Origin of the sequence: Ancylobacter lacus (assembly GCF_018390635.1) — a bacterium.
In the GTDB taxonomy this organism is placed as follows: Bacteria; Pseudomonadota; Alphaproteobacteria; order Rhizobiales; family Xanthobacteraceae; genus Ancylobacter; species Ancylobacter lacus.
In genome coordinates this window covers 1-55,725 of the sequence record NZ_JAHBGE010000036.1, presented here as the reverse complement: position 1 = coordinate 55,725, position 55,725 = coordinate 1, and the positions used below count along the sequence as shown (strand labels likewise).

Annotated in this window: 51 protein-coding genes, 1 tRNA gene and 1 riboswitch (1 of these 53 only partly in view); of the genes, 18 read left to right on the top strand and 34 right to left on the bottom strand. The window is 69.7% G+C overall.

The genetic code is table 11. From position 1 onward, the window contains the following. The 5 genes from KHC27_RS06930 to KHC27_RS06910 form a co-directional block, all read left to right on the top strand. A protein-coding gene (locus KHC27_RS06930) for a GlpM family protein (protein WP_213336750.1) crosses the window boundary here: on the top strand, positions 1-237 show its 3' portion. The gene continues 93 nt to the left of window position 1, outside the view; 237 of the gene's 330 nt are visible here — the last part of the coding sequence; its start codon lies off the left edge, out of view; its stop codon occupies positions 235-237. Between the two features lie 164 nt (positions 238-401). Then, entirely contained in the window at positions 402-614 is a 213-nt protein-coding gene (locus tag KHC27_RS06925; protein WP_213336746.1) for a hypothetical protein, read from the top strand. 78 nt (positions 615-692) lie between these two features. Continuing rightward, positions 693-902 (top strand): hypothetical protein, encoded by a 210-nt coding sequence (locus tag KHC27_RS06920; RefSeq protein ID WP_213336743.1) that lies wholly within the window; start codon positions 693-695, stop codon positions 900-902. A gap of 71 nt (positions 903-973) precedes the next feature. Continuing rightward, positions 974-1,183: a hypothetical protein gene (locus KHC27_RS06915; protein WP_213336743.1), complete on the top strand. Its 210-nt coding sequence runs from the start codon at positions 974-976 to the stop codon at positions 1,181-1,183. Positions 1,184-1,259: 76 nt separating this feature from the next. Further along, on the top strand, positions 1,260-1,400 hold the full coding sequence (locus KHC27_RS06910) for a hypothetical protein (protein WP_213336740.1): 141 nt from the start codon (positions 1,260-1,262) through the stop codon (positions 1,398-1,400). Between the two features lie 119 nt (positions 1,401-1,519). Here KHC27_RS06910 and KHC27_RS06905 read toward each other — a convergent pair whose 3' ends face one another. Then, complete coding sequence (locus tag KHC27_RS06905; protein WP_213336737.1) at positions 1,520-1,840, bottom strand: 2Fe-2S iron-sulfur cluster-binding protein; 321 nt, start codon at positions 1,838-1,840, stop codon at positions 1,520-1,522. 587 nt (positions 1,841-2,427) lie between these two features. On the opposite strand from KHC27_RS06905, the gene KHC27_RS06900 reads away from it, so the two are divergent. Beyond that, positions 2,428-7,662, top strand: a complete 5,235-nt coding sequence (locus KHC27_RS06900) for an apolipoprotein A-IV repeat region-like domain-containing protein (protein WP_213336735.1) — start codon at positions 2,428-2,430, stop codon at positions 7,660-7,662. Between the two features lie 382 nt (positions 7,663-8,044). Here the strand turns inward: KHC27_RS06900 and KHC27_RS06895 are convergent, their stop codons facing one another. From KHC27_RS06895 to KHC27_RS06880, 4 genes are all read right to left on the bottom strand, one after another. Next, on the bottom strand, positions 8,045-8,644 hold the full coding sequence (locus KHC27_RS06895; RefSeq protein ID WP_343210851.1) for an ABC-type transport auxiliary lipoprotein family protein: 600 nt from the start codon (positions 8,642-8,644) through the stop codon (positions 8,045-8,047). Positions 8,645-8,716: 72 nt separating this feature from the next. Next, entirely contained in the window at positions 8,717-10,009 is a 1,293-nt protein-coding gene (locus KHC27_RS06890) for an MlaD family protein (RefSeq protein WP_213336732.1), read from the bottom strand. Positions 10,010-10,015: 6 nt separating this feature from the next. Continuing rightward, positions 10,016-10,855: an ABC transporter ATP-binding protein gene (locus KHC27_RS06885; protein ID WP_213336729.1), complete on the bottom strand. Its 840-nt coding sequence runs from the start codon at positions 10,853-10,855 to the stop codon at positions 10,016-10,018. A gap of 7 nt (positions 10,856-10,862) precedes the next feature. Next, a complete protein-coding gene (locus KHC27_RS06880; protein WP_246519712.1) occupies positions 10,863-12,017 on the bottom strand; it encodes an MlaE family ABC transporter permease in 1,155 nt (384 codons plus the stop codon). Between the two features lie 310 nt (positions 12,018-12,327). On the opposite strand from KHC27_RS06880, the gene dgcA reads away from it, so the two are divergent. Further along, positions 12,328-13,341 (top strand): N-acetyl-D-Glu racemase DgcA, encoded by a 1,014-nt coding sequence (gene dgcA, locus KHC27_RS06875; RefSeq protein WP_213336723.1) that lies wholly within the window; start codon positions 12,328-12,330, stop codon positions 13,339-13,341. 3 nt (positions 13,342-13,344) lie between these two features. Here the strand turns inward: dgcA and thiD are convergent, their stop codons facing one another. Beyond that, a complete protein-coding gene (thiD, locus tag KHC27_RS06870; protein WP_213336720.1) occupies positions 13,345-14,205 on the bottom strand; it encodes a bifunctional hydroxymethylpyrimidine kinase/phosphomethylpyrimidine kinase in 861 nt (286 codons plus the stop codon). Between the two features lie 62 nt (positions 14,206-14,267). After that, positions 14,268-14,365: riboswitch (TPP riboswitch) on the bottom strand. 146 nt (positions 14,366-14,511) lie between these two features. Here thiD and KHC27_RS06865 point away from each other — a divergent pair. Continuing rightward, complete coding sequence (locus KHC27_RS06865) at positions 14,512-14,748, top strand: Lrp/AsnC ligand binding domain-containing protein (protein WP_213336717.1); 237 nt, start codon at positions 14,512-14,514, stop codon at positions 14,746-14,748. Positions 14,749-14,752: 4 nt separating this feature from the next. On the opposite strand, the gene KHC27_RS06860 is transcribed toward KHC27_RS06865, so the two are convergent. From KHC27_RS06860 to KHC27_RS06845, 4 genes are all read right to left on the bottom strand, one after another. Next, positions 14,753-15,679, bottom strand: coding sequence for a DMT family transporter (locus tag KHC27_RS06860; RefSeq protein ID WP_213336714.1), 927 nt, complete (start codon positions 15,677-15,679; stop codon positions 14,753-14,755). A gap of 156 nt (positions 15,680-15,835) precedes the next feature. After that, positions 15,836-16,591 (bottom strand): cytochrome b/b6 domain-containing protein, encoded by a 756-nt coding sequence (locus KHC27_RS06855; protein ID WP_343210849.1) that lies wholly within the window; start codon positions 16,589-16,591, stop codon positions 15,836-15,838. After that, entirely contained in the window at positions 16,588-17,010 is a 423-nt protein-coding gene (locus KHC27_RS06850; protein ID WP_213336711.1) for a c-type cytochrome, read from the bottom strand. The genes KHC27_RS06855 and KHC27_RS06850 overlap by 4 nt, the downstream gene beginning before the upstream one ends. Positions 17,011-17,119: 109 nt before the next feature. Further along, complete coding sequence (locus tag KHC27_RS06845) at positions 17,120-17,968, bottom strand: fumarylacetoacetate hydrolase family protein (RefSeq protein WP_213336708.1); 849 nt, start codon at positions 17,966-17,968, stop codon at positions 17,120-17,122. Between the two features lie 140 nt (positions 17,969-18,108). Between KHC27_RS06845 and KHC27_RS06840 the strand changes: the two genes are divergently transcribed. From KHC27_RS06840 to KHC27_RS06830, 3 genes are all read left to right on the top strand, one after another. Next, positions 18,109-18,699 carry a LysE family translocator gene (locus KHC27_RS06840; protein WP_343210848.1) on the top strand — a complete coding sequence of 197 codons (591 nt, stop codon included), beginning with the start codon at positions 18,109-18,111 and terminating at the stop codon, positions 18,697-18,699. A gap of 148 nt (positions 18,700-18,847) precedes the next feature. Then, positions 18,848-19,657, top strand: coding sequence for a UDP-2,3-diacylglucosamine diphosphatase (locus KHC27_RS06835; protein WP_213336702.1), 810 nt, complete (start codon positions 18,848-18,850; stop codon positions 19,655-19,657). Then, a complete protein-coding gene (locus KHC27_RS06830; protein ID WP_281416993.1) occupies positions 19,657-20,721 on the top strand; it encodes a glycosyltransferase family 4 protein in 1,065 nt (354 codons plus the stop codon). The genes KHC27_RS06835 and KHC27_RS06830 overlap by 1 nt, the downstream gene beginning before the upstream one ends. A 41-nt stretch (positions 20,722-20,762) precedes the next feature. Here the strand turns inward: KHC27_RS06830 and KHC27_RS06825 are convergent, their stop codons facing one another. Further along, positions 20,763-21,767, bottom strand: coding sequence for a threonine ammonia-lyase (locus KHC27_RS06825; RefSeq protein ID WP_213336699.1), 1,005 nt, complete (start codon positions 21,765-21,767; stop codon positions 20,763-20,765). Positions 21,768-21,894: 127 nt separating this feature from the next. On the opposite strand from KHC27_RS06825, the gene KHC27_RS06820 reads away from it, so the two are divergent. Further along, the gene (locus tag KHC27_RS06820) at positions 21,895-22,515 is read left to right on the top strand and encodes a helix-turn-helix domain-containing protein (RefSeq protein WP_213336696.1); all 621 of its coding nucleotides are present in this window, start codon (positions 21,895-21,897) and stop codon (positions 22,513-22,515) included. A gap of 58 nt (positions 22,516-22,573) precedes the next feature. Here KHC27_RS06820 and KHC27_RS06815 read toward each other — a convergent pair whose 3' ends face one another. The 8 genes from KHC27_RS06815 to pncB form a co-directional block, all read right to left on the bottom strand. Continuing rightward, positions 22,574-25,765, bottom strand: coding sequence for an efflux RND transporter permease subunit (locus tag KHC27_RS06815; RefSeq protein WP_213336693.1), 3,192 nt, complete (start codon positions 25,763-25,765; stop codon positions 22,574-22,576). 16 nt (positions 25,766-25,781) lie between these two features. Beyond that, entirely contained in the window at positions 25,782-26,975 is a 1,194-nt protein-coding gene (locus KHC27_RS06810) for an efflux RND transporter periplasmic adaptor subunit (RefSeq protein ID WP_213336690.1), read from the bottom strand. 121 nt (positions 26,976-27,096) lie between these two features. After that, the gene (murJ, locus tag KHC27_RS06805; RefSeq protein ID WP_213336687.1) at positions 27,097-28,650 is read right to left on the bottom strand and encodes a murein biosynthesis integral membrane protein MurJ; all 1,554 of its coding nucleotides are present in this window, start codon (positions 28,648-28,650) and stop codon (positions 27,097-27,099) included. A 167-nt stretch (positions 28,651-28,817) separates the two neighbouring features. After that, the gene (locus KHC27_RS06800) at positions 28,818-29,972 is read right to left on the bottom strand and encodes a DegT/DnrJ/EryC1/StrS family aminotransferase (protein WP_213336684.1); all 1,155 of its coding nucleotides are present in this window, start codon (positions 29,970-29,972) and stop codon (positions 28,818-28,820) included. A gap of 10 nt (positions 29,973-29,982) precedes the next feature. Continuing rightward, positions 29,983-30,975 carry a Gfo/Idh/MocA family protein gene (locus tag KHC27_RS06795; protein ID WP_213336681.1) on the bottom strand — a complete coding sequence of 331 codons (993 nt, stop codon included), beginning with the start codon at positions 30,973-30,975 and terminating at the stop codon, positions 29,983-29,985. Positions 30,976-31,131: 156 nt separating this feature from the next. After that, positions 31,132-31,974, bottom strand: coding sequence for a glycosyltransferase family 25 protein (locus tag KHC27_RS06790; RefSeq protein WP_213336678.1), 843 nt, complete (start codon positions 31,972-31,974; stop codon positions 31,132-31,134). Positions 31,975-32,120: 146 nt separating this feature from the next. Then, on the bottom strand, positions 32,121-33,725 hold the full coding sequence (locus KHC27_RS06785) for an SH3 domain-containing protein (protein WP_213336675.1): 1,605 nt from the start codon (positions 33,723-33,725) through the stop codon (positions 32,121-32,123). Between the two features lie 201 nt (positions 33,726-33,926). Beyond that, entirely contained in the window at positions 33,927-35,219 is a 1,293-nt protein-coding gene (gene pncB, locus KHC27_RS06780; RefSeq protein ID WP_213336672.1) for a nicotinate phosphoribosyltransferase, read from the bottom strand. A gap of 232 nt (positions 35,220-35,451) precedes the next feature. Between pncB and KHC27_RS06775 the strand changes: the two genes are divergently transcribed. Further along, on the top strand, positions 35,452-36,540 hold the full coding sequence (locus tag KHC27_RS06775) for an alkene reductase (protein WP_213336669.1): 1,089 nt from the start codon (positions 35,452-35,454) through the stop codon (positions 36,538-36,540). Positions 36,541-36,619: 79 nt separating this feature from the next. On the opposite strand, the gene KHC27_RS06770 is transcribed toward KHC27_RS06775, so the two are convergent. From KHC27_RS06770 to KHC27_RS06735, 8 genes are all read right to left on the bottom strand, one after another. Next, positions 36,620-37,030 carry a RidA family protein gene (locus KHC27_RS06770; RefSeq protein ID WP_246519710.1) on the bottom strand — a complete coding sequence of 137 codons (411 nt, stop codon included), beginning with the start codon at positions 37,028-37,030 and terminating at the stop codon, positions 36,620-36,622. A 42-nt stretch (positions 37,031-37,072) separates the two neighbouring features. Further along, positions 37,073-37,963, bottom strand: coding sequence for a transglutaminase family protein (locus KHC27_RS06765; protein WP_213336666.1), 891 nt, complete (start codon positions 37,961-37,963; stop codon positions 37,073-37,075). Positions 37,964-38,072: 109 nt separating this feature from the next. Beyond that, positions 38,073-38,309: a hypothetical protein gene (locus KHC27_RS06760; RefSeq protein ID WP_213336663.1), complete on the bottom strand. Its 237-nt coding sequence runs from the start codon at positions 38,307-38,309 to the stop codon at positions 38,073-38,075. 115 nt (positions 38,310-38,424) lie between these two features. Beyond that, the gene (locus KHC27_RS06755) at positions 38,425-38,619 is read right to left on the bottom strand and encodes a hypothetical protein (protein ID WP_213336660.1); all 195 of its coding nucleotides are present in this window, start codon (positions 38,617-38,619) and stop codon (positions 38,425-38,427) included. A gap of 168 nt (positions 38,620-38,787) precedes the next feature. Next, a tRNA-Lys gene (locus tag KHC27_RS06750) sits at positions 38,788-38,863 on the bottom strand. A gap of 98 nt (positions 38,864-38,961) precedes the next feature. Next, entirely contained in the window at positions 38,962-40,461 is a 1,500-nt protein-coding gene (locus KHC27_RS06745; RefSeq protein ID WP_213336657.1) for a tripartite tricarboxylate transporter permease, read from the bottom strand. Between the two features lie 12 nt (positions 40,462-40,473). After that, positions 40,474-40,950, bottom strand: coding sequence for a tripartite tricarboxylate transporter TctB family protein (locus tag KHC27_RS06740; protein WP_213336654.1), 477 nt, complete (start codon positions 40,948-40,950; stop codon positions 40,474-40,476). Between the two features lie 74 nt (positions 40,951-41,024). After that, on the bottom strand, positions 41,025-41,996 hold the full coding sequence (locus tag KHC27_RS06735) for a tripartite tricarboxylate transporter substrate-binding protein (protein ID WP_213336828.1): 972 nt from the start codon (positions 41,994-41,996) through the stop codon (positions 41,025-41,027). A 282-nt stretch (positions 41,997-42,278) separates the two neighbouring features. Here KHC27_RS06735 and pabB point away from each other — a divergent pair, with 282 nt between their 5' ends. Genes pabB through KHC27_RS06720 form a run of 3 tightly spaced genes read left to right on the top strand, consistent with a single transcriptional unit; the run spans position 42,279 to position 45,127 of the window. Beyond that, positions 42,279-43,694, top strand: a complete 1,416-nt coding sequence (pabB, locus tag KHC27_RS06730) for an aminodeoxychorismate synthase component I (RefSeq protein ID WP_213336651.1) — start codon at positions 42,279-42,281, stop codon at positions 43,692-43,694. Positions 43,695-43,703: 9 nt separating this feature from the next. Beyond that, the gene (locus tag KHC27_RS06725; protein ID WP_213336647.1) at positions 43,704-44,291 is read left to right on the top strand and encodes an anthranilate synthase component II; all 588 of its coding nucleotides are present in this window, start codon (positions 43,704-43,706) and stop codon (positions 44,289-44,291) included. Continuing rightward, on the top strand, positions 44,288-45,127 hold the full coding sequence (locus tag KHC27_RS06720) for an aminotransferase class IV (RefSeq protein ID WP_213336644.1): 840 nt from the start codon (positions 44,288-44,290) through the stop codon (positions 45,125-45,127). The genes KHC27_RS06725 and KHC27_RS06720 overlap by 4 nt, the downstream gene beginning before the upstream one ends. A gap of 46 nt (positions 45,128-45,173) precedes the next feature. Here KHC27_RS06720 and KHC27_RS06715 read toward each other — a convergent pair whose 3' ends face one another. The 5 genes from KHC27_RS06715 to KHC27_RS06695 all read right to left on the bottom strand — a co-directional run bounded on the left by KHC27_RS06715 (position 45,174) and on the right by KHC27_RS06695 (position 51,856). Continuing rightward, a complete protein-coding gene (locus KHC27_RS06715) occupies positions 45,174-46,007 on the bottom strand; it encodes a DUF930 domain-containing protein (protein WP_246519709.1) in 834 nt (277 codons plus the stop codon). Positions 46,008-46,027: 20 nt separating this feature from the next. Then, positions 46,028-47,116, bottom strand: coding sequence for a serine hydrolase domain-containing protein (locus KHC27_RS06710; protein WP_213336641.1), 1,089 nt, complete (start codon positions 47,114-47,116; stop codon positions 46,028-46,030). Positions 47,117-47,120: 4 nt separating this feature from the next. Next, the gene (locus KHC27_RS06705) at positions 47,121-48,698 is read right to left on the bottom strand and encodes a 2-isopropylmalate synthase (protein ID WP_213336638.1); all 1,578 of its coding nucleotides are present in this window, start codon (positions 48,696-48,698) and stop codon (positions 47,121-47,123) included. Positions 48,699-49,078: 380 nt separating this feature from the next. Continuing rightward, positions 49,079-50,656, bottom strand: coding sequence for a DHA2 family efflux MFS transporter permease subunit (locus KHC27_RS06700; protein ID WP_213336635.1), 1,578 nt, complete (start codon positions 50,654-50,656; stop codon positions 49,079-49,081). 33 nt (positions 50,657-50,689) lie between these two features. Beyond that, positions 50,690-51,856, bottom strand: a complete 1,167-nt coding sequence (locus tag KHC27_RS06695) for an HlyD family secretion protein (protein WP_213336632.1) — start codon at positions 51,854-51,856, stop codon at positions 50,690-50,692. 148 nt (positions 51,857-52,004) lie between these two features. Here KHC27_RS06695 and KHC27_RS06690 point away from each other — a divergent pair, with 148 nt between their 5' ends. Next, positions 52,005-52,664, top strand: coding sequence for a TetR/AcrR family transcriptional regulator (locus tag KHC27_RS06690; RefSeq protein WP_213336629.1), 660 nt, complete (start codon positions 52,005-52,007; stop codon positions 52,662-52,664). A 25-nt stretch (positions 52,665-52,689) separates the two neighbouring features. Here KHC27_RS06690 and KHC27_RS06685 read toward each other — a convergent pair whose 3' ends face one another. Further along, positions 52,690-53,925, bottom strand: coding sequence for an SAM-dependent methyltransferase (locus tag KHC27_RS06685; protein ID WP_213336627.1), 1,236 nt, complete (start codon positions 53,923-53,925; stop codon positions 52,690-52,692). Positions 53,926-54,380: 455 nt separating this feature from the next. On the opposite strand from KHC27_RS06685, the gene KHC27_RS06680 reads away from it, so the two are divergent. Then, a complete protein-coding gene (locus tag KHC27_RS06680) occupies positions 54,381-55,253 on the top strand; it encodes an undecaprenyl-diphosphate phosphatase (RefSeq protein WP_213336624.1) in 873 nt (290 codons plus the stop codon). Positions 55,254-55,291: 38 nt separating this feature from the next. On the opposite strand, the gene KHC27_RS06675 is transcribed toward KHC27_RS06680, so the two are convergent. Beyond that, on the bottom strand, positions 55,292-55,639 hold the full coding sequence (locus KHC27_RS06675; RefSeq protein WP_213336621.1) for a carboxymuconolactone decarboxylase family protein: 348 nt from the start codon (positions 55,637-55,639) through the stop codon (positions 55,292-55,294). Positions 55,640-55,725 lie beyond the last annotated feature (86 nt).

Genomic DNA, 55,725 nt, shown 5'->3' with positions numbered 1-55,725 from the left:
CCGCTGGCGCCGGTGCTGGTGGTGTTCGCGCTGCTGGCGGTGGGGGCCAAGGGCGACCCCGCCGGCGTCCGCACCGCCTGCCTCTCCAGCCTGCGCACGATTCCCGCCTATCTCGTCTTCCTCGGCACCTGCTGGCTGCTGGTTGGCGCGGTGGACTACCGCCTCGCCATCCTCGGCGGGCTGGCCGCCTGGCTGGCGGTGGCGCTGGCGATCTTTCTGCTGCCGCAGCTGCTGTGATCCCACAGAGTCGCCTGCATTCCGCCTCGGCACGGCCACGCAATTGCGTATACGCAATGTTTCGAGCGCCTTAACACAACTGGTCCTGCGAATTTGCCGGGATTAGGTTCTCTCCATCGAAACGGCGCGGCCAACGAGACCGCCCTTCCACAGGAGAGACCACCATGAAGAAGATCGTCCTCGCCACCCTCGTCCTCAGCACCCTCGGCGGTGTCGTCGTCGCCAACGCCGCCGATGGCCGCGACCCCAGCCTCTACGGCAAGCCCGCCGTTTCCGCCTCGGTCACCGAGGGCCGCAACGCCGCCGCCGCGACCGCCCCGGTGTCGGACGCCTTCATCGCCGCTGAGGTCGCGCAGAACGCCCGCTCCAGCCGCTGAGCCGGCCCAAGCCTTCCACCTCATTCCCTATTCCCCGGCGCCCCATGTGAGCGCGCCGCCGCTTCAGGAGAGACTTCCATGAACAAGATCGTCCTCGCCACCCTCGCCCTGCTCACCTTCGGCTCGGTTGCCGCGAATGCCGCCGATGGCCGCGACCCTAGCCTCTACGGCAAGCCCGCCGCGACCGTCTCGATCACCGAAGGCCGCAACGCCGCCGCCGCGACCGCCCCGGTGTCGGACGCCTTCATCGCCGCTGAGGTCGCGCAGAACGCCCGCTCCAGCCGCTGAGCCGAACCTTCCGCCTCGTTCCCCATCCCGGCGCCCCATGTGAGCGCGCCGCCGCTTCAGGAGAGACTTCCATGAACAAGATCGTCCTCGCCACCCTTGCCCTGCTCACCTTCGGCTCGGTTGCCGCCAACGCCGCCGATGGCCGCGACCCCAGCCTCTACGGCAAGCCCGCCGCGACCGTCTCGATCACCGAGGGCCGCAACGCCGCCGCCGCGACCGCCCCGGTGTCGGACGCCTTCATCGCCGCTGAGGTCGCGCAGAACGCCCGTTCCAGCCGCTGATACGGGCGCCGATGCCCGCCCATGACGGCGCCGGCGGCGCCCTCCCCGTCGCCGGCGGCCCGCAGGAGATTTTCCGATGAACAGGCTGCTTCTCGTCGCGGTGGCGCTGGCCGCCTTCGGCATCGTCTGCGCCAATGCCCGCGACAGCGCCGCTGCCCGCGCCACGGCGCACACCGCATTCCCCGTTGCCCACACCCTGCCGGCAGGGGCCCGCTAGACCATCAGGCGCCCCGAGCGCAGCGAGGCACGGCCCAGCGCGCGCCGGCATCCTCGGTCAGGATGCCGCCGCCGGACGGGGAACCGGCGTGAAATGTCCGCCAGCCGCGACCGACGGGCTCAGCCCTGCTGCGCGGGGGTGCGCACCACCAGCCCGTCGAGCGCCTCGCCGATCTTGATCTGGCAGGACAGGCGCGAATTCGGCTTCACGTCGGAAGCGAAGTCGAGCATGTCCTCCTCCATGGTGGAGGGCTCCCCGGTGGCCCCCTGCCAGGCCTCGTCGACATAGACATGGCAGGTCGCGCAGGCGCAGGCGCCGCCGCATTCCGCGTCGATGCCCGGCACGCCGTTGCGGATCGCCGCCTCCATCACGGTCTGCCCGATCTGGGCTTCTACGGTGCGGGCGGTGCCGGCGGCGTCGATGAAGGTGATCTTGGGCATCGGGAGCGGCTTCTCGCGGGCTGGAATGGTTCGAAGGCGGGCGGGCCTAGATAACCTCCGCCCGGCCGGATTGCCAGAGTGCCGCGCGCGGCGCCGCCCTCTCGCCGCTGTCGCGAGGCGGCATGGCCGCCCCTCCCGTCCGGGGTGCGGCGGTTTTTCCACATCCCCGGCCGCGACCGCCCGCCCGAGGACGATGACTGGACACATCGTCCACCTCACCGCACCGACTGGACTCCCGCGCCGCAACGTCCGACAATGGGTTCACCGGGCCGCCCAGAGGGCCGCCGCAGAGCCGCATTGCCGCCCATCCGGGCCCGCGGGTCTGCGCCGACGGTTTCAAAACACCTTCCGGCGGTATGGTGAACAGGTCGTTAACGATATCGACACACGTTTACGAAACCCTAGTTCCCTTTTGAAAGCCCCCCGGCATAGGATAAGGCTGCGGCAGACCAGAGACGTCACGGTTGCGGCCAAAAAGGCGTGTTCCCTAGGGGATACGCCGTGCGGCGTGGCGGAACGGGTAGGTGGCAACCCCGGCCCGACGGCGTGAGCCGGTCGGAGTAGCGTACGGACCGGAGGCGACGGCGATGTCGACGAGCACGAAGAAAGTTAACCAGGACCCCACCGCGGCCGCTCTGTCGGCGATCGAGGAGGCCCTGAATCTCGACCTGGCACATGGGCGGGACCAGACCCGCGACGGGCGGGACGACGACCAGGAGCCGGCGCGGTCCACGCGCAGCCCGGGCGACGATCTCGACCAGGATTTCGCGCCACGGCGCGACACCCGTGGCGAATCCTTCGATGATTCAGATCCTTACGAGGATCCGTTCGAAGGTGCGCGGCGGGACCGGGACCCCTTCGACCCCGACGCCTTCGCCGTCCGCCCCGCCGAGGGCGCCGCGCGCCCGCCCCGCGCCTTCGACGAGGGCGCGCCCGGCGGCGCCGATTACGACGAGACCGACTACGACGCGCCGCAATGGCCCGGCACCCAGACCCCGGTCCAGCCGGCCGACAGCGCCGCCTTCGAGCGCCTCGGCGGCCGCATCGCCGAGCACGCCCGCCCCGACACACGCGGACGGCGCGGCGAAGGCTCGTCGCCGGCGCGTCCCGCCAATGACGACCGCCAGAACATCGGCCAGATGCTCGCCGTGCTGCAGCGCCGCCCCTCCCGCGCGCCCTACCTCATCGCCGCCGTCGCCTCGGCGCTGTGGGTCGGCGCCGGCGCCTTCATCGCCCTCGCCCATCTGCGCGCCGCCGAAGCCGCCGGCCTTCCGGTCGACCTGCTCACCTCGCCCGCCCTGCTCGCCATCGTCGGCGGCATCGTCGTCCCGCCGATTTTCTTCTTCATTCTCGCGATGATGGTCGCCCGCACCCAGGAGATGCGCCTCGTCGCCCGCTCCATGGCGCAGGTCGCGATCCGCCTCGCCGAGCCCGACGCCATCACCACCGAAGCGGTCGTCACCTTCGGTCAGGCGATCCGCCGCGAAGTGACCGCCATGGGCGAAGGTGTCGAGCGCACCATCACCCGGGCCGGCGAACTCGAAGCCATGGTCCGCGCCGAAGTGGCCGTGCTGGAACGCGCCTATGACGAGAACGAGGTGCGCATGCGCGCCCTCATCGAGGCGTTGCAGGGCGAGCGCGAGGTCATCCTGACCCACGCCGAGCGGCTGCGCGACGCCATCGGCGGGGCCCACCACGCCTTCTCCCAGGAGATCGACGGCGTCGGCGAGCGCATCAACGCCACCGTGAACGACGCCGCCGAGCGCGTCACCACCACCCTGTCGGACAAGGGCGAGCACATCACGCTGGCGCTCGGCCGCGTCGGCGACACGATCATCGACGCCCTCACCGAGAAGGGCAACGACCTCATCGACCGCCTGCACGCCACCGGCAACGACGTCAGCAGCAATCTCACCGGCTCCAGCGAACAGCTCATCGCCTCGCTCACCTCGCAGACCGCCGGCATCAACGATCGCCTCTCGGAAGTCGCGCAGAGCGTCACCAACACGCTCGCCTCGCACACCGACGAAATCGGCACCCGCCTGCTCGACAGCGCTGCCGAGCTTTCCGACGTGGTGGCGCGCCGCACCGACGACATGGACGCCAAGCTCTCGGCCACCACCCAGGCCCTGACCGAGACGCTGGCCGCCCGCTCCGACCAGATCACCCAGACCCTCCTCGACACCGGCACCCGTCTCTCCGACGAGATCGCGGTGCGGGCGACCGAGGTGAACCAGACCCTGAAGGGCACGGGCGAAGCGCTGGTGCTCGACCTCTCCCGCCGCGGCGGCGACGTCGTCCGCAAGCTCGAGGAAACCGGCACCCGCATCGCCGACACCATCACCGTGCGCGGCGACGACCTCGCCGACCGCATCGGCGACACCGGCAACCGCATCTACGAGACCGTCGCGGTGCGCGGCGTCGAGCTGGAGCGCCTGCTCGCCGAAACCGGCCAGCGCGTGGCGGACCAGCTCCAGGGCGCCGGCGAGGGCATCAACGAGACCCTCTCCACCGCGGCCGACCGCTGGGCACTCGACCTCGCCGCCCGCAGCCACCAGCTCAGCGAGCACATGACCCGGGTCGGCGCCGAAGTGGCGCAGATCATCAGCTCGCGCGGCAACCGCGTCACCGAGCAGTTCCGCGAGACCGCGGAGACGCTGGCGACGACCATCGGCTCCAAGGGCGAAGCGATCAAGGAGATCCTCAACTCCCGGCTGAAGGCGTTCGAGGAGACCATCTCCGTGCGCGGCACCGAGCTGGCCGACCGCATCGGCGGCGAATCCTCCGCGCTGGAACGGCACATCGCCGAGAGCCTGCGAACCTTCGATTCCACGCTGCGGACCCAGGGCAGCAGCCTGGTGGGCCAGATCACCGGCGGGCTCCGTCTCTTCGACGAGACCCTGCGCGACCAGGGCAGCCACCTCGTCGGCCAGCTGACTGACCGGGTGGACCTGCTGGCCCGCTCGATCGAGCAGACGCTCACCACCTTCGACGACCGCGTCTACGCCAAGAATAACGAGATTTCGCAGTCTCTTGACCATCATCTCGCCCGCCTCGACGACAGCCTCGGCCAAGGCGCGCGCGAGCTGAACAGCACGCTGCATAGCGGGACGAGCGAGTTCGCCCGCACCGTGAGCGAAGGCACAAAGCTCGCCAGCGATTCGATGGACCGCTCGCTCGCAACGCTCGACGGCTTCTTCGCCGAGCGCACCAAGATCGTGACCGAGTCGCTCAGCGAGCGGATCGAACACGCCGACCGCACGCTCGGAAACCGCGCGCTGGAGATCGCCGGCACGCTGGACGCCCGCGTCAGCCGGTTCGAGGAGGCGGTGGTCGGCCGCCTCGAAAGCGTCGTCACCACCATCGAGGTGCGTGGCCAGGGCGTTGCCGAATCCCTCGCCCACCGCATGGAGACCGTCACCGGCATCCTGCGCACCGAAGCCGGCGCGGTGGAACGCACCCTGAACGGGCTGGTCGACAATGTCAGCCGCACCCTCACCGAGCGTGCCGGCTCCATCGCCGAGCTGTTCGACGCCCGTACCCACGAGCTGGCGCAGCTGGTGAACGAAGGCGGCAACGGCTTCCTCGCCGCGCTGAACGACCGCAGCATCGGCATTGCCTCGGAAATCACCCGCGCCAGCGGCGAGGTGCTGGCCGCGCTCGACACCCATCGCACTTCGCTGGCCCAGGCGCTGGAGCAGACCCATGGCCACGTGGTGCAGAACCTCTCCGCCGCAGGCGACGAGCTGATCCAGACCCTGGAGAACCGGTCGAGCGGCCTCATCCAGGCCATCGAGCAGACCCGCGGCATCGCGGTCGAGGACATCAGCCGCGCCAGCGACGAGTTGCTGCAGACCTTCGAAAACCGCTCCGGCAGCCTCATCAACGCGATCGAGACCACGCGCGGCACCGCCGTGCAGGACATCGAGCGCGCCAGCGACGGCCTGCTGCGGACGCTGGAGGAGCGCACCGGCACCATCGTCGCCGCCTTCGAAACCGCCACCGGCGGGCGTGCCGACCAGATCCTGCGCGCCAGCGAGGACATGCTGGCGGCCATCGAGAGCCGCACCGCCAACGCGGTCGAACTGTTCCAGCGCACCGCCAACGACGCCTCGGGCGAGATCGGCCGCGCCAGCGAGCAGCTCCTCGGCAATCTCGAGCGCCGCACGGGCGGGCTGGTGTCGGCGATCCACCGCACCGCCGACCATGCTTCCGGCGAGATCGGCCGGGTTAGCGAGGAACTGCTGCAGGCGCTGGAAGGGCGCACGGCGGGCCTCGTCGACTCCATCGCCAGCTCCGGCCGCGCCACCATCGGCGAGCTCGCCACCACCAACGAGTCACTGCGCACCGAGATCAACAACGTTCTCGCCCAGCTCTCGGAGATGAACGGCTCGCTGCAGGGCGTCCTCGCCAGCGCCGCCGGCAATCTCGGCACCATCGAGCAGGCGATGTCGCAGCGGCTGGAGGCGTTCCGCTCGACCATCGACCATGTGGAGGAATCAACCACCTTCAGCTCGGGCCGGATGGACGAGCAGATCCGCACGCTCCAGGGCGTCTCCACCGGCGTTCTGCAGGAGGTCGCGGAGCTGACCCAGCGCTTCAACGAGCAGGCCTCGGTCATCGCCAGCGTCGCCAACACCCTCAGCCAGACCCACAGCCATATCGACGCCACGCTTTCGGAACGCGGCGCCGGCATTGTCAGCCTCGCCGACACGCTGTCGGGCAAGGCCGACGAACTCGGCGACCGGCTCGGCTCGTTCGCTTCCGTGCTCAAGGGCACGCTGGAGAACGCCGAAGCCCGGGCCCAGGAAATCGCCGAACTGGTAGCCCAGTCGTCCGAGCATTCCGCCGCCGCCCTCAGCGAGCAGCAGGAGAAGATCCGCGCCCTCGCCGAGACCGAGCGCGACCGCACCACGGCCGCGCTGCACGCCGCCTATGAGGCGGCCGTGGGTGAAGTCGGCGCCCTCATGGAGCAGGCCAACTCCAGCTTCCTCGACGTGACGCGCGAGATGCGCAGTTCGACCGAGGAAATCCAGAAGCTGCTCAAGTCGACCCGCGAGGAGCTTCGCCGCGGCGTTCTCGAGCTGCCGGCCGAGACCGAGACCACTGCCGCGACCATGCGCCGGGCGGTTGCCGAGCAGATCAAGGCGCTCGCCGAGCTGAACGACATCGTCGCCAAGCAGGGCCGTGCGCTGGACATGGTGGAAGCCACCCCGCGCGGGCGCGCCGAGCCGGCCCCTGCCCCCGCTGCCCGTCCGGCCGCCTATCAGCGGCCTGAGGGCCGCGAACCGGCCTATCGCCCCGCGCCCGCCCCGCGCGAGCCGGCACCCCGCGAACCCGCCCCGCGCGGCCCGGCGGCCGGCGAAGGCGACGGCCGCGGCGGCTGGCTCTCCGACCTGCTGGCCCGCGCCTCCGGCGATGGCGACACCCCGCCCCCGCCGGCCCAGCCGTCGCGCGAGCCGGAGCGTCCGCTCCAGCACACCATCGAGTCGCTCGATTCGCTCTCGATGGACATTGCCCGGATGATCGACCACGAGGCCGTGGTCGAGCTGTGGGACCGCTACAAGCGGGGCGAGCGCAACGTCTTCACCCGCCGGCTCTACACCATGCAGGGCCAGCAGACCTTCGAGGACATCCGCCGGAAATACCGCCGCGACGGCGAGTTCCGCCAGACGGTCGATCACTACCTCAACGAGTTCGAGCGCCTGCTCGACCGCGTGTCGCGGGAGGAGCGCGGCCAGCAGCTCGCCCGGACCTATGTCACCTCCGACACCGGCAAGGTCTACACCATGCTCGCCCATGCCGCCGGCCGGTTCGACTGACCGCCCCGCGTGCCGCTGACATGACGAAGGGCCCCGCGAGGGGCCCTTTTTCATTGGTGGCGACGTGGCCTGCTGCGTTCGGCAAGCTTTGGCGGAGAGCCCCGGACCCTTACCTGGCACGCGGCGGTGCCACCGGAGACGGCGCCGTCGTTCAGATCGGGATCGCTACGCAGGCCCGCGCCAGAGAGGTCTGATGGGATGTCTATCCTCGCGGAGGGCCCGCCGCGTCCGCCGAGCAAAGGGCGGCGGGCGGGATGTCCTGCGGCCCGCTCAGCGACCGCTATGGAGACAAGGAGCAAGACCCGGCGCTTGCCGGGACCGCAAGCAGCGCAGCGCCGCGCCTATCCGCCGTATCGGGAGTGAACGCCCCTCCCCGATCCGCTCAATAGCCCGCCGCCCACCGCACAATGTCGCCGAACACCTGATCGGACGCCTGATCGAGCGCACGCGCGACTTCGGGGCCGGTGGAATTGGCGGCCGCGGTCCGGGCGGAGAACACCTTGGCGGCGACGATGCGGCCCGCCTTGTCGTCCACGATCTTGGCCGAGACCTCCACAACCGCCTCCGCCCCGCCGGCGGTCTGGAGGCCGAAGGTGCGGATGTCGGTCAGCAGCAGGAAGTCCGCGGTGATGCGGTCGCCCGGCCGGGCGACGGAGCGGGCACGGCTGCTGTTTTCGAAGGCTTCCAGCAGCCGCGCCTGGAACAGTGCCGGCAGGCGGTCGCTCCACTGCGCATCGGCGAGATAGGTGATCTGCCCCGGCGCCGGCTCGACGATGATCTTCTCGGTGTTGAGCACCGCCAGCGCGGTCGGCTCGGTCACGACCAGCGTGCCCCGGCTGCGCGGAGTCGTGACGACGTCGCGCGGAGCGCTGAGATCGAAGGTCGGAATCGGCCGGCTGCCGGCGCAGCCGCCAAGCGCCGCCGTGCCCATGCCGAGGGAAAGCAGGAGAGCGGCCCGTGCCAGACGTCGATACTCAGTCACGCAGTCCCCCAAGCCGTCCACATGTGCGAAATGCTGTCCATCCGCGACTCGCGCGCCCCCAGAGCGTCATCCTCACCGCCCAGTGTAGCTGGGAACGGTGGACCCGCCAAAAATGAACTGGCGCGGATTCCGTTCGAGATTGCGGAAAACCCGCTCGATTTCCGACAGCGTACGCCGTCCGTCGGCGGCGAGTGCCTCGTACTGGCGCAAACCCGGGCCGGTGAACTGGTTCAGGTTGCGGGCCAGTTCCGCGGTGCGGGTGTCGAGGTTGGCGGCCAGCAGGCGCACTTCCTCGGCAGCGGCGGAAATCTGGTTGAACATCCCCTTGCCCTCTTCACTGGAGGTCAAGCCATCCACGTTGTCGAGGATCTTGTCGAGCTTGTTGGCCATGCCGTTCAGCTTGCCCGAGAGCTCGGAAGCGTTTCGCAGCATGGAGTCGGTGTCGCCGGAGCGGTTCGCGAGGGTCTGCGAGAAGGTCGAGAAATTATCCACGGCGCTGCCGACCTTCGCCGGGTCGATCGACTGGGTGATCTGGTCCAGCCGGTTGAAGGTGGTCTCAAGCTGCGCCGAGAAGCTGCGGAAGGTGGCGGCGATGGCGCTGGCGTCGTCGATGAAGCCGCGGATCTTGTCGCTCGAGCTGGCCAGCTCGCCGGTGAACTTCTGAATGTTGTCCACCGTGTTGCCGACCTTCTGCGGGTCGATGGCCCCGCTGATCCGGTCGAGCGAGGCCGCAAGCGAATCGATCCGCCGGGCGGCGCTTCCGACATCGGCGAGGAAGCTGTTCACGTTGCCGGCATTGTCGCCCAGCGCCTGGGAGAACTTGTCGACATTGGTGATGACCGAATTGATCCGGGACTGGTTGTCCTGCAGCAGTTCGTCGACCCGGCGGGCGATGTCGTCGACCCGACCCAGAACCTGCTTGGCGCCTTCCATCAGGTCCTGAACGGCCGAGGCATCGGCCTGGATCTGCTGGAGCCCGCCATCCGGGGCGGGGGGCAGCGGGGCCGCGGTCGGGCTGCCGCCAACCAGGCCGATGGAGGCGATGCCGGTCAGAACCTGCGCATCGAGCCCGGCGCGGGTATCGGTCTTCACCGGCGTTCCCGGCGGCACGGCAATGGTCGCCACAACCCGGCGCGGATCCTTCGCATCCAGCCGGAGCCCGGTTACCTCGCCAACCGGAATGCCGTTGAAGGTGACCCCGGAACCACGCTGCAGCCCGCTCACCGGCCCATTGAACACCACGTCGTAGCTCACCCGCGGGCCGCGGCTGCCCGCGCCGTTAAACCACCAGACGAAGGCGAAGCCGGCGGCGATGACCGCGAGGGTGAACAGGCCGATGACCGTGTAGTTGGCGCGCGTTTCCATGGACGATCAGCCTCCAGCGCCGTGCGTCGACGCGCCAATTCCTGCCGCCCGAGCCCGTTTGCCACGAAAATAGGCCGAAAGCCACGGGTGATCGGAGGCGACCATGCTCTCGATCGGACCGACGGCGATGACCTTGCCGTCCGCCAGGGCCGCCACCCGGTCGCACACCGTATGGAGGCTGTCGAGATCGTGCGTAACCATGAACACCGTCAATCCAAGGGTCTGTTGCAGGGTGGCGATCAGATCGTCGAACTCGCCCGCGCCGATCGGGTCGAGGCCCGAGGTCGGCTCGTCGAGGAACAGGATTTCAGGGTCCAGCGCCAGCGAGCGCGCCAGCGCCGCCCGCTTGATCATGCCGCCGGACAGCTCCGAAGGGGCCTTCTCCGCGACATCGGGCTGGAGCCCCACCATCTCGATCTTGGCGATGGCGATCTCGTCCATCAGCCGGGGCGACATGTCGAGATATTCCCGCATCGGGAACTGGATGTTCTGTTTCACCGTCAGCGAGGAGAACAGCGCGCCCTGCTGGAAGAGAACGCCCCAGCGCCGCTCCAGCGCCTGCCGCTGGCGGTAGTCCGCCGTGTCGAGGTCCTGGCCGAACACCTCGACCGTTCCCGAGCGTTTGGGCACCAATCCGAGAATGGTGCGCGTCAGCACCGACTTGCCGCCGCCGGAAGCGCCGACGAAACCCATGATCTCGCCCGCCTTCACGTCGAGCGACAGGCCCTTGAGGATCGTGCGTTCGCCGAAGCCGACCACCAGATCGCGCACGCGGATGATGGGCTCCCCCGGCGGAATGGGGTCCGGCTCGAACTTCTGGCCGCTTCCGTTCGCTTTTCCGAGCATCCCCGCCTCACATGTCGATAGCGGCGAAGAAGATAGCGAACAGGCCATCCACCACGATGACGAGGAAGATCGACTTCACCACGGCCGCCGTGGTCTGGGCGCCCAGCGATTCGGCGCTGCCGCCCACCCGCATACCTTCCATGCAGGCAATGACCCCGATGATGGCGGCCATGAAAGGCGCCTTGATCATGCCGACCTCGAAGGTGTTCAGCGCGATGGCCTCCCGCAGACGGCTGACGAATATCTCAGGAGAGATAGCGCCATAGAGCCACGCCACCAGCCCACCGCCGAACAGCGCGAACATGTTGCCGAGGAAGGTGAGCAGCGGAACGGCGATGACGAGGGCGACGAGACGCGGCAGCACCAGCACCTCGATGGGGTCGAACCCCATCACCCGCAGGGCGTCGACCTCCTCGCGCATCTTCATCGAGCCCAGCTCGGCGGTGAAGGCGCTGCCGGAGCGGCCCGCGACCATGATCGAGACGATCAGAACGCCGAGCTCGCGCAGGGTCAGGACACCCACCATGTCCACCACATAGGTGGTCGCGCCAAAGCGGCGGAAGTGGAAGATTCCCTGCTGGGCGATGATGCAGCCGATCAGGAAGGTGATCAGCGCGATGATCGGCACCGCCCGCAGCCCAACGCGCTCAAGGTGGTAGACCATCGAGGTCCAGCGGAAATTCTGCGGCTTCAGCGCGATGCGGGCGAAGGAGGTCGCCACCTGCCCGACGAAGCCGAGGAACTGCAGCGCGTCCGTGCCCGCGCCCGCCACCGCGCGGCCGATGACGGTGAGCGCGCCGATGATGGGCGCCACCCTCTTGCGGGCGGCCGGCACCGAATGACACCCCCGCTCCACCTCGTCGAGCAGCGGCTTGAAGCGCGGATCGAGCCCCTCGATGCGAGCGGCGAAGCCGGCCTCCCGCAACAGGCGCAGCAGCCGGTCGATCAGCACCGCGCCGACGGTGTCGACGCGATCGAGACCGGAAAAATCCACACGCACGGCTGTGCCCGCCGCGCCATGCTGCCGGACATCCGCCAGCGCCTGGTCGACCGCCCCTTCGAGCGCACGACCCTGTGTCGCCGTCCACCGTCCGTTGCCGACGACCGTGAAGGCGCCGTCACGACGCACCGTGGCGAGAAGAGGGGCTTCAACGGCACCCAATGCGCAGCTCCTCGACGATCGCAGCGGGAACCCGACCGGGTCAACCGCACACAGGACAGGCATCGCCCCGGCGCGTGCCGCCCCGAAGACAGATGTCGTGTGTAGCCGGAGGGATGGGGTACGTCGAGGTGGCGAAGGCGTTCGACGGTATTTAATAACCGTTTACCATGACTTCCCCCGCTTCTGTTGTTTTTCAGCGACTTAGATGGCGCGGCACGCCGAGGGTGTGGGATCGGATCGGGTGGAACATGCGCCTTGCGGGGCTCGTATCCCGCCCCTGCGGCCTTCCGCCGAGGGGAGTATCGTCATCATGCCGAATCATTCCCAGCGCCCGCGAGGTCGTGCCGTGCCGTCCCTCGACGTCCGAATCGAACGTTTCCCCATCGCCGGAACCTTCACCATCGCCCGCGGCTCCAAGACCGAGGCGGTCGTGGTGGTGGCCCGGATCGAGGCCGACGGTGTCGTCGGCCGCGGCGAATGCGTGCCTTATGCCCGCTATGGCGAAAGCGTCGAGGCCGTCGCGGCGGCGATCGAGGCTCTGGCCCCGGCGGTGCGGCAGGGGCTCGACCGGGAAGCGCTCCAGTCCCGGCTTCCGCCGGGCGCGGCGCGCAATGCGCTCGACTGCGCCCTCTGGGACCTTGAGGCCAAGACGGCCGGGCGGCCGGCCCATGAACTCGCCGGCCTGCCCGCACCCGGCGCCGTGACAACGGCCTACACCATCAGCCTCGGCACGCCGGAAGCCATGGCGATCGCGGCCGCGGCGGCGCGGCGCCCGCTGCTGAAGCTGAAGCTTGGTGCGCCGGGCGATCCCGCGCGGCTCGCCGCGATCCGGGCGGCGGTTCCCGACGCCGAACTCGTGGTCGACGCGAATGAGGGCTGGGCCGCCGATACGCTGGCCGCCAATCTCGACGCCTGCGCCGAGCACGGCGTCACACTGGTCGAGCAGCCGCTGCCGGCTGGAGACGACGCTGCGCTTGCGGCGATGGCGCGGCCGGTCCCGATCTGCGCCGACGAGAGCGTGCACGGGCTCGACAGCCTGCACCGGCTGGTGGGGCGCTACGACGTCGTCAACGTGAAGCTCGACAAGACCGGCGGGCTCACCGAAGCGCTGGCGCTCGCCGAGGCGGCCGAGCGGCTCGGCCTCGGCATCATGGTCGGCTGCATGGTCGCGACCTCGCTTGCCATGGCACCCGCCATGCTGCTGACGCCGCGGGCCCGGGTGGTCGATCTCGACGGGCCGCTCCTCCTCGCGCGCGACCGGGCGCCGGGGCTGCGCTACGAAGGCAGCACCGTCTTCCCGCCGGAACCGGCGCTGTGGGGCTGACGCTCAGCCCCGGCCCGCCGTTGGCCAGGACGCATGGAAGTGATGGACGGGACCATGCCCGCGGCCGATCGTCAGGTCCTCGGCGCGCTCCAGCGCCCGGGTGAGGTAGAGCTTCGCCGCCTCGACGGCCTCCCGAAGCGGCAGCCCGCGGGCGAGGCCGGCGGTGATCGCGGAAGAGAGCGTGCACCCGGTGCCATGGGTATTTCGCGTCGCAATGCGCGGGGCGGAAAGCTCGATCACGCCTTCGGCATCGAGCAGCACGTCCACGCTTTCAGGGCCATCGCCGTGACCGCCCTTGACCAGCACCGCCTTGGGCCCCAGGGCGAGCAGACGCTCGGCCTGGGCCCGTGCCTCGGCAACGCTGGTCGCGGCTGGCGCGTCGAGCAGGGCGGCGGCCTCCGGGAGATTGGGGGTGATGAGCATCGCGCGGGGCAGCAGGGTGCGGCGAAGCTCCTCCACCGCCTCCGGCACCAGCAGGCGGTCGCCTGAGGCAGCGATCATCACCGGGTCCAGCACCACCGTGCGCAGGCCATGGCGATCGAGCCCCTCGGCAACCGCCGCGATGACCTCGGGCCGCGACAGCATGCCGATCTTCACCGCGCTGACATCGAGATCGGAGAACACCGCATCCATCTGCGCGGTAACGAAGGCCGGCGGGACGTCGTGGATGCCGCTGACGCCGAGCGTGTTCTGCGCGGTCAGCGCCGTGATGACGCTCGCGCCATAGACGGCAAGCGCGGAGAAGGTCTTGAGGTCGGCCTGAATGCCGGCGCCTCCGCCCGAATCCGAGCCCGCGATGGTTACCGCGATGGGTGTGGCCGACGCGCCGGCGGGACGGAACTGGCTGGTTAGATCGGTCGCCATGCTGGCCGCCTCCCTGGCCGGCCGAGGCTGACGCCGCACCGCGACGCCCGGCGCGCAGCCGGCGGCGCATGCGATCCGTTTCCTCCGCCGGCATGACCCGGATCAGGTTCGTGGGTTGGCGAACGCCTCTCAGCCCTGACGGGCACCCCAACGAGATCGTTGTTTCGCACATAGGCGAAGCGGCGCGCGCTTTCAAGAACGGCGGCGTGCGGCGGTGTCGCAGGCGGGCACGCCCGGCTCTTGCCAGCGTTCGGCGCTTCTGGTCCCTTGGGGCTCCTTGAATGCCGCGCCAGACGAAAGCCGCCAATGATCCCCTTCTTCGTTCAGATCAAATGCCTGCTCGGGCGCTCCTACGAGGTCGCCAACGCCATCGCCGACGCCGAGATTGCCTCGGAAATCTACTCCACCGCCGGCGATTTCGACCTGCTGGTGAAGTTCTACGTGCCGGAGACGACCGACATCGGCCATTTCGTGAATGAGAAGGTGCAGACCGTGCCCGGCATTCAGGACACCCGGACCATCATCACCTTCAAGGCCTTCTGACGGCTCAGCTCGGCGGCCCTGCCGGCTGGGCGGCAACGGCCTCGGCTTCGGCCTGCGCCACCGCCGGGCGGCGCTCGCGCCAGATCACGAACAGCCCGGCGCCGATCACCACCGCCGCCCCGACCAGCACCAGCAGCGGCGGCACCTCGGCGAACAGGATGAAGCCGAGCAGCAGCGACCAGAGCATGGCGGAATAGGCGAACGGCGCCACCACCGAGGCCGGGGCGTAACGGTAGCTCTCGGTCAGCAGGATCTGCCCGATACCGCCGAGGAACCCGATCAGCAGCAGCAGCCCGGCATCGCCCGCGCCCGGCAGCCGCCAGCCCCAGGCCGCCGTGGCGAGCCCGGCGACCGCGGCCAGCGCCTGGAAATAGAAGACGATCGCCGCGGTCGATTCGGTTGCGGTGAGGCGGCGCACCTGCACCATGGCGCCGGCCGTGAAGAAGGCGCCGAGCAGCGCGCAACCGGCCCCGAGCGCCCGCTCCCACGTCTCGAAGCCCCCGCCGATATGCGGCCACAGCATGACCACGACCCCGCCGAGCCCCGCCGCCACGGCCCACCAGCGATAGGCCTGCACCTTCTCGCCGAGAAACAGGGCGGCCAGCAGCACCGTCATCAGCGGCGCGGTGAAGCCGATGGCGGTGGCGTCGGCGAGCGGAATCCGCGCCAGCGCCGAGAACGCCAGAATCATGGCGCACACCCCGATGGTGCCGCGGGCGATATGGCCGAGCGGATGGGCGGTGCGCACCGCCGCCCCGATCTCGCCGCGCCACGCCAGCAAGGCCAGCAGCGGAAACAGGGCGAAGAAGGAGCGCGCGAACACCACCTCGCCCGTCGGCACGCGCAGCGACACCACGCGCACCAGCGCCGACATGATGGTGAACACGAACGTGGCGGCGATCTGGAGCGCGATGCCCTTGAGAGCGTTCATGGCGCGGCATGCAGCATCATTCGGCCACTCTGGCAAGAGTCCGCGCGCGCATGGCTGGATCGCGAGGAGCGGCGCGAAAGCTGCTCCAACGCGATGCACCCGCGGCCGCCGCGAGGCGGCATTATAAAGACCGCTGTCCGCCTATTGGCCGTTGCCTCACGGAAACGGCTTGCCTCCGGCCAGCGCGATGCCGCCGAACACGAGGGCGACTGCCATGGCGAGGCACGCGATGGCCCGGGCGATGGACCCCGGCGTGGCGCTGGCGACATCGACATAATGTCCCGCCGGCTTGCGCCCGCTGAGCATGGCGAGCACCAGATTGTCCCGTCCGAGCAGCGAATAGGCGAGATTGGCCGCTACGTGCAGCCCCAGCAGCACCAGCAGGTACTGGAATAGGTCCTGATGCAGCACGGAGGCGCGCTCGACCACCCAGCCCGCCGCAACCCGCACCATCGGCCCGTCGATCATGATGTCGTCGGTGGTGAACAGGCCGGTCACGGCCTGCGCCCCGACCAGCACCAGCAGCGCGACCACCATCCAGCCGCCGGCAGGATTGTGCCCGAGATAATGGCGCGGCCTGCCCTTCAGCAGGCCCGCGACATAGCCCACAACCGCCCGCGGCCCGGCGACGAAGCCGGCGAAGCGGGCGGTCGAGCCCCCGACCACACCCCACAGCAGCCGGAACACCAGAACAACCAGAATCGCGAGGCCGTTCCACATGTGCCAGACCAGATTGGCGTCGCCGTAATAGCGGCTGGCGAAGGCAAGCCCGACCAGCACCGCAAGCGTCCATTTCGACAGCCGGGTCGGCAGGTCCCAGGCAAGCGTGGTCGGGCGCGCCGCGGCCGCGCCGGCGTCGCGCGGGACGGCGATGCCGGGCGCCGGCGAAGCCGCCGGGTCGCGGACGCTCACTTCTTGACCCGGAAGGTCTCGTGGCAGGTGCCGCAGGTGCGGACCACGCCGGGGAAATTCGCCTTGAAGCTGGCTTCGTCGGTGATGGCCGCACGGGCCGCGGTGGCGTCCTGCTCGAACTTGGCGAACAGCGCCTTGAACTCGTCGTTGCGGCTCCACACCGCGGGCTGGGCATTGCCGGTCGCTCCGGGCGGGAACAGGCCCGGCAGCACCTTCGCGTTCTTGACGTAGAGGTCGAGCGCGGCCTGCACCTTGGCGAGATCGAAGGCGGCATCGCCCTTCAGCATATCGCCGACCGGCCGGGTCGCGCGCCCCCACTCCTTGAACAGCGCCTCGCGCTGGTCGACCGGGTCGCCCTGGGCGAGCGCGCCGGTGACGGCAAGGGCGGCGAAGGCGGTGGCGATAACGAGACGACGCATGAATGTTTCCCTCCCCGGGGAAGATGTTCCCCGGTTGCGGTGCAACATTAGAGAGGCACCAAACGCGCTGGCAATCGGCCGGCCAGCGCGCTCGCGTGCTCGTGAAGGCTCAGCCGGAGAAGGCCACAACCTTCTGCCGCTGCTCGCCGAGCCCCTCGATGCCGAGGGTGACGACATCACCCGGCTGGAGATAACGCGGCGGCTTCATGCCGAGCCCGACACCGGGCGGCGTGCCGGTGATGACGACGTCGCCCGGCTCCAGCACCATGAACTGGCTGATATAGGAGATGAGGATAGCGACGGGGAAGATCATCCTCGCGGTGGTGCCGCGCTGGCGCGGCTCGCCGTTGACGTCCAGCCACAGCGGCAGGTTCTGCACGTCCGCGATCTCGTCGGGCGTCACCAGGAACGGGCCGAGCGGACCGAAGGTCTCGCAGCTCTTGCCCTTGATCCACTGGCCGTTGCGCTCGATCTGAAACCCGCGCTCCGACACGTCATTGGCAAGGCAGAAACCGGCGATGTGGCGCATCGCGTCGGTCTCCTTCACATAGCGCGCGCGGCTGCCGATGACGATGCCGAGTTCCACCTCCCAGTCGAGCTTGGTCGAACCCTTCGGCTGCACGATGTCGTCATGCGGGCCCACGATGCAGTTGGGGGCCTTGGAGAACAGCACCGGCTCCGTTGGCAGCGGCATGCCGGCCTCGGCGGCGTGATCGGCATAATTGAGCCCGACCGCGACGAAGTGGCCGGGCCGGGTGACGCAGGCGCCCAGCCGCGCGCCGGCCGGCGCCGCCGGCAATGTGGAAGGGTCGATGGCACGCAGCCGCTCCAGCCCCTCCGGCGATAGCGTCGCGCCATCGAGGTCGGCGACGATGCCGCCGAGATCGCGCACCACCCCGTTCCCGTCGACCAGCCCCGGCCTTTCCTCGCCGAACGCCCCGAACCGCACCAGCTTCATGATCGTCTCCGACTCGTTTCGCGGGATCATCGGGCGATGACCGCCGGGGCGCAATGGCGTCGGTTCCGGGTTGTTGTGTGCAGGCGGACCGCGTAGCAAGCACAGAAAGGTCAGCAAGACTGACCATGGGAGGAAATGCCGTGACCTCGCCGATCTTTTCGCTTCTGCTTTTCGCCATAGCCGGCGCCTTCACCCCCGGCCCCAACAACATCATCTCCACCGCCTCCGGCGCCGCCTTCGGCTTCCGCCGGACGCTGCCGCAGATCTGGGGCGTCACGCTCGGCTTCCCGGTGATGGTCATTGCGGTGGGCTTCGGGCTCGGAGGGCTGTTCCGCACGGTGCCGCATCTGCACGAGGCGCTGAAATTCATCGGCGCGGCCTATCTGCTGTTCCTCGCCTGGAAGATCGCGGTGGCCGATCCCGCCTCGGGCTCCGCCATCTCCCAGCCCTTCACGCTGCTGCAGGCGGCACTGTTCCAGTGGGTCAATCCGAAGGCATGGACGCTGGCCCTGAGCGTGGTGCCAACCTTCACCACCGTGGGCGGCGATCTCGTCGGGGAGGTGCTGATGATCGCGGCGGTGATGGGAGCGGTGACCTTTCCGGCGCTGGCGGTGTGGGCAACGTTCGGCGTGCTGATCGCCCGGCTGGTGTCCAACCCGCGCGCCCATCGGCTGATCAACCTCGCCATGGCCCTGCTGGTGGCGGCCAGCGTCGTGCTTCTGTTCATGTGAACCCGGCGCGCGATCCGCCGGAAGGGCGGACGGCCGCCGCGCGTCAAAACGGGCTTTTCGCTGCGTCATAAAAGCGTGATGCGAGTCGGGCTTATCCTTGTGTGCAGGATGCACGGCCCCAAAGGGCACCGCGCAGAGAGGATCCGAGGTGAACGACGCACCCGACGCCCGGCGTTTCCGCAGCCTTTTCCTGTCCGATGTCCATCTCGGCACGAAAGGCTGCCAGGCCGATCTGCTGCTCGACTTTCTCCGCCATCACGAGGCCGACACGCTTTACCTCGTCGGCGACATCGTGGACGGCTGGCGGCTGCGCTCCGGCTGGTACTGGCCGCAGGCCCACAACGACGTGGTGCAGAAGCTGCTGCGCAAGGGCCGCAAGGGCACCCGCATCGTCTACCTCCCCGGCAATCACGACGAGTTCCTGCGCGACTATTACGGCAGCCATTTCGGCGGCATCGAAGTGGTGGAAACCGCGATCCACGAGGCCGCGGACGGCAAGCGCTACCTCGTCATCCATGGCGACGTGTTCGATGTCGTGGTGCGCCACGCCCGCTGGCTGGCCTTCCTCGGCGATGGCGCCTACACCACCGCGCTCATCGTCAACACCTATCTCAACTGGGTGCGCCGCAAGCTCGGCTTCCCCTACTGGTCGCTGAGCCAGTGGGCCAAGCTGAAGGTCAAGAACGCGGTGAACTTCATCGGCCGCTTCGAGGAGGCCGTGGCCACCGAGGCCCGCCGCCACAAGGTGGACGGCGTCATCTGCGGCCACATCCACCACGCCGTGATGCATGAGCAGTTCGGCCTCGCCTATCTCAACTGCGGCGACTGGGTCGAGAGCTGCACCGCCATCGTCGAACATGCCGACGGCCGGTTCGAGATCATCGACTGGGCGCGCACCACCCGCGCCGCGGCGCTCGGCGGGCCGGTTCTGCTCGAACGCCCCCGCGCGGCCGCCTGATGCGCGTCCTCATCGCGACCGATGCCTGGCACCCGCAGGTCAACGGCGTCGTCCGTTCGCTGGAGCACACGGCCTTTCACGCCGCCGCGCTGGGCGCCGAGATCCGCTTCCTGACGCCCGCCGATTTCCGCACCGTGCCGATGCCGACCTACCCGGAAATAAGGCTGGCATTGACCACGAGCCGCATGGTCGGCCGGCGCATACGCGACCTCGCGCCGGACTTCGTCCACATCGCCACCGAAGGGCCGATCGGGCTGATGACCCGCAGTTCCTGCCTCGCCCGCCGGCAGCCCTTCACCACCAGCTACCACACCCGGTTTCCGGAATATCTCGCGGCCCGCGCGCCGGTGCCCCAGCGCCTGTCCTATGCCTGGCTGCGCCGCTTCCACAATGCCGGCTCGGGCATGATGGTCTCGACCCCGACGCTGGAGGCCGAACTGCGCCAGCGCGGCTTCCGCAACATTCTGCGCTGGTCGCGTGGGGTGAACGCCCAGCTCTTCCGCCCGCGCAGCGCGGCGGAAATCGATGACGCCATGCTCGCCGCCCTGCCCCGCCCGATCTTCCTCTATGTCGGCCGTGTGGCGGTGGAAAAGAACGTCGAAGCCTTTCTCGGCCTCGACCTGCCCGGCAGCAAGGTTGTGGTGGGCGACGGCCCGGCCCGGGCGGAGCTGACGGCCCGCTACCCCGAGGCCCATTTCCTCGGCAAGCAGGAGGGCGAGCGGCTTGCCCGCACCTATTCGGCCGCCGACGTGTTCGTGTTTCCGAGCCTCACCGACACGTTCGGCATCGTGCTGCTGGAGGCGCTCGCGAGCGGCCTTCCGGTGGCCGCCTTCCCGGTCACCGGCCCGCTCGACGTCATCGGCCGCAGGACCGGAACCGCTGGCGCCGTCGGGATGCTCGATCAAAATCTGCGCGAGGCCGCCCTCGGGGCGCTGACGCTCGACCCGGCGGCGGCGCGGGATTTCGCGCTCGGCTACAGCTGGGAGGCCTGCACCGCGCAGTTCCTCGACAATATCCGCCGGGCGCAGCTCCCGCTCAAGCAGACGCTGGCGAAGGCCGGCTGATCAGGCGCCCGTGCGGCGGGCCACGCCGCCCGGCCGTGCCCTCAGGCCCGCCCGGCCACGCGCAGGCATTCGGCAAAGGTGCCGGGATCGACATTGCCGCCGGAGAGCACGATCGCCGCGGTCTTGCCCTTGAGATCGAGCCGCCCGGCCAGAACCGCCGCCAGCGCCACCGCGCCGCCCGGCTCCACCACGATCTTCATCTCCTCGAAGGCGAAGGCGACGGCGCGGGCGACTTCCTCGTCGCTGGCCGACACCCCCTCCCCGACCAGCCGCGAGCTGATCTCGAAAGTGAGGCGCCCTGGCGTCGCCGCCATCAGCGCGTCGCAGATCGAGCCGGAGGCCTGCTGATTCCGCTCGCGGTGGCCGGCGCGGAAAGAACGGGCGTGGTCGTCGAAGCCCGCCGGCTCGGCGGTGAGCACCCGGACGGACGGAAAACGCTGCTTCACCGCCAGCGCGATGCCCGACACCAGTCCGCCGCCGGAGGCGTTGGCGATCACCACGTCCGGCGCAAGGCCGAGGCTTTCCATGTCCTGCGCGATCTCCAGCCCGACCGTGCCCTGCCCGGCGATGATGTGGAAATCGTCATAGGGCGGCACGAACACCGCGCCCCGCTCGGCGGCGATGGCGGCCGCGATGGCGTCGCGATCCTCGACGCCACGTTCGTATTGCACCACCTCGCCGCCGAAGGCGATGGTGCGGGCGCGCTTCATCGCCGGCGCATCGCGCGGCATCACGATCACCGAGGGCATGCCCAGCAGGGTCGCCGCCGCCGCCACGCCCTGGGCATGGTTGCCGGAGGAACAGGCGACCACGCCGCCGCCCTTCTGCTCCGGCCCCAGCCGGGAGATGCGGTTATAGGCGCCACGGAACTTGAAGGAGCCGGTGCGCTGGAGCGGCTCCGGCTTGAGGAAGATGCGCCCGCCGGTCAGCGCGTCGAGCTTGGGGCACGCGACCAGAGGGGTGCGCACCGCGACCTCGGCAAGGCGCTCGGCGGCGGAGACAACGTCGGCATAGGACGGCAGGCGGGGGTGCAGATTCTCGCTCATGCCGTCAGTCTATCCCCGGCGCGTGCCGGCTGCACCCATGCCGCCAACAGAATCGCGTGACACCCGCCGGCCGTTGCAATGGGCGCCGGCCGCTCTAATGTCGCCCCGGGGTTGGGCAGGAGGAAGCATGTCGGGGCGCACGCGGATCATCGACAGGGGCGGCATGGACGCCGGCGCGCAGGCCATCACCGGCCAGCTCGGGCGCACCGTCCAGCGGCTGCGCAAGGCCTATAATCTCTCGCTCTCCGACCTTGCCGAACAGTCCGGCGTCGCGAAGTCGATCATCAGCCAGATCGAGCGCAACGAGACCAACCCGACGCTTGCCACCGTATGGCGGCTGTCGCAGGCGCTGGACATGTCGATCGAGCGGTTCCTCGCCGCCACCGACGACGAACCCTTCGTCGAGCATCTCAGCCGGTCGGACACGCCCATGTTGCTGTCGGAGGACGGCAAATGCCGCCTCACCATCACCGGCTGGATCAAGACGGTGGAATGGCTGCAGTGGTTCGACTTCGTTGCCGAACCCGGCGGCGAGCTGGTCTCCGACGGCCACCAGCGCGGCTCCATCGAGTGCCTCTCGGTCATTTCGGGCGAGCTGGAGGTGGAGTGCGGCGACGTCACCGAGCTGGCCCGCGCCGGCGAGACGCTGCGCTACCGCTGCGACCGCCGCCACGTCATCCGCAACACCGGCAGGGAGGTGGCGCACGCCACCATGGTCTGCCTGCTCAAGGCCGCCGTGCTGGACTGAGCGGCGCTTTCTGTCCCATGCGCCGCGACCTTGCGGGCCGCGGCGCGGAACCGGCGGGTCAGTGCGCCGCGCTCGGCGAAGCCGGCGGCGTCTCGGCCGAGCCCGCGCCATCGCGCTTCTTGCGGCTGCCGAGCGAGGCGAGCCAGCGCGACACCACATAGAAGGTGGGCGTGAACAGCAGGCCGAACACCGTCACGCCGAGCATGCCGGAGAACACCGCGGTGCCCAGCGCCTGGCGCAGCTCGGCGCCGGCGCCGGTGGCGATCACCAGCGGCACCACGCCGAGGATGAAGGCCAGCGAGGTCATGATGATCGGCCGCAGACGCAGTTTGGCCGCCTCGGTCGCCGCCGCGAAGCGGTTGTGGCCCTGGTCCTCGAGCTGGCGGGCATATTCCACGATCAGGATCGCGTTCTTCGCCGCGAGGCCGATGAGCACGATGAAACCGACCTGGCTCAGGATGTTGTTGTCCATGTGGCGGATCAGGATGCCCGTCACCGCCGCGATGAGACACATCGGCACGATGAGGATGACCGCCAGCGGCAGCGTCAGGCTTTCATACTGCGCCGCCAGCACCAGGAACACGAACACCACGCCGAGGCCGAAGGCGAAGATGGCGGTGTTGCCGGCCCGGATCTGCTGGTAGGCCAGCGCCGTCCACTCGAAGGAGAAGCCCTCCGGCAGCGTCTCGCGGGCGATCTGCTCCATGGTCGCGATGGCCTGGCCCTGCGAGAAGCCGGGCGCGGTATTGCCGTCCAGCTCCGCCGCCGGATACAGGTTGTAGCGGGGCACACGGTAGGGACCGGAGATGTCGCGCACCGTCGCAAAGGAACCGATCGGGACGGTCTCGCCATTGTTGTTCTTCACCCGCAGCCTCAGCAGGTCTTCCGGCGTCAGGCGGAAGGGCGCGTCGGCCTGGGCCTGCACCCGGTAGGTGCGGCCGAACAGGTTGAAGTCGTTCACATAGGACGAGCCGATATAGGTCTGCAGCGCGCCGAACACCTCGGACATGTTCACGCCGAGGAGCTGGGCCTTGGTCCGGTCGATGTCGAGGAAGAGCTGCGGCGTCGAGGTCTCGAACAGCGAATAGACCTGAACGAGGCCCGGCGTCTGGTTCGCCCGTCCCATCATCGCATAGACCGCGCCCTGCAGCGCGCCATAGCCGCGGCCGTTGCGGTCCTCGATCATCATGCGGAAGCCGCCGGCATTGCCGATGCCCTGCACCGGCGGCGGCTGCACCACGATCATGAAGGCTTCCTCGATCGAGGCGAGCTTCTGGAACAGCGCCCCCTGGATCGCCCCGGCCGATTCACCCGGCCGGGTGGCTCGCTCCGCCGCCGGCGCCAGGATGACGAACATCGCGCCGGCATTGGGCGCATTGGTGAAGGTGGCACCGGAGAAGCCGACGATGTTCACCACATGGGCGACGCCCGGGGTGGCGAGCGCGATCTTGGCCGCGCGCTGCATCACGTCGTTGGTGCGCTCCAGCGCCGCGCCGCCGGGCAGCTGCGAGGCGACGATGAGATAGCCGCGATCCTGCTGGGGGATGAAGCCCTGCGGGGTGTCGCGGAAGACCTGGAAGCCGAAGAACAGGATGGCGCCATAGACCAGCAGCACCAGCACCGCGAAGCGCACGAGACGGCCGGTCAGCCAGCCATAGCCGCGCGAGACCCCGTCGAAGCCGCGGTTGAAATAGTAGAAGAAGCCGGTGATGGGGCGCGCATACCAGGCCGGCTTGCGGTCCTTCTGGTGCGGGCGCAGCAGCAGGGCGCACATGGCCGGCGAGAGGGTGAGCGACACCAGCAGCGAGATCAGCGTCGAGCCCGCGATGGTAAGCGCGAACTGCCGGTAGAACTGGCCGGAGATGCCGGTGATGAAGGCGGACGGCACGAAGACCGACGCCAGCACCAGCGAGATGGCGACGAGGGCGCCGCCCACCTCGTCCATAGTCTTGTAGGCCGCATCCCGCGGGCTGAGCCCGGTCGAGATGTTGTGCTCGACGCTCTCCACCACGACGATGGCGTCGTCCACCACGATGCCGATGGCCAGCACCAGGCCGAACAGCGACAGGTTGTTCAGCGAGAAGCCGAACAGGCTCATGATGAAGAAGGTGCCGATCAGCGAGACCGGGATCGCCAGGATCGGGATGATCGCGGCGCGCCACGTCTGCAGGAACAGGATCACCACGATCACCACCAGCACCACCGCCTCGATGATGGTGTGCTCCACCGCGCGCACCGACTCCGCGATGAACTGGGTGGGGTTGTAGGCGGTGGAATAGGTGATGCCGGGCGGGAAGGACTTGGCGATCTCCTTCATCGCCGCCTCGATCGCCTGCCCGGTGTCCAGCGCGTTGGAGCCGGGAAGCTGGAAGATGCCGAGCGCCACCGAGGGCTTGGAGTCGAAATAGGAGATCGACGAATTATCCTGCGCCGCGATCTCGATGCGCGCGACATCGCGCAGCCGCACCACCGCGTCGCCGGTCTGGCGGACGACGATGTTGCCGAACTCCTCCGGCGTCGAGAGGCGGCCGAGGGTGCGCACCGCCACCTGGAAGGCAAGCTGGTGGGGCACCGGCGGGGCGTTGAGCACGCCCGAGGCGACCTGGATGTTCTGCGCCTGCAGCGCGCCGGTGACGTCGCTGGCGGCGAGGTTCAGCGCCTGCAGCTTGTTCGGGTCCAGCCAGATCTGCATCGCATAGTCGCGGCTGCCGAACACGGTGATGGAGCCGACGCCCTTAACGCGCTGGAGCTGGTCCTTGATCTGCAGATTCGCGTAGTTCGAGATGAACAGCGAGTCGCGCGAGTCGTCCGGCGAGAACAGGCTGACGACCATCAGGATGTCGGGCGAGCTCTTCGCCACCGTCACGCCGATCTGCTGCACGTCCTGCGGCAGGCGCGGGGTGGCGGTGGCGACCCGGTTCTGCACCTGAACCTGCGCAATATCGAGGTCAGTGCCGACCTCGAAGGTCACGGCGATGGAGAAACGCCCGTCCGCGCTCGAGTTCGACGAGACGTAGAGCATGTTCTCCACGCCGTTGATCTGCTGCTCGATCGGCGCGACCACGGTGTCGGCGACCGTCTCGGCGCTGGCGCCGGGATACTGGCCGGTAACGTTGATCACCGGCGGCGCGATTTCGGGATATTGCGCGACCGGGAGCGAGAGAAAGGCGACGGCGCCGAGGATCATCACCACGATCGAGACGACGGAGGCGAAGATCGGGCGGTCGATGAAGAAGTGCGAGAAGCGCATGGTTCGGCCTCCCGGCTCAGTTGGCGGCCGAGGGGGCGGGCGCGTCCGGCTTCTTCTGCTCTTCCTGGGCGACGACCTTGGAGCCGGGCCGGATGCGCATCAGCCCGTTCACGACCACCAGGTCGTCCGGGCCGAGCCCGCTGGTGATGACGCGCTTGCCGTCGATCACCCGGCCGAGGGTGACGTATTTCGTCTGCGGCGCCTGCGGCTCGGCGCCGGGGGCCATGACATAGACGAACTTGCGGGTCTGCTCCGTTCCGATGGCGACGTCGGGCACCAGCATCGCCGGGTGCGGCGCCGAGGCCGGCACCTGGATGCGGCCGAACATGCCGGGGGTGAACAGCCCGTTCGGGTTGGCGAACCGCGCGCGGCCGCGGATGGTGCCCGTCGTCTCGCTGATGCGGTTGTCGACGAAGTCCATGGTGCCGTCGTGCGGGAATCCCTGCTCGGTGATCAGGCCGAGCTTCACCGGAACCGGCTGGTCGGCGCTGGCGAAGCGGTCCGCCATCGACTTGTAGCGGAGGTAGGATGCCTCATCGAGGGTGAACTCGAAATAGATCGGGTCCAGCGAGACGACGGTGGCCAGCAGCGTGTTGGTGTTGGTGCCGCCGGAGCCGCCGGTCACGAGGTTGCCGACGGCGGCGCGGCGGTCGCCGATGCGGCCGGTGACCGGGGAGTGCAGCTCGGCGAAATCGAGATCGAGCTGAGCGGCGGCGACCGCGGCCTGGTTGGCCGCGACCTGGGCCCGCGCCGTGCGCTCGGTCTGCTGGCGCTGGTCGTAGGTCTGCCGGGAAATTGCGGTGGAGGTCTTGTCCTGAAGCAGGGTCTCGGCACGCTGGAGATCGGACACCGCGAAGTCGAGATCGGCCTGGGAGCGCTGGAGATTGGCCTGCGCCTGCTGCAGGGCGACCTGGAAGGGGCGCTTGTCGATGACGAAGAGCAGGTCGCCCTTCTTCACCATCTGGCCGTCGGTGAAGGCGATGCGGTCGAGATAGCCGGAGACGCGGGCATAGATGTTGACGAGGTCCACCGCCGCGAAGCGACCGACATATTCGTCATAGTCGGTGATGGTCTGCACCTGCGGCTTGGCGACCGTCACCGGCGGGGGCGGCGGCGCAGACTGCTGCGCCTGCTGCTGCTCGCAGCCGGCAAGGCCAATTGCCACGAGGGCCAGGAATCCGACGGCAATGCGCGGGGCGAGGGCTTTCATAGAACGCTCTCCGAACAGACTGACAGGCGGGCATCGGCCCGACCGGCTGCACCCCCGTCCCGCAACGGAGGTCGCCAGATGTCAGCCACTACCACAGTTTTGTTGCACTGCGTAAGTCCACCTATGCAGCAGGCGTGCGCGCCGGGCGGCTTCGCAGCATGCCGCGCAGGTGGCGCGGGCCGAGAAGTGCCAGCAGCAGCACGCCATAGAGCACGGCGGCCCCCACGACGCAGGCCGCCAGCCTCGCCTCCTCCCGGAAAGCGGGCAGCCCCGCCACCACCGGCACCAGCGCCTGCGCCAGCGCGTAGAGAGCCCCGCCCAGCGCCAGCCCGATGACCGTCAGGCGCGGCAAGGTGCGGAACAGCGCGCCGTCCCCGGCGGGATAGCCGGCGCGCCGGGCGAACCAGATCAGCAGCCCGAGGCTGACCCATCCGCCCGCCGATGTGGCGAAGGCGAGCCCGACCTGGGCGAACTGGTTCATCAGCGCCACCTTGAGGCCGATATTGACCACGGCACCCAGCAGGGTCGCGACCACGGGGGTGCGGGTGTCGCCACGCGCATAGAAAGGCGACATGAAGCTGCGCATCACCACGAAGGTCGGCAGGCCGATCGCATAGGCGGCGAGCGTCGCACCCGCCGCGCTCGCATGCTCCGGGCCGAAGGCGCCGCGCATGAACAGCCCCCGCATGATCAGCTCGGGAATGGCCAGCGACGCCGCCACGAAGGGCAGGCTGAGCGTCAGCGTCAGCTCCACCGCCCGGGCCTGCGCGTAGCGCGCGCCCTCGTCGTCGCCCGCGGCAAGGCGGCGCGACATTTCCGGCAGCAGCACGATGCCGGCCGCGATGCCGACGATGCCGATCGGGAGCTGGTTGATGCGGTCGGCATAGAACAGCGCGGCGATGGAGCCCTGCGGCAGGAAGGAGGCGATCAGCGTGTCGGCGAAGATCGCGAGCTGTACCCCCGCCGAGCCGACGATCGCCGGCCCCAGCGCGCGCAGGAAGGCCCGCATCTCCGGGTCGAGCCTCGGCCGGGCGAAGCGGATGCGGATGCCCGCCCATTCGGCGTCGAACACCAGCAGCCCGAGCTGGAGGAAACCCGAGATCAGAACGCCCCAGGAGGCGGCATGGCCGGCCGTGGGAAACAGCCCGGCGACGCTGAGCGTGCCGACCATGGCGACGTTGAGGAAGATGGAGGCCGCCGCCGCCGCCCAGAACCGGTCATTGGCGTTCAGCACGCCGCCGACCAGCGTCACCACCGCGATGAGGCCGAGATAGGGGAAGGTGATGCGGGTGAAGCTGACCGTCAGCGCGAAGCGCTCGGGATCGGCCGAAAGGCCGGGCGCCATGATGCGCACCACCCATTCGGTCCCCGCCAGCGCCGCCGCCAGCAGAACGAGCTGGGTGAGGACGACCCCGGTCAGTATCTCGCCGGAAAAGACGGTGGCGCGCGCCTCGCCCTGCCGCGTCTTCACCCGCGCGAAGGCCGGCACGAAAGCGGCGTTGAAGGCGCCTTCGGCGAAGATCGCGCGGAAATGGTTAGGCAGCCGGAAGGCGATGTAGAAGGCCTCCGCGATCGGGCCGGCCCCCAGCGTCGCCGCCAGCACGATGTCGCGCAGGAAGCCGGTGAGGCGGGAGATGAGGGTCCAGCCGCCGACGGAGAAGATGCTACGGATCATGGGGCTCGATCAGCCGTCTCGCCGCGCTTGGAATCGGCGCCCGGCGAGGCAGGCGCGCGGGCGGCAAACTAGCCGGCCCCCGCCACGCCGGCCAGTGCCGCCGCGAGGGCGGCCGGCACATTTCCCGCGGCGTGCGTCCGCCGCGGGCCGAGGCGGCCGATAGAGGCTCAGGCGCCGAGCGCGCGGCGCACCGCGGCGATGACGCGATCCTGCGTCGCCGCGTCGAGATAGGCATGGATCGGCAGGCTGATCACCTCGCCGGAGAGCTGCTCCGACACCGGCAGGCCGTTGCCGGCCGCGGGATAATGCGAATAAGCCGGCTGGCGGTGCATCGGGATGCGGTAATAGACCGCCGTGGGCACACCCTCCTTCTGCAGCGCGGCGGCAAGCGCGTCGCGGGTGCCGTGGGGCAGCCGGATGGTGTACTGCGCCCACACCGAGGAGGCGCGGGGATCGACCACCGGCACGGTGCACACATCCGCCAGCGCCTCGTTGTAGCGGCGGGCGGCGGCGTCGCGGGCGGCAATCTCGTCCTCGAAGATGGCCAGCTTCTCCAGCAGGATCGCGGCCTGGATGGTGTCCAGCCGGCCGGTCATGCCGATGCGCACGTTCTCGTACTTGTCGATGCCCTGCCCATGCTCGCGCACGCTCTTCAGCACCGGCACCAGCGCGTCGTCATCGGTGAAGATGGCGCCGCCATCGCCGTAGCAGCCGAGCGGCTTGGCCGGAAAGAAGCTGGTCGCGGTGGCATCGCCGAAGCTGCCGGTGCGCCGGCCGTTCCAGGTGGCGCCGAATCCCTGCGCGGTGTCGCACAGCACCTTCAGCCCGTTGGCCTCGGCGATGGGCAGGATGGCGTCGAGGTCGGCCGGCTGGCCGAACAGGTCCACCGGGATGACCGCACGCGGGTTAAGCCCCTCGCGCCGGGCGACCGCGATCGCCGCCTCCAGGCTGGCGGGGTCCATGTTGAAGGTGTCGGGCAGCACATCGACGAACACCGGCGTCGCGCCGACCCACGGCACCACCTCGGCGGTGGCGCAGAAGGTGAAGGACGGGCAGAACACCGCATCGCCGGCCTTCACGCCCCAGGCCATCAGGATCATCGCCAGCGCGTCGGTGCCGCTCGCACAGGACACCGCATGGCGGGCGCCGGCGAAGGCGGCGAGCTTCGCCTCGAGCTCGGCGACTTCCGGCCCGTTGACGAAACGGCAATGGGTCAGCACCCGGCTGACCGCCTCATCGATGCGCGAGCCGAGGCGCGCGCGCTGGGTGGCGACGTCGATGAAGGGAATCGGGGCGGCTTCGGTCTTCACGTGCGAGGTCATGCGTGTCCTCTCAGCCGGCGGCCCGCAGGCGCGGCTTGCTGTCGGCCTCGCCCGAATGTCCGGCGAGGCAGCGAATGGCGGTGGCGATGGCGGCGACGCCGTCCTGGCCGGTCACTTCCGGCGCCTCGCCGGAGCGGATCGCGTCGAGAAAGCGCGACAGCTCGACCCGGAGCGGCTCGGCATAGGCCACCGGCAGGTGGCGCATGCTGTAGCTGCCATCTGTGCGGTAGTCGAAGCACTCGGTGACCTGACGGGTCAGCAGGTCGCCGGTGACGTATTTGTTGCGGGTGGCGACCTGCACCGTGCGCGCCTTGAACGGCGTCAGCCAGTTGGTGTTGATGTGGGCCAGCACGCCGTTAGCGGTGCGGAACTGCAGCAGGGCGATGTCCTCGCGCTCCGCCACCGCGGCCTTCACCTGCGGCTGCACCTCGGTGATGTGCGAGCCGGTGAAATGGCAGATCAGGTCGATGTCGTGCACCGCCAGATCGATCACGACGCCGACATTCGACATGCGCGGCGGAAAGGGGCCGACCCGGGTGATGCCGATGGAGAGGATTTCCTCGCCCCGGATCGCGTTCTTCACCGCCGTGACAGCGGGGTTGAAGCGCTCGACATGGCCGACCATCAGGGTGACGCCGGCCTGGGTGGCGGCGCCGACGATGGCCTCGGCCTCCTCGACGGTCGGGGCGATGGGCTTTTCCACCAGCACGTGCTTGCCGGCGGCAATGGCCGACAGGGCGATGTCGTGGTGGAGGTGGGTCGGCGCGGCGACGACGATGGCGTCGACGCCGAGGGCGACCAGCTCATGGACGTCGGCGACCGCCTTGCAGCCGAGGAAGTCGCCCACCTTGCGGCTCTGGGCGAGGTCGGGATCGGCGATGCCGACAAGGGTCGCGCCGGGAAGATCGGCGAGCACGCGGGCGTGGTTCGCACCCATGACGCCGACGCCGACGACGCCGACACGCAGGGGTGCCCGGGCCGCGGGAACTGCGCTCTGAGCCATGATTCTGCTCCTTGATGTATCGCTCCGCCCGGCGCGGTCTAGCATGCGCCCCGGAAGCAGGCGAGCGGACGGGGCGGCCTGCCTACGACGAAAGCATCAAGAATTGCTGCTTCCTGTTACAGCAGTCCCGCTGCCGGCGCCGCGCGCGAGAGGCCTTCAGCGTCGCGGGCGGCGGTACATGCGGCCGAACGGCACCACGGCGAGCTTGGCGAAGGGCGGCACCTTGCCGCGGTAGCCGCGGGGGCGCCCCTCGATCCGGCGGGCCAGATTTTCGAAGGGCTTGGCGATGTTGCGCAGAAACCGCCGCAGGCCGCGCCGGGCGGCGGAGGCTCCCGCATCCATGCGGTCGAACTCCAGCAGACTGCCGCCCTCATCCACCGAGGGCGGCTCCAGCATGCGCTCCTGGATGGCGATGCTGGGCGTCATCTGCAGGATCTTGCGCTGGTAGAGCAGCCCGGTCTCGGGGCCGAAGATGACGTGGTCGATCGGCGCCGGCGGCTCCGGGTAGGTCTCCACCAGATAGGCGGCGAAAGCGCGCGAGAGGATATAGGCCGCGGTGCCGTAATGCTGGTGGTAGAGGTGGGCGAGCTTGAAGCGCTCCGGCAGCGTGATCGCCTCGCGGCCGATCAACGTCTCCTGAAACATGGTTTCGATCTTCACCGCGTCGGTGCCAGCGGGAATCCAGTCCTCGCCCGTCAGGAACGGTCCGGCCTTGTCGGAGAAGATGATGTCGTCCTCGAACACCGCGCCGAAGGCGTCCTCGCCCTCCGCGATCCGGCGCCAGCAACTGCGATGGCTCTGGAAACAGGCGACCTCACCGATGGCGAGGCGCCGCTTCACCGTGCCGTCGGCGTTATAGAACACCGCCGGCTGGATGCCGACCTTCTTGCCGTCAATGCCGGAGACGCGCTCGAACGGTACGTTGATCCGCCCGAAACGCTCGGCCATGTTGACGAGCCGCTCCGGCGAGCGATCGAGATTGATGAGGTAGCACTTCATGCGACACCGGCGGGGCCGGCGGGGGCCGGCCGTAAAACGGGGACGCGCCACGGCGGCGCTGCGGCGCTAGCTCTAGCCGCTGTGCCCTCCGCCGGCAACGGTGGCCACCGGACAGCGGCCCGGGCGCGTTACCCGACCCGGCCGGTTCAGCCGCCGGCGTTCACGAAGCGCTTGAAGACATAGCCGGTCTTGCCGTCGGCCACGATCTGGCACCAGATGTTGCAGGACACCACGGTCACCTTCTGCCCCGCCTTGAGCGTCGCCAGCGCGGCGCCGCCATTGCCCGGCTGGGCACGCAGCGTCACGCTGCTGCGGATCGTGGCGTCGCCGGCCGCCGGGACGGTGCCCGCCGCGGCATCCTCGCCCGAGGGAGCGCCGTCTTCTACGGCGGAAGAGCTACCCGAAGCGGCGGGGCTGGCGGCGGCCACCTCGACCGGCTCGGCCGCTGCCGGCGGGACGGCGGCCGGCTGCGCCGCGACGCGGGGCGCCGGGGGCTTGGGCCGCGGCAGCGGAACCGCCGCAGAGGCCGCCTCGGGGGCTTCGGTCAGGCTGGTGTCCTGAACCGGCGCGTCCGTCCCGGCGCGGCCGAGCGGCGGCTCGACGACGGCGATCGGCGACGCCGGTTCCGGCGTCTCGGCCTGCAGGGCCAGCGCCGGGCTGGCGGGGCTCGTATCCTCGAGCGGCGCGGCACGCGCCAGCGCGACGGAGGCGGCCGGGGCCGGGGCAGAGGGCGGTGCGGCTTCGGGTGCCGGTGCGGGCGCCGACGGCACTGCCGCCAGCGACACCGGCGCCGGCTGCACGGTCGTGGCGGCGAGCTGCGGCACGGGGGTATAGGGGGCGGCGCTGCGGGGGGCCGGCTGGGCGCCGGCCATTTCCGACGAGCTCACCACATTGGAGGCGGCAACCTCACCGGCGGCGGGGCCGGTCTCGGCGATATCGTCGTTGCGCGACGCCAGCGACTGGAGCGCGACGCCCGCGCCGCCGACCATCGCGAAGGCGAGGGCCAAGACCGCAAAGCGCTGCCAGGTGATGGTCTGCGAGCCCGCGCGCTTTTTGCGTGGCGGACGTTTGAGGGTCCCGCGCGGGTCCATGGCGTCGACACGGGACGCGGAGGGCGTGCGCCAGCGCGTGTCGCCGGCGGCCGGCTGCGGCTCCGGCACTGCCCGCGCGGCGGGCGCAGGTGCCGGGATGTCGCGGGGGCGCCGGGCATCGCCCGGCTGGCGTACATAGGCGCCGGGATCGGACAGCGCGCTCAGCGCCGCCTCGATGTCCGCGGCATCACCCGCGCGCGAGGGGTCGAAGGCCGGCCGCAGGCCGGCGGGGCGGGCGGCAGCGGCATCCCCACGTTCCCGGCCGATTCGCTCCAGCGCGGCACGATCGACGATCTCCCGCTCCGCGACGGCGCGGTCCAGCGGCGGGCGAGGCCGTGGTGCAACGGCACCCTGAGCGGCGCGCGAGGCAAGGCCGGACGACGGCACCACGGCGGGAGCGGCCGCCTCGCCCCGCAATTCGGCGGCGATGCGGGCGGCGTGGGCGGCGAGAGGACGGGCATCGCCCTGGGCCGGGGTGGCCGGGGGGCGCGGCGGAGGAACGGTCGAGCGGGCGGAAGCGGCAGGACGGGGATCGGCGGCGGGGCCGCGCTCGGCGCGCTCTCCACTGCGGGGAACCGGCGGCGGCGCAAAGCCCATGGCGGCGGGCGGCACCGTGTTTACGCGGTCGAAATCGCTGTCGTGTTCCAGAGCACTCGGCATGCACACTCGCTCGCTTTGGCCGCGGCCGGACAATGGGCCGGCCGTCTGCCCGCCCTACTCACACCTTGACGTCACTGTGCTCGCCAGAGCACATAGTTGCATGTTCGCCACATGCAGACTTTATCGTTGTGCCTAATTACGGCAATCCTTAGCCAATATTAAGACTGGTATTTCCGTGGGTGTGAATTTGTCCGCCCCCGGTCAGACATACACCGCCCGCGCCGCCTGCTCACCAGGCCGGAAGACGCGCTTGTAGCGCTCCACCTCGTCCTCCGGTCCCATCGCCTTGGTGGGGTTGTCGGAGAGCTTCACCGTGGGGCGTCCATTCGCCGAAATAACCTTGCAGACTATGGAGATAGGGTCGAGCCCCCCGCCGGGAACGAGCCCGCGGAAATCGTTCGTCAGCAGCGTGCCCCAGCCAAATCCGAGCCGCATGCGTCCCGTGAAATGGCGGTAGATCCGCTCGATCAGGTCGATGTCGAGCCCGTCGGAAAATATGGCGAGCCGGGTGGCGGGGTCCTGCCCGCGGGCGCGCCACCAGGCGATCGCCTCCTCGCCCCCTTCGATCGGATCCTTGCTATCGATTCGGATGCCGGTCCACTGCGCCACCCAGTCCGGGGCGTCGGCGAGGAAGCCGGTGGTGCCGAAGGTGTCGGGCAGGATCACCCGCAGATTGCCCTCATAATCCTGCTGCCAGTCGGCCAGCACCTGATAGGGCGAGCGGGCGAGCGCGGCGTCGCCCTCGGCCAGCGCGGCATAGACCATCGGCAGTTCATGGGCGTTGGTGCCGGTGGCCTCCACCTCATGGCGCAGCGCGATGAGGCAGTTGGAGGTGCCGAGGAAACGCGGCCCCAGCCCCTCCATCATCGCCTGCACGCACCAGTCCTGCCAGAGGAAGCCATGGCGGCGGCGGGTGCCGAAATCGGCGACATTGACGTCGCCCAGCGCCTTCAGCCGCTCCACCTTCTCCCACACCCGCGTCATCGCCCGGGCATAGAGAACCTGAAGCTCGAACCGGCCCATGCCCTTCAGCACCGCGCGCGAGCGCAGCTCGTTGATGATGGCGAGCGCCGGAACCTCCCACATGGTGGTTTCGATCCACGGCCCCTCGAAGGTCAGTTCATACTGGCCGTCGCGCTTTTCGAGGTGATAGGGCGGGAAGCGGAAGCCCTCGAGCCACGCGACGAAGTCGGGCGAGAACATCTGCCGCTTGCCGTAGAACATGTTGCCGCGCAGCCAGGTCGACTCTCCGCGCGACAGCGAGAGCGAGCGGACATGGTCGAGCTGCTCGCGCAGCGCGCCTTCGTCGACGAAATCGGCGACGCGCACCTGCCGGGTGCGGTTGATGATGCCGAAGGTCACCCGCGTGTGGAAATGGCGGCGGTAGATCGTCTGCGCCATCAGCAGCTTGTAGAAGTCGGTGTCCAGCACCGAGCGCACGATGGGGTCGATCTTCCAGGTGTGGGCGTAGACGCGGGCGGCAATGTCGATCATGCGGCGGGCAACCTGCGGCGGGAGACGGCGAGGGTGGGGAGCCGAGGAAAGCGGCGGGCGGCCCGGCCCGTTCTAGCCCATGTCGGAGGGAAAAGCAGCGACACCCCGGCCGCTGCCGCCCTGCCACATTGCATGTACGCAAGACCTCTCTTGCAGGACAGCCAAGCACTGGCAGCTTCCCGCTCGCACGCTTATGTCGTGCCCGATAGAACCCTCTCCCGGAGCTTTGCCCGTGACGACTCCCTCGCTTTTCGATCCCTACCAGCTTGGCGGCATCACCCTCGCCAATCGCCTCGTAATGGCCCCCCTCACCCGCAACCGGGCCGGCGAAGGCCTCGTGCCCACGCCGCTGATGGCCGAATATTACGGCCAGCGCGCCGGCGCCGGCCTCATCATCACCGAGGCCACCCAGATCTCCGCCACCGCGCAGGGCTATCAGGACACGCCCGGCTGCTACACCCCGGAACAGGTCGCCGGCTGGCGGCGGGTGACGGATGCGGTTCACGCCAAGGGCGGGCGCATCTTCGTGCAGCTCTGGCATGTCGGCCGGGTCTCGCACCGTTCGCTGCAGCCGGAAGGCGCCGCCCCGCTCGCTCCCTCGGCCGTGCAGGCCAACACCAAGACCTATGTGAACAACGCCTTCGCCCCCACCGATGAGCCCCGCGCCCTGACGCTGGAGGAAATCCCCGGCGTGGTCGCCGACTTCGCCCATGCCGCCCGCTGCGCGATCGAGGCCGGCTTCGACGGCGTCGAGATCCACGGCGCCAATGGTTATCTCGTCGACCAGTTCCTGCGCGACGGCGCCAACAAGCGCACCGATGCCTATGGCGGCTCGATCGAGAACCGCACCCGCTTCCTCAAGGAGGTGGTGGAAGCCGTCATCGGCGCCATCGGCGCGGAGCGCACCGGCATCCGCCTCTCGCCGGTCACACCGGCCAACGACCTCAGCGACAGCAACCCGCAGGCGCTGTTCAGCCATGTCGTGGATGTGCTGGAGACGCTGAAGCCGGTCTATATCCACATGATCGAGGGCGCCACCGGCGGCCCGCGCGACATCGCGCCGGAATTCGATTTCGCCGCGCTGCGCGCGCGTTTCAGCGGCACCTGGATGGTCAACAACGGCTATGACCGCGCCATGGCCGAGGCCGCCATCGCCTCCGGCGCGGCCGATCTCGTCGCCTTCGGCAAGGCCTTCATCTCCACGCCGGACCTCGTGGAGCGGCTGCGCCGCGGCGCGCCGCTGAATGAGCTCGACACCGCCCATCTCTATGGCGGCGGCGCCCAAGGCTACACCGATTACCCCACGCTCGACGCGGCCTGACGCGCCGGCCGGACAGCGCCAAAAGCCGAACGCCCGCCGCGCGGACACGCGGCGGGCGTTCGTTCAACAGGACGCCGGTTCAGGGCCGGTAGGCGACGAAGTCGATCTCCACCAGCGCCTCGCGCGCCAGCCCGGTGACGCCGATGCAGGTGCGCGCCGGAAGCCGGCCTTCGGGGAAATAGCTGCGGTAGGTCGCGTTCATCGCCGGATAGTCCCGGGCGAATTCGGTGATGTAGACCCGGGCCTGCACCACGTCGGCGAGGGAGTAGCCCACCCCCTCCAGCACCAGGATGAGATTGTCCATCACCCGCCGGGTCTGCGCCTCGATGCCCTCGGGCAGCGGAGCGGCATCGTCCTGCGGGTCGGTCGGCATCTGTCCGGTGACGAACAGCCAGGGGCCGACCTGGACGCAATGGCTGAAGGGAGCGACCGGCGTCGGCGCGGCGGCCACCATGTGGAACATCGGAGGGGGAAGGATGGAATCGCTCATGCGCCGAGGCTATCCCCCGGCGCCCGAGCGGTCCACGCCCTGTCAGGCGGCCATCGGCAACCGGTGCGAGCGCACCGAGACGTCGACCGTCATGCCGAGATAGTCGCCGAGCATGCCGGTGAAGCCGCCGCCGACCGGCACCGCCTGCGCCGGATCGCGCGTCACCGCGATGCGGATGAGGTTGTCGCCGGCGATGATGCCGTTGGTGGGGTCGAACTCCACCCAGCCGGCGCCGGGAAGGTAGATATCCGCCCAGGCATGGGTCGCCCCCGCCCCCACCACGCCGGCGTCGTCGCCGTCGAGCGCGGGGTCGTAGAGATAGCCGGTGACGAAGCGGGCCCCGAAGCCGAGCGAGCGGGCCGCCTCGATCAGCAGCAGCGCGAAGTCGCGGCACGAGCCGCTGCCGAGCCGCAGCGTCTCCTGCGGGGTCTGGGTGCCCTGCTCGTTGCGCACCTGATAGGCGAACCGGGCCTTGATGCCGTTGTTGATGTCGGTCAGCAGCGCCATGGTGTCGGTCGGGCGGGTGGCGATGAAGCTCTGGGCGAAGGCGGCGAGTTCGCCCTGCGGGTCGGCGTAATGGCATTCCAGCATGCGGCCGAGATCGGTGCGGTCCTCGGTGGAATAGACGAAGGGATAGGTCTTGGCCGCCTCGTCCAGCTCGAAGCTCAGCCCGCCAGTGCCGTAGCGCTCCAGCGTCAGCACGCTCTCGATCCGCAGCTCGCTCGCGGGTTCGGCGAAGTCGACGATGGCGACGGAATTGCCGAACACGTCGTGCAGCCAGCGCACATGGCCGGGCGGCGAGAGGATGAGCTCGGCGTCGACGAGGCGAAGGTCATGGCTGTCCCGCGGCCGCAGCATCAGCCGGTGCGGCTGGAAGGTCACGGGGTTGGCGTAGTTGTACTGCGTCACATGACGGACGGTCAGCGTCTGCATTGGGTTTTCTTTCTCGCGGCGGCGCCTGTGCCGCCCGGGTCGTCTGCTTCTTCCCGGGCCGGCGGGAGCGTACCCCCCGCCGGGTCTCGATGACCGTCGGGGCCCGGCATCAGTGGCTGAACAGCCGTCCCACGACGTAGCCGGCAAGGCCCGCCGCAACCAGCGTGTGGAAGGAATAGCGCCGCTCGCCCGTGGCTTCGTCCTCCAGCGCATCGAGCCGCTCATCCGCTTCGTTCATGGCGCGGTCGGCGACGCTCGCGGTGGAGCGCGCGGCCGATTCCGCCTCATGCTTGGCCTTATAGCCGAATTCCGACGCGCGGCCGGTGAGGTTGTCGCCCGTGTCCATCTCGATATCTCCTCGCTTGGTGGCTGACGCTGCGCGCCCCGGGGGGCGTCGTTCGCGCGGACAACGTGCGAGGCCTCATTTCGTTCACCGGCGGTGGCGGCGGGCCACCGCTGCGTCAGCGGCGCCCGGCGACGAAGGCGATCAGCTCCATCGGCCCGGCCGGACGCACCACACGCACCCGCCGGCCCCCGCAGAGGTCGCAGCGCAGCTTGGCCGAGGGCACCGCCGGATCGGGCGTTTCCGCGAGCGCGGCGGCGGGCGCGCCGAGGATGGATCGCCGCCCGCACCGCAGGCATTCGGCGCACAGCATGGCGTCTTCCTCCTGGCAAAGAACCCATATGGGGAGCGGAACGCGAATTCCCATGGGCCGCAGGCCGGGATGTGGCGAAGGTAGGATCGTTTGAAGACGCGGGAAACGAGACAACGGCGCCTCAGCGCCCGTGTCGTCAAAACCGGTTCGGCAATCCATCGGGGAGGATGGTGGGCGCACAAGGACTCGAACCTTGGACCCGCTGATTAAGAGTCAGCTGCTCTACCAACTGAGCTATGCGCCCGAACCGGTTCGCCGCGGCAGCGCCGCTGCGATGGGTGGGCATGTAGCAAAGGCACCCCGCCCTGTCCATAGCCCAGGGCGGGGTAATTCACAGCCCTGTCATTCCTTGAAGGCCTCGTCACGGGTCTTCCGCACCGAGGGCAGCAGCACCACCACCAGCGCCGCCAGCGCCAGCAGCAGCAGCGAGGCGGAGAGCGGACGGGTGAAGAACACCAGCGGGTCGCCGCGCGAGATCAGCATCGCGCGGCGCAGATATTCCTCCAGCATCGGCCCGATGATGAAGCCCAGCAGCAGCGGCGCCGGCTCGCATTCCAGCTTCACCAGCACGTAGCCCACCACCCCGAACAGCGCCATGGCGAACACGTCGAACACATTGTTGTTCACGCTGTAGACGCCGATGCAGCAGAAGCCGACGATCAGGGGGTAGAGCACGTGGTAGGGCACGGTCAGCAGGCGCACCCAGATGCCGATCAGCGGCAGGTTGAGCAGCACCAGCATGAAATTGCCGATCCACATCGAGGCGATGATGCCCCAGAACAGGTCCGGCTTCTCGTTCACCACATTGGGGCCGGGCACGATGCCCTGGATGATGAGGGCGCCGATCATCAGCGCCATCACCGGGTTGGACGGAATGCCCAGCGTCAGCATCGGGATGAAGGAGGTCTGCGCGCCGGCATTGTTGGCGCTCTCCGGCCCCGCGACCCCCTCGATGGCGCCCTTGCCGAAGCGCTGCGGCGTCTTCGATATCTTCTTCTCGATGGAATAGGACGCGAAGGACGACAGCATCGCGCCGCCTCCCGGCAGGATGCCGAGGAGCGAACCCAGCGCCGTGCCGCGCAGGACCGGGCCGACGATGCGCCTGAAGTCCTCCCGCGTCAGCATCAGCCCCGTCACCTTCTGCACGCCGACGGAGCGCGTGTGCTCGTCCTCGAGGTTCCGGATGATCTCGCCGAGGCCGAACACGCCCATTGCGAGCGCCACGAACTCGATGCCGTCGGCGAGGTCGGTGATGTCGAAGGTGAAGCGCGGCACGCCGGTGTAGACGTCCTGTCCGGCGATGCCGAGCAGTATGCCCAGCACGACCATCGCCAGCGCCTTCAGCACCGAGCCGGAGGCCAGCGCCACCGACGCGATGAGGCCCAGCACCATCAGCGCGAAATATTCCGGCGCGCCGAACTGGAGCGCGAGATCGGCCAGCGGCGGGGCGAACAGCGCCAGCAGCAGCGTCGCCACCGAGCCGGCGAAGAACGAGCCCAGCGCCGCCGTCGCCAGCGCCACCCCGGCCCGGCCCTGCCGCGCCATCTGGTAGCCGTCCAGCGCGGTAACGACGGATGAGCTTTCGCCCGGCAGGTTGATCAGGATCGCCGTGGTCGAGCCGCCATACTGCGCGCCGTAATAGATGCCCGCGAGCATGATGAGCGCCGAGACCGGCGGCAGGCCGAAGGTGATCGGCAGCAGCATCGCGATGGTCGCCACCGGGCCGAGGCCCGGCAGCACCCCGATGAGCGTGCCCAGCAGCACGCCGACGAAGCAGTAGAACAGGTTCTGGAGGCTGAGGGCGACCGAGAAGCCGAGTTCGAGGTTCGAGAGGATGTCCATGGCGTCCCGATCTCAATAGCCGCCGAGCCAGGGCCCGCGCATCGGCAGCGGCAGGCCCAGAGCCTTGATGAAGACGAGCCAGGCGAATGCCACCATCAGCGCGGTGAGCAACAGCGCGGTGGGAAGCCGGAAGCGCCGGCTGGCCAGGGCCGAGAGGAACACCGACAGGCCCATGGCCGCGCCAAGGCCCAGCGGGCGGATGCCGAGGCCGAACACCACCACCGCCAGCGTCACGAGACCGAGCGCCCGCCAGGGTATCGCGGCGAGGCTCAACGGTTCGCCGGCGTCCTCGAAGCGCAGCCCGCCGATCAGCACCAGCAGGCCGAGCAGCGCCAAGAGCCCCGCCAGCATCAGCGGGAAATAGCCGGGCCCCATGCGGACGGCCGAGCCCATCGGCAGGTCGAGCGAGAGATACGCGAACATCGAGGCCAGCGCGAGCAGCAGGCCGCCTGTGATCACGTCCTTCGGATTTCGGATGAATCGGCTCACGGCCGCTGTCCCCCCTGTGGCGCTTCTTGGAACGGCCGCCCCTTCTGCCGGGGGCGGTCCGCCGGTCGGGCCTGTCAGTCGGCGTAGATGCCGGCCTGTTCGATGATGGGCTTCCACTTGGCGACCTCGGCCTCGAGGAAAGCCTTGTGGGCCTCGGGCGAGGCGCGGTCCTGGCTCACCGGCTCGGTGCCGAGATCGGCGAAGCGGGCGATCACCTTGGGGTCCTGCAGCGCGACGCGCAGCGCATTGTTGAGCTTGGCCACCACCTCGGGCGAGGTGCCTTTCGGCGCATAGGCGCCGTGCCACACCGCGACCTCGAAATTCTTCACGCCGCTCTCGCCGAAGGTCGGCAGGTCCGGCAGTGACTTCACCCGGGTCGGCGTGGTGACGCCATAGGCCTTCACCTTGCCGGCCTTGATCTGGCCGGTGGTGTTGGTGGACTGGTCGCACATCAGGTCGATCTGCCCGCCGACGAGGTCGTTCATCGCCGGTCCGGTCCCCTGATAGGGCACGGTGGTCATCGGCGAGGCGAGCGCCGACATCAGCAGCATGCCGCACAGATGCGAGGCCGAGCCCACCCCGGCATTGCCGTAGATCACCTTCTCCTTGTTCTCCTTCACATAGGAGACCAGCTCGGTGATGGTAGTGGGCGGAAGGTCCTTCTTGCCGATGACGGTCATCGGCACATCGGTGACGAGGCCGATCTCGACGAAGTCGGTCAGCACATTGTAGGGCAGCTTGCGGTACAGCGTGGCGGAGGTCGCCTGCCCGATATGGTGCAGGAGGATGGTGTAGCCATCCGGCGCCGCCTTCGCGACCTGACCGGCGCCGCGCGTACCGCCGGCGCCGCCGACATTTTCCACCACAACCTGCTGGCCGAGGGTCTTCGACATGGATTCGGCGATCAGCCGGGCCACGGTGTCGGTGGGCCCGCCCGCGGCGAAGGGCACCACCATGGTGATGGGCCGGTCGGGGTAGGTCTGCGCCCGCGCCGGGCTGAAGGGGATCGCGAGCGCCGCCAGCGCGGCGCAGGCGAGCACGACCATGCGGCGGGTGGCGGAGGGGCGCGGCGCCGCCTCGGTCGAGGCGGCCGCCATCCGTGGGTTCGGGTGTGTCATTGAGCGTCCTCCCAGGACTGATGCCGTGCGAACAGTGTTTCGCCGGCCGGTTGGGCTTCGGAACCGCGATGCGGCCGGTTTTTGCCCGGTTGGAGCTAAGCGACCATTGCACGGACGTAGCGTCAAGTCGTCAGAAGGAACGAGAGCGGGCGGCCCCGCGTCCGTCCGGCGTGCTAGGAAGAATCGCCCGAGCCTCCCATATTGCGCCCCATGATCCAGGAACCGCCGCCGCTGGTCGTAGAACTCGCCCCGCTTGACCCGTGGGAGGCCGCCCGCCGCCTCGTCGCCGGCGGCGAGCCCGGCCTCGTCTTTCTCGACAGCGCGATGGTTCACCCCCAGCTCGGCCGCTGGTCCTATGTGATGGCCGACCCGTTCGCCCGGTTCCGGGTGGAAGGGGGCGCGGCGTGGTGGAACGGCATGCGCGAGGAGGCGCCGCCGCTGGAAGCGCTGCGCGCGCGCCTCGCCGCCTATCACCAGGCCCCGCCGGCGCCGGGCCCCCTCGCCCTCGGCGCGGCGTTCCAGGGCGGCGCGGCCGGCTATGTCGGCTATGAGGCCGGGCGGCTGTTCGACCGCTTCCCCACCCCGGCGGCCGAGCCCGGCGAGGGCGCCGAGATCGACCTCGGCTTCTACGACGTCATCCTCGCCTTCGACCGCGCGGCGCAGCGGACCTACCTCATCTCCACCGGCTGGCCGGAGGCCGATCCCGCCCGCCGGCAGGCCCGGGCGCGGGCCCGGCTCATCGAAACCACCGACCGGCTGGAGCGGGCGCCCGCCGCGCTCGGGGCGGTGCCGCCCGAACCGGGCTGGACCTCGAACTTCACCGCCGAGGGTTATCGGGCCGCGGTGGCGCGGGTCATCGACTACATCCGCGCCGGCGACATCTTCCAGGCCAACTTCACCCAGCGCTTCGCCGCGCCCTTCGCCCCGGTCGACCCGCTCGCGCTCTACGACCGGCTGCGCCGCGCCAACCCCGCGACCTTTGCCGCGCTCATCGTCAACCCGGACCGCGTGATCGCCTCCTCCTCTCCGGAGCGCTTCGTGCGGATCGCGTCCGGCACGGTGGAGGCGCGGCCGATCAAGGGCACGGTGCCGCGCTCGGTGGAGCCGACTCTTGACGCCTTCCGCGGCCGGGAACTGACCGCCAGCGAGAAGGATCGCGCCGAAAACGTGATGATCGTCGACCTGCTGCGCAACGATCTCTCGCGCGTGTGCCGCCCCGGCACGGTGAAGGTGCCGCGCCTGTGCGGTCTGGAGACCTATGCCAATGTCCACCACCTCGTCTCGGTGGTGACCGGCGAGCTGGCGGAAGGCCGGGACGGGCTGGACCTGCTCGGCGCGGCCTTTCCCGGCGGCTCGATCACCGGCGCGCCGAAGATCCGGGCGATGGAGATCATCCGCGAGCTGGAGGGCCGGCCGCGCGGCATCTATTGCGGCTCGATCGGCTATTTCGGCTTCGACGGCACCATCGACCTCAACATCGCCATCCGCACCGTGACGCTGGAGGGCGGCGAGGCCAGCTTCGGCGTCGGCGGCGGCATCACCCTGCTGTCCGACCCGGCGCAGGAGCACGCCGAGAGCCTCACCAAGGCCGAGCGGCTGTTCCGCGCCTTCCGGCCGATGCCCTGAGGTGCGGCCATGATCCTGCTCATCGACAATTACGACAGCTTCGTCTTCAACGTGGCGCGCTACCTCACCGAGCTCGGCGAGCGGGTGGAGGTGGTGCGCAACGACGCCGCCAGCCTGGACGAGATCGCCCGCTCCGGCGCGGAGGCGGTGGTGGTCTCGCCGGGGCCGTGCTCGCCCAACGAGGCGGGCGTCTCGCTGGAGGTGATCCGCTCGCTGTCGGGCCGCCTGCCCATCCTCGGCATCTGCCTCGGCCACCAGTGCATCGGGCAGGCCTTCGGCGGGCGCGTGGTGCGGGCCCGCACCCCCATGCACGGCCGCGCCTCGCAGATCACCCATCGCGGTACCGACGTCTTCACCGCGCTGCCCTCCCCCTTCCCGGCCGGCCGCTACCACTCCCTCGCGGTGGAGCTGGAGCCGGGCTCGCCGCTCGTTGCCACCGCCTGGAGCGAGGATGGCGAGATCATGGGCCTCGCCCACCGCGAACACCCCACCTTCGGCGTGCAGTTCCACCCGGAATCGGTGCTCACCGAGCACGGCTACCTCCTGCTCGGCAATTTCCTGAAATCCGCCCGCGCCTTTGCCGAGGCCGTGCCGTGAGCACCGGCCCGGGTGCCGGAAGCTGGATCAGCGCGGAGGATCGCGGCTTCACCCTCGGAGACGGGGTGTTCGACACCGCGCTCGCCCTTGGCGGGGTGGTGTTCGCCCGCGCCCGCCATGTCGGCCGGCTGCTGCAGGCGGCCGATGCCCTTGGCATTGCCATTGAGCCCGAGCGGGTGGAGCGGGCGCTCGATGCCGCCCTGACCCCGGCCCCGACCATCCTGCGCACCACCCTCACCCGGGGCACCGCCGCGCGCGGGCTGTGGCCGGCGAGCGCCGGCCCGGCGACCCTCCTCGTCTCCGCGACGCCGTGGAGCCCGGCGCTGCTCGGCCAGCCGGCCCGGCTGGTGACGGCGGCGGGACGGCGCAACGAGTTCTCCCCCACCGCCCAGCTCAAGACCCTCGGCTATCTCGACCATATCCTCGCGGCCCGGCAGGCCGCCGCGGCGGGGGCGGAGGACGCCCTGATCCTGAATACCGGAGGCCGCGTCGCCTGCAGCACCATCGCCAATGTGTTCGTGCTGAAGGCGGGGCGGCTCCTCACCCCTCCCCTCGCCGAAGGCTGCCTGCCGGGGGTGATGCGGGCGCTGGTGCTGGAGGCGGCCCCGGCGCTCGGCCTGGTGGCGGCGGAGGCGCCGCTGGCGCCGGACGATCTCGCTACGGCAGAGGCGGTGTTCCTCACCAACAGCGTGCGCTTCCTGCGCCCCGTCACGGCGCTGGACGGCGCCGCGCTGGCGCAGGACGGCGAGACGGTGGGCGCGCTGATGGCGCAACTGGCCCGGCAGGTCGCCGCGCAATGCGGGGTGCCGCTGGAACAGGCGCCGTCGTCACCCTAACCGGCGGCGGCCCTGCGCGCCGCATCGGCCGGCCGTGCCGACGCCCTCAATGCACCGCGGCGAGGTTGTAGCCGGCCCACTGGTCGGGCGGGATCGACGCCCCCACCCGGAAGGCGAAGCCGACCACCGCCTGCCCGGCGGCGTCCAGCTCGCACTGGAACGACACCTCATACCAGCCGCGCCGGCTGCGGAAGGCGCCTCCTGCCGCGACGAAGCGCGCCCCGCTCATCCGCGGCTCGGCCCGGGCGTAGTCCACCAGCCGGTCCGGCTGGAAGCCGGCGCGCCAGGCGTGGATCTGCTCCATCGCCTCGAGGTCGCAGAGCTGGGCGATGCGTTCCTCGTCGGCGAGGGTGGCAAGCTCGCGCCGCAAGGCCCGGCTTTTCGGGCTCGCCAGCGCCTGAGCCGACAACATGCGGACCGGGCGCACCGTATCGTCCGGCGGAGCGGCGGCCGGCGGCGCGGACGGCGCGGCGGGAGCGGCGGGAGCGGCGGCCGGCGCGGCGGCAGAAGGCGTGGCGGGAGTGGCCGGTGAGGTGGCGGGAAGGCCCGCTTCGGGCGCCGCAGAGGTCGCGGTCGCCTCGGGCGGCGGGACGGCCGGCCCGGACGGACGCAGCGCCTCGAACGCGCGCGCGCTGATCACCTCGGTCTCGAGCGCCGGCGGCTCAGCCAGATCGAGCGGCGCAGCAACGTGCAGGAGCAGCGCGCCGAGGATCGCCAGATGCAGCATCGCCGCGCCGGCCGGCGGCAGGATATCGGCCCACCGGCGCGCGCGCCTCGACGGCGGCCGCTCGGCCTCACCAGCCGGCAGCACCACCTCGGGAGCGGAAAGCGTCGTCATCGGGCGGGCAACGCCATGGGCCTGTCTCGCATGCCTAGCCATCCCCGCTCCGACCGGCAGGATTATGGCGGCGCCGCCGCGAGGATGCTGGCGAGCAGCCGGAGCAGCGCCGAGCTGCGCAGCTTGCGCCAGCCGCCGCGCCACTCATTGGTGACGGCGACCACGACGCCGCGCGCCGGCACGATGGCAATCATCTGGCCGCCATAGCCGGCGGCATAGGCGGCGCCCGGCCCGAAGGCATCGACCGGTGGCACCCACCAGAGATAGCCATAGCCCTGCCGGCTGCGGTCGCTGTGCGACCAGGCGGTGGTGGAGGCCGCCACCCAGTCGGCCGGCACGATCGTCCGGCCGCCCCAGCTTCCCCTATCGAGATAGAGCTGGCCGAAGCGGGCGGCGTCGCGGGCGCTGAGGCGGAAAGGATAGGCCGGGTGCTCGGAGGCCGGCTCGCTTACATAGCGCCCGTCGGCGGCGGTGAAGTCCTGCATGCCGATCGGGCGGGCGATCCGGCGCTCGAAGGCGGTGAAGATGTCCTCGCCCGTCGCCCGCCGCCAGATCGTGCCGAGGGCGTTGAAATCCCAGTTGTTGTAGAACCAGAAGCGGCCCGGCGGGTGGCTGCCGCGCGCCGGGCGGTCGCGCTTCATCGGCGGCGTCTCGTGGGCGGCGGGGTGGTAGACCCCCGAGCGCGCCATCAGCAGGTCGCGCACCGTGGCGCGCCGCTCCTCCGCCGTGAGCGCGGGCGGGATGTCGTCGATGCCGAGATCGGCGAGGGTGGCGTCCAGCGAGAGGCGGCCCTCGGCCACCGCGATGCCGATCAGCGCGCCGAGCAGGCTCTTGCGCACCGAGGCGACGTCGACCTTGCGCGCGACCTCGCCCCAGCCGGCGACGGGGCGGCCCTGCCGCAGCACCACGACCGCCGTGGTGCCAAGCGCGGCCGCCTGTTCCCGCGCCGCCGCCCGCCCCGCGGCCGACCAGCCGGCGGCATCGGGCTGGCCGCCGCCGGCGTCCGGCGCGCCCAGCCCGGCCAGCGGGTCCGCGCCCACCGGGGCGGAACCGGCCAGCGCGGTCAGCACCGGCCCGGCGCCGAGGGCGCCGCCGGCGAGCCGCGCCGCCACCGCGAGCACGGTCCGCCGCGCGAGCGGCCGCCCGGCCATCGCCTCACTCCGCGGCGGGCTGGGCCTGCGCGTTCAGGCTGTGCCGCTTGGTCTGCAGCTTGTTGAGCGCGATGATGTAGGCCTGCGCCGAGGCGACCAGCGTGTCGGGCGCCGAGCCGCGGCCGGTCACGGCCTTGTCGCCCTCTTCCAGCCGCACCGAGACCTCGGCCTGGGCATCGGTGCCCTCGGTCACCGCGTGGACCTGGTAGAGCGCCAGCTTGGCGGCGTGCGGCACGATGGCCTTGATGCAGTTGAAGGTGGCGTCGACCGGCCCGTTGCCCTCGCATTCCTCGGTGATGACCCGGCCGTCGACCTCCATCTTCATGGTGGCGCGCTGCGGGCCGTGGCTGCCGGCGATGACGGAGAGCGAAACCAGCTTCATGCGGTCATGGGCGGCGGCGATCTCGTGATCGACCAGCGCCTCGATGTCCTCGTCATAGACGACCTTCTTGCGGTCGGCCAAATCCTTGAAGCGGGCGAAGGCGTCGTTCAGCGCGTTCTCGCCCAGCTCGTAGCCCAGCGCCTTCAGCTTGTCGCGGAAGGCGGCGCGGCCGGAATGCTTGCCCATCACCAGCGAGGTCTTGGAGACGCCGACGCTGTCGGGCGTCATGATCTCGTAGGTGGTGGCGTTCTTCAGCATGCCGTCCTGATGGATGCCGCTCTCATGGGCGAAGGCGTTCCGGCCGACGATCGCCTTGTTGTACTGCACCGGGAAGGACGTCACCGCCGAGACCAGCTTGGAGGCGCGGGTCAGCAGGGTGGCATCGATGCCGGTGCGGTAGGGCAGCGCGTCGCGGCGGACGTTGATCGCCATGACGATCTCCTCCAGCGCGGCGTTGCCGGCGCGCTCGCCGATGCCGTTCATCGTGCACTCGATCTGCCGCGCGCCACCGGCGAGGCCGGCCAGCGAGTTCGCCACCGCCATGCCGAGGTCGTTATGGCAGTGGGTGGAGAACACCGCGCGGTCGGCGTTCGGCACCCGCTCGCGCACGGTGCGGAACATGGCGGTGTATTCTGACGGGGTGGTGTAGCCCACCGTGTCCGGCAGGTTGATGGTGGTGGCGCCGTTGGCGATGGCGATTTCCACCGCCCGGCACAGGAAGTCGATCTCGGTGCGGGTGGCGTCCTCGGCCGACCACTCGACGTCCTCGACATGGCCGCGCGCCCGCGCCACCGAGGCCGCGATCATCTCCAGCACCGCCTCCGGCGACTTCTGCAGCTTGTGCTTCATGTGCACGGGCGAGGTGGAGATGAAGGTATGGATGCGCGGCCGGCGGGCATGGCGCACCGCATCGGCGCAGCGGTCGATGTCGCCGGAGGCGGCGCGGGAGAGACCGGCGATGACCGCGTTCCTGGTGCGGCGGGCGATCTCGGATACCGATTCGAAATCGCCGTTGGAGGCGATGGGGAAGCCGGCCTCGATGATGTCGACGCCCATGGCGTCGAGCAGGTCGGCCACCTCCAGCTTCTCCTCGAAGGTCATGGAGGCGCCGGGGCACTGCTCGCCGTCGCGCAGCGTGGTGTCGAAGATCACGACGCGGTCGGTGGGAGCGGCGGCGGCGTCATGGGACGGGGTGGACATGTCGGGCTTCCTTCTCGGGGCGGAGCGGCGCGTCAGGGCGGCTCGGTCCGCGGCAACATCGTGAGGCGAGGTATGCGCGTCGTCCCCTGAGCGCCCAGGCGTGATGCCCGGCCGGCCCTCAGGGGCGGCTAAGAAGAAGGAGCCCGGACGCAAGGAGAGCCTGCCCGGAAACCCGCAGGGCGGCCGGGGTCGCGGTGCAGCGGCGGACGGACGCAAAGGTCACGGCTCGGCTCTCGCGAGGGTTGCTCTCTGGGAAGGTTCTTTAGCCGAGGCCGCGCCCGGCGGCAAGAGGTGGCGAAGACGCCCTCCTGCGGTCCGGCACGGCCGGGCGCAGGCGGCACAGTCCCGCGCAAGGCCCGGGCCGCTCCGGCCGCGCCGGCTCAGTGGCCGCCGCCCCCTCCGGCCCCGCGAGCCGGGCGGCGCATCAGCGGAGAGGCGAACAGCAGCAGCACGAACAGCACGGTGAGCACCAGGAACACGTCGGAGAAGGCCATCACCTCCGCCTGCACCCGCACCTGCCCGGCGAGCTTCTTCAGCGCCGCGGCCTCGGCGTCGGAGCCGAGCGCGGCGAGCGCGCCGGTCATGGCGTCGAGCCGCTCCACCGCGGTGACGCTGGCCCACTGCACGTTCTCGTGCAGCCGGGCGAGGTGAAGGTCCCAGCGGTCGTTCAGCACGGTGTTGATGAGCGCCAGCCCGACCGCGCCGCCGAGGTTGCGCATCAGGTTGAACAGGCCGGAGGCGTTCTTGAGCTGCGCCGGCGGCAGCGTGCCGAGCGAGATGTTGTTGATCGGGATCATCGCCATCATGATCCCCACCCCGCGCAGGATTTGGGGAACCAGCAGTTCCCAGAAATCCCAGTCCTGGGTGAGGCCGGTCACCTGCCAGGTGCCGAGCGCGAAGGCGGCGAAGCCGAAGGCGATCATCATCCGCGGATCGACCTTGGCCACCAGCCGCCCCGCCAGCGGAGCGCTGAGGAACATGGCGAGGCCCGAGACGAACATCGTCTCCCCGATCATCAAGGCGGAATAGCCCCGCACCCGGGCGAGATAGAGGGGATAGAGATAGGTGAGGCCGTAGAGGCCGATGCCGACCACGAAGCTGAAGGCCGAACCGACCGCGAAATTGCGGTTCACGAAGGCGCGCAGGTCGACCACCGGGTCGCGCGCCAGCAGCACCCGGGCGAAGAAGGCCACCGCCGACAGCGAGCCGAGGATGGCGAAGAAGAAGATGGAGCGGTCCTCGAACCAGTCATTGGTCGGCCCCTCCTCCAGCACGTATTCCAGGCTGCCGAGGAAGCCCGCCATGAACAGCAGCCCCCACCAGTCGAACCGGTCGAGCAGGCTGAGGTCGGGCTCGTCGAAATCCACCAGCGTCGCGGTGGCGATGATGACGAAGATGCCCGGCGGGATGTTCACCAGGAACAGCCAGTGCCACGAGAACAGGTCGGTGAGATAGCCGCCGATGGTCGGCCCGATGGTCGGCGCCAGCGTCGCGACGAGGCCGATGAGCGGGGAGATGACCGACTGCTTCTCGCGCGGGAAGATGGAATAGGCCGCCGCGAACACGGTGGGAATCATGCCGCCGCCGAGGAAGCCCTGCAGCGCGCGGTAGACGATCATCTGGTTGATGCTCGTCGCCGTGGCGCACATGAAGCTCATCGTGGTGAACCCCACCGCCGAGGCGACGAAGAGCCAGCGGGTCGAGAACGCGCGGGACAGGAAGCCCGACAGCGGGATCATCACCACCTCGGCAATGAGGTAGCTGGTCTGCACCCAGGAGATTTCGTCCGAGGAGGCGGCAAGCCCGGCCTGGATCTCCGACAGCGAGGCCGAGACGATCTGGATGTCCAGGATCGCCATGAACATGCCGAACACCATGCACAGGAAGGCGAACATGCGCCGCACCTCGGAGGAGGCGGCGCGCGGTGTCGAGGCTCCGGCGGCAAGGGTTCCGGCCATGACGGCGTGTCCTGTGGCAGAGGGGCGGCGGCGTCAGGAGGCGCCGCGGGTGTCGACGACGGCGGTCACCGACATGCCGGGCCGCAGCGGCGCGCGGGCGATGGCCTCGGGGTCCAGCTCGACCCGCACCGGCACGCGCTGCACGATCTTGGTGAAGTTGCCGGTGGCGTTCTCCGGCGGCAGCAGGCTGAACACCGAGCCGGAGGCCGGCGACACGCTGGCGACGTGGCCCGGGAAATCGGTGCCGGGATAGGCGTCCACCTCGACCGACACCTTCTGGCCGGGATGCAGGTCGCCGAGCTGGGTCTCCTTGAAATTGGCGTCGACATAGACGTGCTCCATGGGGACCAGCGCGAGAATGCGGGTGCCGGGCTGAACCAGCTGGCCGAGCTGCACCGCGCGGTTGCCCACCACCCCGTCGAACGGGGCGCGGATCACCGTGAAGTCCACATTGCGCTGCTGCTGGTCGCGCGCGGTGCGGTATTCCTCGAGCAGGCTCTGCGCCTCGGCGCGCTGGGCCTTCAGCACGTCGATATTGGCGAGCGCGGCGGTGACCGCCGCGCCGGCAGCGTCGACGGCGGCCTTGGCCTTGTCGCGGGTGGCGCTGGCGGTCTCCAGCGTTGCGCGGCTGGCATAGCTGTCCTTCGCCAGCTCCTGCTGCCGCTTGAGGTCCGCCTCGGCGCGCTGCAATTCCGCCTGGTCGGAGACGAGCTGCGCCCGCGCCTGGTCGACGCTCGCCTGCCCCGCCAGGATCTGCTGGCCGTAGCGGTCGATGGTGGCCTGCTGGGTGGCGATCTTGCCGTCCGCCGCCTTCAGCGACAGGTCGTAATCCACCGGGTCGATGCGGACGAGCACGTCGCCCGCCTTCACCTTCTGGTTCTCGGCGACGTCGATGCCGACGATGTGACCGCCCACCTTGGCGGCGAGCACCGAGGTGTCGGCCGCGACATAGGCGTCGTCGGTGGAGACGAGGAAACGGCCCACCCGCCACCAGTTCAGCCCGTAATAGCCGCCGCCGGCCAGAGCCGCGATCAGGATGGCGCCGAAGATCATCGGCTTGCGGGAACGGCGTGGCGGCGCGGGCGGGGCTTCCGCCTCCGCTGCCGGCTTGGCATCGCCGGGCGAGGCATCCGCCTTGCGCAGCGCGCGGACGGGCCCCGTCTCCGGGGTGCGCCGCTCAATCTCCAGAACGTCCGCCATGGGTCTTCCCGCCTCTGTCACGACCTGAACCAACGCGATAGCAACTGAACGGTTCAGTCGCCGCCGCTGATCTATCAAACTAAACAGTTTAGTCAATTCCTTTGACAACCACCTCGCCGTGCCCATATGCAAAAAGCGAGAGGATGCCATGAGCCACACCGACAGCGATATCGCCCTGACGGGCGCCGGCAGCCGCGGCGAGCCGGAATCGGCAAAGCGCCGCGACATCATCGATGGCGCGCGCCGGGTGTTCTTCGACAAGGGCTTCGACGGCGCCAGCATGGACGAGGTGGCCCGCGCCGCCAGCGTCTCCAAGGCGACGATCTATGTGTATTTCGAGAGCAAGGAAGAGCTGTTCGAGGCGCTGGTCCTGAACGACCGCGCACGCTCGGCGGAACACCTGTTCGACGTGAACGCCGCGACCTCGGACATCGACGGGCTTCTCCGGCATATCGGCACCACCTTCATGCGGATGATGGTGCAGCCCGACCATATCCGGCTGGTGCGGATGGTGATCGGTGTCGCCGAGAAATTCCCCCGCATCGGGCGCAGCTTTTTCGACGCCGGGCCCTGCCGCGGCGGGGAGCGGCTGGCCCAGCTGCTGCGGGAACAGGCCGATCTCGGCCACCTCGTCCTCGACGACGATCGCGAGGCCGCCCACATCTTCTTCAACCTGTGTCAGGGCCGGATCGGCAAGGCGCTGCTGTTCGGCGACACCACCGTGCCGACCGAGGCGCAGATCGCCGAGACGGTCGACCGCGCGGTGCGGGTGTTCCTCGCCGCCTACGGCACCGCGCGTCCCGCGTGAAGCGCCAGGACGACGCCGTTGCCGCTCACCCGGGCGGCAGGCCGGCGGGGGCGGCCATGGCGCGCTCCTCGTCCACGATATAGTCGCGGATCACCGGCACGGCGTCGCGCTCATTGGCGAGCAGCAGCTGGTAGACCATGTTGGAGCCGTGCAGGAAGCCGAGCTCCACCGCGACGAGATAGAACTCCCACATCCGCGCGAAGCGCTCGCCCATCATCGCCACCACCTCGGGCCGCTTGGCCTCGAAGTTCTGCCGCCAGTGGCGGATGGTCCAGTAATAGTGCAGCCGCAGGATCTCGCAGTCCGCCGCCCACAGCCCCACCCGCTCCAGCGAGCCGAACACCTCCGACATCGCCGGCACATAGCCGCCGGGGAAGATGTACTTGCGGATGAACGGCCCGGTGGTGCCGGGCGGCGACATCCGCCCGATGGCGTGGATCATGGCGAAGCCGCCCGGCGCCAGCAGCCGCTTTATCGTGCCGAAATAGGCATCGAAATGGGTGACGCCGACATGCTCCATCATCCCGACCGACACCACCCGGTCGAACGTGCCGGTAAGCTCGCGGTAGTCCCGCTCGAAGAAGGTGATGCGGTCCATCACCCCGGCCGCCTCGGCGCGGCGGCGCGATTCGGCGAGCTGCTCGGTGGCGACGTTGATGGCGGTGACATGCACGCCGAGCTTCGCCAGATAGATCGCCAGCGCCCCCCAGCCCGAGCCGATCTCCGCCACCCGCATGCCCGGCTCCAGCTTCAGCTTGGCCGCGATGTGGCGCAGCTTGGCGTCCTGGGCCTCCTCCAGCGTGGCCTCCGGCGTCGGGAAATAGGCGCAGGAATAGATCATCTGGCTGTCGAGCCACAGCCGGTAGAACTCAGGCGGGTGGTCGTAATGGCTCTGCGCGTTCTTCGCCGCGATGCCGAGCGGGTTGGACTGGTGCCACCGCTTCAGCGCCCGCCAGCTCCGCCGCAGCGCCTGCTGCACCGGATGCGCGCCCAGCCCCTTCCGGTTGATCGAGAAGAGATAGAGGAAATCATAGACCGTCGAGCCGTTCTCGAAGGTGAGCCGGCCATCCATATAGGCTTCCGCCGAGACCAGCTCGGGGTTGAAGAACAGCTCGCGCTCTACCTTCGCGTCGTTGAGGCGCAGCGTGACCTCCGGGCCGTCGCGGCCGGAGCCGAAGCGCGCGGTGCTGCCGTCGGCGTCGATGACGACGAGCCGCCCCTTGTCGATGAACCGCGTCAACAGGTGAGGAAGAAAGCGCATGAAATGGTGCCACCCCGGAAGTGTCGGCCGGCATCCGGCCCCATGGGGGCTCGCGCTGTCAAGTCGCGGGGCATGGGCCGCGGCCGGGAACGGGCCGGCGCCCCGCCCGCCGCCGGCCCCGGCGGGGCCGCGCCACCCACATCGACCTTGGCGCCGGCGGCAAGTATGACCTTAAGTAAATATCAGAATTGACCTTAAGTCATATCAGGTACGCGCGCCTTCTCCTGTATCCGCTACGTCATGCCATGCTTTCGTAACGACATCTTCCTGAATTACGGCCAAGAGACACCCCGCAACACTGGTGTGCAGCGCACAATCGCGCTAGATCGAATCGGCGTTGCGCACTGAGCCGGCTTCATCACCGGCGCCTGCGGGCGCGGAACGTGAGGATGATGGGTCCTTTTGGGGTCGGAGCCTGAACGGGCAGCGCCCGGGCCCGATGTGGGGGATGACGAATGGTCGATGTGTGCTCGGCGGGCTCGGCGATGGGCTTTGTGGATCTGAGCGTCGGAAAGGTCGCGGTGCTGGGCCTGGTGCAGGGCGTGACCGAGCTGATGCCGGTGTCCTCCAGCGCCCATATGCGGGTGGTGCCGGCCCTGCTCGGCTGGCCCGATCCCGGCGCCGCCTTCTCCGCGGCGATGCAGATGGCGGCGCTGGTCGGCGTGGTGAGCTATTTCTGGCGCGACATCGTCGGCCTTGCCGGCGGGGCGGGACGGGCGGTGGTGCGGCGTGATTTCGCCGACGCCGATTTCCGCCTCGTGCTGTGGATCCTCATCGGCACGCTGCCGATCGTCGTCGCCGGGCTGGCGCTGGCCCACAGCCTGAACGGCTGCGGCTCGCCGCTGCGCAGCATCTGGGCGGTCGGCCTCGCCTGCATCGTGATGGGCGGGCTGCTCGCCCTGACGGAGCTGATGGCGCGCCACCGCCGCGAACTCGGCAGCATCCGGGCCCGCGACGTGATGCTGGTCGGCCTCGCCCAGGTCGGCGCGCTGATCCCCGGTGTGTCGCGCTCCGGCTCGACGCTGACCGCGGCGCTGGCGCTGGGCTTCCGGCGGGAGGAGGCGGCGCGCTTCTCCTTCCTGCTGGGCCTGCCCGCCATCGCGCTGGCGGGCCTGAAGGAGGTGGTCGAGCTCCACAAGATGGGGCTGGACGGCCATGGCTGGATGCTGCTCGCGGTCGGCATCCTCGCCGGCGGCCTCTCCTCGCTGCTCGCGATCTGGGGGCTGATGCGCTTTCTCGAACGCTTCTCCACCTGGCCGTTCGTCATCTACCGCATCGCGCTCGGCGTGCTGCTGCTGGGGCTCGCGGCGGCCGGGCTGATCGCCTGAGGGATGCGGTGGGCGGACACCCTGTCCGCCCGTTCGGCTCAGGCCGCGGCGGCGAAGCCGTCATAGGCGCGCAGCGCGTCGGCGGCGTACATCAGGGCGGGGCCGCCACCCATATAGACGCACATGGCGAGCGTCTCGGCGATCTCCTGCCGGCTCGCACCGAGGTCCTTCAGCGCCTTGGTGTGGAAGCCGATGCAGCCATCGCAGCGCTGGGTGACGCCGATGGAAAGGGCGATCAGCTCCTTGGTCTTCTTGTCGAGCGCGCCGTCGGCGGTCGCGCCCTTGGCGAGGGCGGCGAAGCCCTGCATCGCCTCCGGCACCGCCTTGCGCAGCTCGCCGACATAGGCCGAAATGTCCCGGGTGATGGCACGGTAGTCCTTGGTCACGACACGTCTCCATGGGTAATGACAATTTGTGTTTTTATGATATACCCCGACTCCGTAGAATCCCGGCAAATAGCTGCGAAGGCTTG

Coding starts and splice junctions, on each gene's coding strand:
- KHC27_RS06860 (WP_213336714.1), bottom strand. CDS start 15,679: ATGAACGCTCTCAAGGGCATCGCGCTCCAGATCGCCGCCACGTTCGTG.
- KHC27_RS06830 (WP_281416993.1), top strand. CDS start 19,657: ATGCGCGTCCTCATCGCGACCGATGCCTGGCACCCGCAGGTCAACGGC.
- KHC27_RS06680 (WP_213336624.1), top strand. CDS start 54,381: ATGGTCGATGTGTGCTCGGCGGGCTCGGCGATGGGCTTTGTGGATCTG.
- KHC27_RS06700 (WP_213336635.1), bottom strand. CDS start 50,656: ATGGCCGGAACCCTTGCCGCCGGAGCCTCGACACCGCGCGCCGCCTCC.
- KHC27_RS06690 (WP_213336629.1), top strand. CDS start 52,005: ATGAGCCACACCGACAGCGATATCGCCCTGACGGGCGCCGGCAGCCGC.
- KHC27_RS06915 (WP_213336743.1), top strand. CDS start 974: ATGAACAAGATCGTCCTCGCCACCCTTGCCCTGCTCACCTTCGGCTCG.
- pabB (WP_213336651.1), top strand. CDS start 42,279: ATGATCCAGGAACCGCCGCCGCTGGTCGTAGAACTCGCCCCGCTTGAC.
- KHC27_RS06790 (WP_213336678.1), bottom strand. CDS start 31,974: ATGAAGTGCTACCTCATCAATCTCGATCGCTCGCCGGAGCGGCTCGTC.
- KHC27_RS06715 (WP_246519709.1), bottom strand. CDS start 46,007: ATGGCTAGGCATGCGAGACAGGCCCATGGCGTTGCCCGCCCGATGACG.
- KHC27_RS06755 (WP_213336660.1), bottom strand. CDS start 38,619: ATGCTGTGCGCCGAATGCCTGCGGTGCGGGCGGCGATCCATCCTCGGC.
- KHC27_RS06920 (WP_213336743.1), top strand. CDS start 693: ATGAACAAGATCGTCCTCGCCACCCTCGCCCTGCTCACCTTCGGCTCG.
- KHC27_RS06890 (WP_213336732.1), bottom strand. CDS start 10,009: ATGGAAACGCGCGCCAACTACACGGTCATCGGCCTGTTCACCCTCGCG.
- KHC27_RS06725 (WP_213336647.1), top strand. CDS start 43,704: ATGATCCTGCTCATCGACAATTACGACAGCTTCGTCTTCAACGTGGCG.
- KHC27_RS06845 (WP_213336708.1), bottom strand. CDS start 17,968: ATGAAGCTGGTGCGGTTCGGGGCGTTCGGCGAGGAAAGGCCGGGGCTG.
- KHC27_RS06850 (WP_213336711.1), bottom strand. CDS start 17,010: ATGCGTCGTCTCGTTATCGCCACCGCCTTCGCCGCCCTTGCCGTCACC.
- KHC27_RS06795 (WP_213336681.1), bottom strand. CDS start 30,975: ATGGCTCAGAGCGCAGTTCCCGCGGCCCGGGCACCCCTGCGTGTCGGC.
- KHC27_RS06735 (WP_213336828.1), bottom strand. CDS start 41,996: ATGGTCGTGCTCGCCTGCGCCGCGCTGGCGGCGCTCGCGATCCCCTTC.
- KHC27_RS06685 (WP_213336627.1), bottom strand. CDS start 53,925: ATGCGCTTTCTTCCTCACCTGTTGACGCGGTTCATCGACAAGGGGCGG.
- dgcA (WP_213336723.1), top strand. CDS start 12,328: ATGCCGAATCATTCCCAGCGCCCGCGAGGTCGTGCCGTGCCGTCCCTC.
- KHC27_RS06770 (WP_246519710.1), bottom strand. CDS start 37,030: ATGAGCGATTCCATCCTTCCCCCTCCGATGTTCCACATGGTGGCCGCC.
- KHC27_RS06820 (WP_213336696.1), top strand. CDS start 21,895: ATGTCGGGGCGCACGCGGATCATCGACAGGGGCGGCATGGACGCCGGC.
- KHC27_RS06885 (WP_213336729.1), bottom strand. CDS start 10,855: ATGCTCGGAAAAGCGAACGGAAGCGGCCAGAAGTTCGAGCCGGACCCC.
- KHC27_RS06745 (WP_213336657.1), bottom strand. CDS start 40,461: ATGGACATCCTCTCGAACCTCGAACTCGGCTTCTCGGTCGCCCTCAGC.
- KHC27_RS06760 (WP_213336663.1), bottom strand. CDS start 38,309: ATGGACACGGGCGACAACCTCACCGGCCGCGCGTCGGAATTCGGCTAT.
- KHC27_RS06785 (WP_213336675.1), bottom strand. CDS start 33,725: ATGCCGAGTGCTCTGGAACACGACAGCGATTTCGACCGCGTAAACACG.
- murJ (WP_213336687.1), bottom strand. CDS start 28,650: ATGATCCGTAGCATCTTCTCCGTCGGCGGCTGGACCCTCATCTCCCGC.
- KHC27_RS06800 (WP_213336684.1), bottom strand. CDS start 29,972: ATGACCTCGCACGTGAAGACCGAAGCCGCCCCGATTCCCTTCATCGAC.
- KHC27_RS06905 (WP_213336737.1), bottom strand. CDS start 1,840: ATGCCCAAGATCACCTTCATCGACGCCGCCGGCACCGCCCGCACCGTA.
- KHC27_RS06825 (WP_213336699.1), bottom strand. CDS start 21,767: ATGAGCGAGAATCTGCACCCCCGCCTGCCGTCCTATGCCGACGTTGTC.
- KHC27_RS06910 (WP_213336740.1), top strand. CDS start 1,260: ATGAACAGGCTGCTTCTCGTCGCGGTGGCGCTGGCCGCCTTCGGCATC.
- KHC27_RS06810 (WP_213336690.1), bottom strand. CDS start 26,975: ATGAAAGCCCTCGCCCCGCGCATTGCCGTCGGATTCCTGGCCCTCGTG.
- KHC27_RS06710 (WP_213336641.1), bottom strand. CDS start 47,116: ATGGCCGGGCGGCCGCTCGCGCGGCGGACCGTGCTCGCGGTGGCGGCG.
- thiD (WP_213336720.1), bottom strand. CDS start 14,205: ATGGCGACCGATCTAACCAGCCAGTTCCGTCCCGCCGGCGCGTCGGCC.
- KHC27_RS06695 (WP_213336632.1), bottom strand. CDS start 51,856: ATGGCGGACGTTCTGGAGATTGAGCGGCGCACCCCGGAGACGGGGCCC.
- KHC27_RS06865 (WP_213336717.1), top strand. CDS start 14,512: ATGATCCCCTTCTTCGTTCAGATCAAATGCCTGCTCGGGCGCTCCTAC.
- KHC27_RS06765 (WP_213336666.1), bottom strand. CDS start 37,963: ATGCAGACGCTGACCGTCCGTCATGTGACGCAGTACAACTACGCCAAC.
- KHC27_RS06925 (WP_213336746.1), top strand. CDS start 402: ATGAAGAAGATCGTCCTCGCCACCCTCGTCCTCAGCACCCTCGGCGGT.
- KHC27_RS06900 (WP_213336735.1), top strand. CDS start 2,428: ATGTCGACGAGCACGAAGAAAGTTAACCAGGACCCCACCGCGGCCGCT.
- pncB (WP_213336672.1), bottom strand. CDS start 35,219: ATGATCGACATTGCCGCCCGCGTCTACGCCCACACCTGGAAGATCGAC.
- KHC27_RS06815 (WP_213336693.1), bottom strand. CDS start 25,765: ATGCGCTTCTCGCACTTCTTCATCGACCGCCCGATCTTCGCCTCCGTC.
- KHC27_RS06705 (WP_213336638.1), bottom strand. CDS start 48,698: ATGTCCACCCCGTCCCATGACGCCGCCGCCGCTCCCACCGACCGCGTC.